General features: G+C 54.0%; 45 protein-coding genes, 1 tRNA gene and 1 riboswitch. Of the genes, 21 read left to right on the top strand and 25 right to left on the bottom strand.

From position 1 onward, the window contains the following. Both HK24_RS13575 and HK24_RS07445 read left to right on the top strand, forming a co-directional pair. A partial coding sequence (locus tag HK24_RS13575; protein WP_198942085.1) for a hypothetical protein occupies positions 1 to 546 on the top strand: 546 nt, incomplete at its 5' end. Positions 547 to 556: 10 nt separating this feature from the next. Continuing rightward, complete coding sequence (locus HK24_RS07445; RefSeq protein WP_086633955.1) at positions 557 to 916, top strand: ArsC family reductase; 360 nt, start codon at positions 557 to 559, stop codon at positions 914 to 916. 9 nt (positions 917 to 925) lie between these two features. Here HK24_RS07445 and HK24_RS07450 read toward each other — a convergent pair whose 3' ends face one another. Further along, the gene (locus HK24_RS07450) at positions 926 to 1,831 is read right to left on the bottom strand and encodes a helix-turn-helix domain-containing protein (protein ID WP_046900841.1); all 906 of its coding nucleotides are present in this window, start codon (positions 1,829 to 1,831) and stop codon (positions 926 to 928) included. A gap of 407 nt (positions 1,832 to 2,238) precedes the next feature. Between HK24_RS07450 and HK24_RS07455 the strand changes: the two genes are divergently transcribed. Both HK24_RS07455 and HK24_RS07460 read left to right on the top strand, forming a co-directional pair. Further along, a complete protein-coding gene (locus HK24_RS07455; RefSeq protein WP_086633987.1) occupies positions 2,239 to 4,710 on the top strand; it encodes a membrane-bound PQQ-dependent dehydrogenase, glucose/quinate/shikimate family in 2,472 nt (823 codons plus the stop codon). A 74-nt stretch (positions 4,711 to 4,784) separates the two neighbouring features. Then, the gene (locus HK24_RS07460; RefSeq protein ID WP_086633956.1) at positions 4,785 to 5,675 is read left to right on the top strand and encodes a transporter; all 891 of its coding nucleotides are present in this window, start codon (positions 4,785 to 4,787) and stop codon (positions 5,673 to 5,675) included. Between the two features lie 48 nt (positions 5,676 to 5,723). Here the strand turns inward: HK24_RS07460 and HK24_RS07465 are convergent, their stop codons facing one another. Beyond that, complete coding sequence (locus tag HK24_RS07465) at positions 5,724 to 6,623, bottom strand: delta(1)-pyrroline-2-carboxylate reductase family protein (RefSeq protein ID WP_086633957.1); 900 nt, start codon at positions 6,621 to 6,623, stop codon at positions 5,724 to 5,726. 83 nt (positions 6,624 to 6,706) lie between these two features. Next, the gene (locus HK24_RS07470) at positions 6,707 to 8,182 is read right to left on the bottom strand and encodes an aminotransferase class V-fold PLP-dependent enzyme (protein ID WP_086633958.1); all 1,476 of its coding nucleotides are present in this window, start codon (positions 8,180 to 8,182) and stop codon (positions 6,707 to 6,709) included. A 112-nt stretch (positions 8,183 to 8,294) separates the two neighbouring features. Here HK24_RS07470 and HK24_RS07475 point away from each other — a divergent pair, with 112 nt between their 5' ends. Continuing rightward, positions 8,295 to 8,756, top strand: a complete 462-nt coding sequence (locus tag HK24_RS07475; protein ID WP_086633959.1) for an Lrp/AsnC family transcriptional regulator — start codon at positions 8,295 to 8,297, stop codon at positions 8,754 to 8,756. Positions 8,757 to 8,779: 23 nt separating this feature from the next. Beyond that, positions 8,780 to 10,093, top strand: a complete 1,314-nt coding sequence (locus HK24_RS07480; RefSeq protein ID WP_086633960.1) for an amino acid permease — start codon at positions 8,780 to 8,782, stop codon at positions 10,091 to 10,093. On the opposite strand, the gene HK24_RS07485 is transcribed toward HK24_RS07480, so the two are convergent. Next, a complete protein-coding gene (locus HK24_RS07485) occupies positions 10,075 to 10,473 on the bottom strand; it encodes a DUF4186 domain-containing protein (RefSeq protein ID WP_086633961.1) in 399 nt (132 codons plus the stop codon). The genes HK24_RS07480 and HK24_RS07485 overlap by 19 nt on opposite strands. Before the next feature lie 93 nt (positions 10,474 to 10,566). On the opposite strand from HK24_RS07485, the gene HK24_RS07490 reads away from it, so the two are divergent. After that, positions 10,567 to 11,604 (top strand): exodeoxyribonuclease VII large subunit, encoded by a 1,038-nt coding sequence (locus tag HK24_RS07490; RefSeq protein ID WP_086633962.1) that lies wholly within the window; start codon positions 10,567 to 10,569, stop codon positions 11,602 to 11,604. 3 nt (positions 11,605 to 11,607) lie between these two features. Here HK24_RS07490 and HK24_RS07495 read toward each other — a convergent pair whose 3' ends face one another. Together HK24_RS07495 and HK24_RS07500 are read right to left on the bottom strand one after the other, a co-directional pair. Further along, complete coding sequence (locus HK24_RS07495; RefSeq protein ID WP_086633963.1) at positions 11,608 to 13,050, bottom strand: glycosyltransferase family 2 protein; 1,443 nt, start codon at positions 13,048 to 13,050, stop codon at positions 11,608 to 11,610. Positions 13,051 to 13,077: 27 nt separating this feature from the next. Continuing rightward, positions 13,078 to 13,614, bottom strand: coding sequence for a hypothetical protein (locus tag HK24_RS07500; protein WP_233126168.1), 537 nt, complete (start codon positions 13,612 to 13,614; stop codon positions 13,078 to 13,080). 105 nt (positions 13,615 to 13,719) lie between these two features. On the opposite strand from HK24_RS07500, the gene gap reads away from it, so the two are divergent. Next, complete coding sequence (gap, locus tag HK24_RS07505; protein WP_086633965.1) at positions 13,720 to 14,739, top strand: type I glyceraldehyde-3-phosphate dehydrogenase; 1,020 nt, start codon at positions 13,720 to 13,722, stop codon at positions 14,737 to 14,739. Between the two features lie 3 nt (positions 14,740 to 14,742). Beyond that, positions 14,743 to 15,957, top strand: coding sequence for a phosphoglycerate kinase (locus tag HK24_RS07510; RefSeq protein WP_046900852.1), 1,215 nt, complete (start codon positions 14,743 to 14,745; stop codon positions 15,955 to 15,957). A 49-nt stretch (positions 15,958 to 16,006) separates the two neighbouring features. Here the strand turns inward: HK24_RS07510 and HK24_RS07515 are convergent, their stop codons facing one another. Then, entirely contained in the window at positions 16,007 to 16,195 is a 189-nt protein-coding gene (locus HK24_RS07515; RefSeq protein ID WP_046900853.1) for a helix-turn-helix transcriptional regulator, read from the bottom strand. Continuing rightward, positions 16,192 to 16,572 (bottom strand): hypothetical protein, encoded by a 381-nt coding sequence (locus HK24_RS07520; protein ID WP_086633966.1) that lies wholly within the window; start codon positions 16,570 to 16,572, stop codon positions 16,192 to 16,194. The genes HK24_RS07515 and HK24_RS07520 overlap by 4 nt, the downstream gene beginning before the upstream one ends. A 197-nt stretch (positions 16,573 to 16,769) precedes the next feature. Between HK24_RS07520 and HK24_RS07525 the strand changes: the two genes are divergently transcribed. Then, on the top strand, positions 16,770 to 17,222 hold the full coding sequence (locus tag HK24_RS07525; protein WP_086633967.1) for a hypothetical protein: 453 nt from the start codon (positions 16,770 to 16,772) through the stop codon (positions 17,220 to 17,222). A 4-nt stretch (positions 17,223 to 17,226) separates the two neighbouring features. Here the strand turns inward: HK24_RS07525 and HK24_RS07530 are convergent, their stop codons facing one another. The 3 genes from HK24_RS07530 to HK24_RS07540 all read right to left on the bottom strand — a co-directional run bounded on the left by HK24_RS07530 (position 17,227) and on the right by HK24_RS07540 (position 20,933). After that, complete coding sequence (locus HK24_RS07530; RefSeq protein WP_086633968.1) at positions 17,227 to 18,663, bottom strand: glycosyltransferase family 39 protein; 1,437 nt, start codon at positions 18,661 to 18,663, stop codon at positions 17,227 to 17,229. A gap of 165 nt (positions 18,664 to 18,828) precedes the next feature. Then, entirely contained in the window at positions 18,829 to 19,722 is an 894-nt protein-coding gene (rpoH, locus tag HK24_RS07535; RefSeq protein ID WP_046900857.1) for an RNA polymerase sigma factor RpoH, read from the bottom strand. A gap of 224 nt (positions 19,723 to 19,946) precedes the next feature. After that, positions 19,947 to 20,933, bottom strand: a complete 987-nt coding sequence (locus HK24_RS07540) for an RluA family pseudouridine synthase (protein ID WP_046900858.1) — start codon at positions 20,931 to 20,933, stop codon at positions 19,947 to 19,949. Between HK24_RS07540 and HK24_RS07545 the strand changes: the two genes are divergently transcribed. Together HK24_RS07545 and HK24_RS07550 are read left to right on the top strand one after the other, a co-directional pair. Continuing rightward, positions 20,932 to 21,300, top strand: coding sequence for a DUF6476 family protein (locus HK24_RS07545; RefSeq protein ID WP_198942086.1), 369 nt, complete (start codon positions 20,932 to 20,934; stop codon positions 21,298 to 21,300). The genes HK24_RS07540 and HK24_RS07545 overlap by 2 nt on opposite strands. A 68-nt stretch (positions 21,301 to 21,368) precedes the next feature. Next, a complete protein-coding gene (locus tag HK24_RS07550; RefSeq protein WP_046900859.1) occupies positions 21,369 to 21,845 on the top strand; it encodes a TspO/MBR family protein in 477 nt (158 codons plus the stop codon). Here the strand turns inward: HK24_RS07550 and HK24_RS07555 are convergent. Beyond that, positions 21,818 to 22,150: a helix-turn-helix transcriptional regulator gene (locus HK24_RS07555; RefSeq protein WP_086633969.1), complete on the bottom strand. Its 333-nt coding sequence runs from the start codon at positions 22,148 to 22,150 to the stop codon at positions 21,818 to 21,820. The two genes, HK24_RS07550 and HK24_RS07555, sit on opposite strands and share 28 nt — an antisense overlap. 95 nt (positions 22,151 to 22,245) lie before the next feature. Here HK24_RS07555 and HK24_RS07560 point away from each other — a divergent pair, with 95 nt between their 5' ends. Further along, on the top strand, positions 22,246 to 23,319 hold the full coding sequence (locus HK24_RS07560; RefSeq protein ID WP_086633970.1) for an alkene reductase: 1,074 nt from the start codon (positions 22,246 to 22,248) through the stop codon (positions 23,317 to 23,319). A gap of 59 nt (positions 23,320 to 23,378) precedes the next feature. Here the strand turns inward: HK24_RS07560 and HK24_RS07565 are convergent, their stop codons facing one another. Both HK24_RS07565 and rlmB read right to left on the bottom strand, forming a co-directional pair. Further along, a complete protein-coding gene (locus HK24_RS07565) occupies positions 23,379 to 25,349 on the bottom strand; it encodes a Hint domain-containing protein (RefSeq protein ID WP_233126169.1) in 1,971 nt (656 codons plus the stop codon). A gap of 263 nt (positions 25,350 to 25,612) precedes the next feature. Beyond that, the gene (rlmB, locus tag HK24_RS07570) at positions 25,613 to 26,419 is read right to left on the bottom strand and encodes a 23S rRNA (guanosine(2251)-2'-O)-methyltransferase RlmB (RefSeq protein ID WP_233126170.1); all 807 of its coding nucleotides are present in this window, start codon (positions 26,417 to 26,419) and stop codon (positions 25,613 to 25,615) included. Between the two features lie 70 nt (positions 26,420 to 26,489). On the opposite strand from rlmB, the gene HK24_RS07580 reads away from it, so the two are divergent. Continuing rightward, positions 26,490 to 26,575: transfer RNA gene (locus HK24_RS07580), tRNA-Tyr, on the top strand. Positions 26,576 to 26,979: 404 nt separating this feature from the next. Continuing rightward, positions 26,980 to 27,231, top strand: coding sequence for a hypothetical protein (locus tag HK24_RS07585; RefSeq protein WP_086633972.1), 252 nt, complete (start codon positions 26,980 to 26,982; stop codon positions 27,229 to 27,231). Positions 27,232 to 27,320: 89 nt separating this feature from the next. On the opposite strand, the gene HK24_RS07590 is transcribed toward HK24_RS07585, so the two are convergent. The 4 genes from HK24_RS07590 to HK24_RS07605 form a co-directional block, all read right to left on the bottom strand. Beyond that, positions 27,321 to 28,439: an SMP-30/gluconolactonase/LRE family protein gene (locus tag HK24_RS07590; protein WP_086633973.1), complete on the bottom strand. Its 1,119-nt coding sequence runs from the start codon at positions 28,437 to 28,439 to the stop codon at positions 27,321 to 27,323. A gap of 108 nt (positions 28,440 to 28,547) precedes the next feature. Next, positions 28,548 to 29,771 (bottom strand): DUF2075 domain-containing protein, encoded by a 1,224-nt coding sequence (locus tag HK24_RS07595; RefSeq protein WP_086633974.1) that lies wholly within the window; start codon positions 29,769 to 29,771, stop codon positions 28,548 to 28,550. Continuing rightward, entirely contained in the window at positions 29,755 to 30,234 is a 480-nt protein-coding gene (gene ybaK, locus HK24_RS07600) for a Cys-tRNA(Pro) deacylase (RefSeq protein ID WP_086633975.1), read from the bottom strand. The genes HK24_RS07595 and ybaK overlap by 17 nt, the downstream gene beginning before the upstream one ends. A 204-nt stretch (positions 30,235 to 30,438) precedes the next feature. Continuing rightward, the gene (locus HK24_RS07605; RefSeq protein ID WP_198942088.1) at positions 30,439 to 31,527 is read right to left on the bottom strand and encodes a purine nucleoside permease; all 1,089 of its coding nucleotides are present in this window, start codon (positions 31,525 to 31,527) and stop codon (positions 30,439 to 30,441) included. Positions 31,528 to 31,874: 347 nt separating this feature from the next. On the opposite strand from HK24_RS07605, the gene HK24_RS07610 reads away from it, so the two are divergent. Together HK24_RS07610 and HK24_RS07615 are read left to right on the top strand one after the other, a co-directional pair. Next, complete coding sequence (locus HK24_RS07610) at positions 31,875 to 34,259, top strand: TonB-dependent receptor (RefSeq protein ID WP_086633976.1); 2,385 nt, start codon at positions 31,875 to 31,877, stop codon at positions 34,257 to 34,259. A gap of 106 nt (positions 34,260 to 34,365) precedes the next feature. Next, a riboswitch (Fluoride riboswitch) is annotated at positions 34,366 to 34,447 on the top strand. Between the two features lie 36 nt (positions 34,448 to 34,483). Then, positions 34,484 to 35,800 (top strand): voltage-gated chloride channel family protein, encoded by a 1,317-nt coding sequence (locus HK24_RS07615; protein ID WP_233126171.1) that lies wholly within the window; start codon positions 34,484 to 34,486, stop codon positions 35,798 to 35,800. Between the two features lie 2 nt (positions 35,801 to 35,802). Here HK24_RS07615 and HK24_RS07620 read toward each other — a convergent pair whose 3' ends face one another. The 4 genes from HK24_RS07620 to HK24_RS07635 are packed head-to-tail and all read right to left on the bottom strand — an operon-like array spanning position 35,803 to position 40,013. Continuing rightward, complete coding sequence (locus HK24_RS07620) at positions 35,803 to 36,096, bottom strand: hypothetical protein (RefSeq protein WP_233126172.1); 294 nt, start codon at positions 36,094 to 36,096, stop codon at positions 35,803 to 35,805. After that, positions 36,093 to 37,556, bottom strand: a complete 1,464-nt coding sequence (locus tag HK24_RS07625; RefSeq protein ID WP_086633978.1) for a PepSY domain-containing protein — start codon at positions 37,554 to 37,556, stop codon at positions 36,093 to 36,095. The genes HK24_RS07620 and HK24_RS07625 overlap by 4 nt, the downstream gene beginning before the upstream one ends. After that, the gene (locus tag HK24_RS07630; RefSeq protein ID WP_233126173.1) at positions 37,553 to 37,876 is read right to left on the bottom strand and encodes a hypothetical protein; all 324 of its coding nucleotides are present in this window, start codon (positions 37,874 to 37,876) and stop codon (positions 37,553 to 37,555) included. Before HK24_RS07630 ends, HK24_RS07625 begins: the two co-directional genes overlap by 4 nt. Further along, positions 37,830 to 40,013, bottom strand: a complete 2,184-nt coding sequence (locus tag HK24_RS07635; RefSeq protein WP_233126174.1) for a TonB-dependent siderophore receptor — start codon at positions 40,011 to 40,013, stop codon at positions 37,830 to 37,832. Before HK24_RS07635 ends, HK24_RS07630 begins: the two co-directional genes overlap by 47 nt. 354 nt (positions 40,014 to 40,367) lie before the next feature. Between HK24_RS07635 and galE the strand changes: the two genes are divergently transcribed. Then, positions 40,368 to 41,354, top strand: coding sequence for a UDP-glucose 4-epimerase GalE (gene galE / locus HK24_RS07640; protein ID WP_086633980.1), 987 nt, complete (start codon positions 40,368 to 40,370; stop codon positions 41,352 to 41,354). A gap of 32 nt (positions 41,355 to 41,386) precedes the next feature. Here galE and HK24_RS07645 read toward each other — a convergent pair whose 3' ends face one another. Beyond that, a complete protein-coding gene (locus tag HK24_RS07645) occupies positions 41,387 to 42,829 on the bottom strand; it encodes an LTA synthase family protein (RefSeq protein ID WP_086633981.1) in 1,443 nt (480 codons plus the stop codon). Positions 42,830 to 43,055: 226 nt separating this feature from the next. On the opposite strand from HK24_RS07645, the gene HK24_RS07650 reads away from it, so the two are divergent. Genes HK24_RS07650 through HK24_RS07660 form a run of 3 tightly spaced genes read left to right on the top strand, consistent with a single transcriptional unit; the run spans position 43,056 to position 47,199 of the window. Then, entirely contained in the window at positions 43,056 to 44,624 is a 1,569-nt protein-coding gene (locus HK24_RS07650; protein WP_158092992.1) for a hypothetical protein, read from the top strand. Then, entirely contained in the window at positions 44,621 to 45,988 is a 1,368-nt protein-coding gene (locus tag HK24_RS07655; RefSeq protein WP_086633983.1) for a capsule biosynthesis protein, read from the top strand. The genes HK24_RS07650 and HK24_RS07655 overlap by 4 nt, the downstream gene beginning before the upstream one ends. Further along, complete coding sequence (locus HK24_RS07660; RefSeq protein ID WP_086633984.1) at positions 45,985 to 47,199, top strand: glycosyltransferase family 1 protein; 1,215 nt, start codon at positions 45,985 to 45,987, stop codon at positions 47,197 to 47,199. The genes HK24_RS07655 and HK24_RS07660 overlap by 4 nt, the downstream gene beginning before the upstream one ends. 68 nt (positions 47,200 to 47,267) lie before the next feature. Here the strand turns inward: HK24_RS07660 and HK24_RS07665 are convergent, their stop codons facing one another. Together HK24_RS07665 and HK24_RS07670 are read right to left on the bottom strand one after the other, a co-directional pair. Continuing rightward, on the bottom strand, positions 47,268 to 48,416 hold the full coding sequence (locus tag HK24_RS07665) for a glycosyltransferase family 1 protein (protein WP_086633985.1): 1,149 nt from the start codon (positions 48,414 to 48,416) through the stop codon (positions 47,268 to 47,270). A 5-nt stretch (positions 48,417 to 48,421) separates the two neighbouring features. After that, entirely contained in the window at positions 48,422 to 48,955 is a 534-nt protein-coding gene (locus HK24_RS07670; RefSeq protein WP_158092993.1) for a sterol desaturase family protein, read from the bottom strand. Positions 48,956 to 49,505: the final 550 nt, after the last annotated feature.

The raw sequence follows: 49,505 nt of genomic DNA on the forward strand, positions 1-49,505 counted from the left end.
CGTCTATCAAATCGCCAAAAGCCAGAAATTACGGGCCAAGCACATCAATCAAGGGTTCTTCGATCCCTCCATCTGCAGCCATTAGGAGCATTTTCTATATTTAATGCCACTTCCAAAAAATTTTTCGGTCAAAAATTTCCGACGCCTCAGTTTTCTCGACAAAGAATAAGTGGAGGCGATTTGAGTTATCGTTTCTTTGGTCATGGCGTCAGAGAAGTCATTTATGAAGCAGAGATGAGTGAAGAGACTCGTTTTAGAAAATTAGTAGAAAATATCCTTCCACGGCCTGGAGCTCACAACGGGCAACGGAATGTCTGGAGAAATAGTCAGGCTCCCTTAGACCTAAAGGTTGTGGCTTTCGGGAATTCATTTTTTGGATTAGGGTTAGATCAATGCTGTCTGGGATGGTGGTTTTCTCATTTCTGTAAAGAATTTCATCATTTTTGGTCCCCTGAAATTGATTATGATTATTTGGATGCAGTGAAACCTGATTTCGTCATTTGTCAGACAGCCGAAAGATTTTTAGGTCGGGTACCACAAGCTTAAGGGAAACAGCATGAGTAATTCGACCATATTGTATGGCATCAAAGCCTGTGACTCTATGAAAAAAGCCCAGCTCTGGTTGACTGATCACGGTATTGATTACGCATTCCATGACTACAAGAAGAATGCGATTTCAAGGGCGGTTCTTGACGGTTGGGTCGGTCAGGTCGGATGGGAGATATTGCTCAACAAGGCGGGCACGACGTTTCGCAAGCTGCCACCAGAGCAGAAGGAAGATATGACCCAGGAGAAAGCTATCACCTTGATGCTTGCTCAACCTTCCATGATCAAACGACCTGTTCTGGAACGTGAGGGCAAGATCGTGTGTGTCGGTTTCAAGCCTGCCGAGTACGAAGCACTATTCGCGAGCTAAACTCCATGCTTACGGCATGAGGTTTAGCATCTTGATTTTGCGATGAAGCGTAGAGCGGCTGATGCCAAGCGTCCGAGCTGCTGCGCTGACATTGCCCTGCGTGGTGGCTAGGGCTGAGCGGATGACGTGGACCTCGGCTTTTCGGAAACTCAGCTCATCTTCTGAGTCCAGAAAGTTCATCAGAGCAGGTAGATGCTCCAGTTCACCTTCAGGCCAGTGCATGCGTTCGCGGCTCGCATGCGTGGCGCCTTGCACATGCCCATCGGTATTCAGTGCAACCAGCGGTGTTGAACTCGCTGTCGCCAGACCCAGCGTAATGATCGTCTCGTTGGGGAAAAATTCCCGGAACAGCCTTTCTTCGATCTTACGAGCTGTGGTCGTCATGGTCTCCATCAGTAGACCTGCAAATGGCAGGATATCGTTCCCCGCAAAGGAACAGATGTTCAGAACACCTGCCAGTTTTCCACTAGCATTATAAAGAGGGGCCGCAATGCCGGTCAGGCCCCGGAAGCATAGCCGCCAGTGCTGGCTTTGAAGCACCATGACAGGCTTCTTTTCCTGAAGGCATGTTCCGATGCTGTTGGTGCCCGCATTCGCTTCATCCCAGAGTGCCCCAGCCTGAAAACCCCACCGACGGCATCCTGTCAGATCGTCACGGCTGGTTTGGCGTGACAGTACAACGCCGTTTGCATCAGCCAGCATCACGGTAAAGCCGAGCGCCATCACCATCGTATGCAGGCGTTCCATTTCTGGCAGGGCATGCTGGATCAGGAGGCGCGTGCGGTTGCTGATAAAACGCAACTCCGGCTGGCTCAGAAGACGTGTTTCCCACCGCTCTGCCGGGTCAAGATTATAGCTGGTGGAGCACCGGATCCATGACTCGGACAGACCGGTTTGTGGCGTAATGCCGGTCATGAGTGTCTCTCGATTTTCAGATGTGTCTCAGAACTGCGACAGGTGGCGACGATGTAGTCACAATCGGGTGAAAGAGCTTCGATCATGGATAGCGTCGCGCGGGTTGTGGAAGGAACAAGGCAGTCAGAGTGCGTGACTGACTGGTGCCCGTATCTTTCAGACGAAAGTTTCGTCCACCGGTAGCTCTCACCTTTCTGTTGTAACGCTCTTGGTGAGGGGTTGGATGCATGGATGAGAAACAAGCTTTTCAAGACAATCATCCGGCCGGCAGGGAAAGACCTGCGCAGCAGTTTTCTGCCCTCGCACAGTCATATGGGGGACGGATCATATCCTGCTCCTTAAGCGATTAAGAGAGACAAAATATTTCAGAAAAAGTGGTTTTCCATATTTTTGAAAAACGAGGTGTCATGTCTTCTTCTCTCCAGAGGGTGCTGTCTCCAGTAACCTCTATCCTGCTCGCGCTTGTTGGGCTGTTCCTGCTGGGTGGGGGCGGTTATCTGCTCGTGCTCGGTGGGTCCTGGTTCTATGCGCTGGCTGGTCTCGTCATGCTTGCGGCGGCTGCCGTCAGCCTGAAGAACCCGTCTCAGGCAGGCCGTATTTATGCAGGTCTGCTGCTGGTTGCCACGATCTGGTCTGTTGTTGAAGTCGGCTTCAACATCTGGGGGCTGGAAGTTCGTCTGTTCACTCTAGTTGGCATTGCCTGCTGGATGCTTCTGCCGTGGGTTTGGCGCTCCAATGCGTCCTGGGCTACGGACAAGCGCGAACTGGCTGGTTCTGCTGCCATCGCCATTGTGGCGATCGTTGCAAGCTGCTTCACCTCCTATTCCATCAATGGCACGCTCCCGGCCGAGCGTATGGCTGCATCTGGCCAGGTTGACGAAACCGGCAAGAACACGCCCGCAGCTGACTGGCCTGCTTATGGCCGGACGGTGGGCGGTGATCGTTACAGCCCGCTGGGTCAGATCACGCCTGCCAACATCAGCAACCTGAAGCGCGCCTGGGTTACCCAGACGGGTGACGTCCAGAAGGCTGCCGAAGGTGTTGTGGCCGGTCCGGATCAAGGCCACGAGTTCAACCTCGAGGTTACCCCGATCAAGGTTGATGACACGCTCTACCTTTGCACGCCGCATAACTGGGTCATGGCCCTTGATGCCGCAACGGGTAAGGTGAAGTGGAAGTTCGATCCGAAGCCTGCTGCTGAAGATCTGGCTGCCAACGTCTATCTCGCCTGCCGCGGCGTTTCCTATTACAAGGCTCCGGACGACTATACCGCTCCTGATGGCTCCAAGGCCTGCCAGAAGCGTATTTTCTCCCCGGTTGGTGACGTTCGTCTTCTTGCTGTCGATGCTGAAACAGGCAAGCCCTGTGAAGACTTCGGCGAGCACGGCTTCATCTCCCTGCGCCAGTATCTTGGTCATGTGCCGCATGGTTTCCACTTCGTGACATCTCCGCCGCTGGTGGTGAAGGATCGTGTGGTTCTCGGTGGCTGGATCTTTGATAACCAGGCGAACTTCGAACCGTCCGGTGCAATCCGTGCGTTCAACCCGATTTCCGGTGAGATCGAGTGGGCCTGGGATGCCGGTCACAACCCGGAAAACTGGAAGCCCGGCCCGAACGACGAGCTGACGCGTGACACCCCGAATGCATGGGGCGTTTACACGGCAGATGAGAACCTCGGCCTGCTTTACCTGCCGATGGGTAACTCCCCGCCGGATAACTGGGGTGGTTCACGCCGTCCGTTCGACGATGCAACCTCCAGTGCAACGATTGCTCTCGATATCGAAACTGGTGAGCGTCGCTGGACTTTCCAGACCGTGCATCACGATCTGTGGGACATGGATCTGGCCATTGGCCCGTCGATGGTTGATCTGCCAGGCCCGAACGGTGAAACCGTCCCGGCTCTGATCCAGACCACGAAGCGCGGTGAGTTCTTCGTTCTGGACCGTCGCACAGGCAAGCCTGTTCCGGGTTACCCGGTTGAGGAACGTCCGGTTCCGACTGCTGGCGTTGCTGCAGACGACCATGTTTCTCCGACGCAGCCTTTCGCTGTTGGTCTGCCGTCGCTGACGCCGCCTGACCTGAAGGAAAGCGACATGTGGGGCGCGACGCTGCTGGATCAGATGATCTGCCGCATCCAGTTCCGTCAGTCCGCTTATGAAGGTCAGTTCACGCCGCCGCATGTTGGCAAGACGACCATCGTCTATCCAGCATTCTATGGCGTGGTTGACTGGCAGGGTGCGTCCATCGACCCGCAGCGCAAGCTGCTGATCGCCAACGCCAGCTACCTGCCGTTCCGCATCCGTCTGGAGAAGCGTAACCACGCTGAAACCAGTGGTATCCTGCCGAAATGGGACGGCAAGGGTGACAAGCCTGAAGCCAAGGGCGATGCGCTTAGTGTTTCTCCTGACTACGGTACGCCTTACATCGCTTACACCAGCCCGTGGCTGAACCCGCTTCAGATCCCCTGCAAGGGACCAGTCTGGGGTACGATCACCGCTATCGATCTGGTGACAAAGAAGATTGTCTGGCAGCACCCGGTTGGTACGACGCGCGACACCGGTCCTTTCCGGACGCACAACAACCTTCCGCTTCCGACCGGCATGTACAACATCGGTGGCAGTGTCATCACCAAGGGTGGCGTATCCTTCATGGGTGCGACAGCTGACGATTACCTGCGTGCCTTTGATGTCTCGACCGGTAAGGTCATCTGGCGTGACCGTCTGCCGGCTGGTGGACAGGCAACCCCGATGTCCTATCAAATCGGCGAGAAGCAGTATGTTTTGATCGCCGCTGGCGGTCATGGGGGCCTTGGCACCCGCAGCGGTGACTATATCATCGCTTACACGATTGACGGACAGCAGGGCGCAGCCGCGCACTGATCTGGCCTTATTACTGCTGGGGCGCTTTCTTTACTGGAGGCGCTCCAGTTTCTTCTTCTACGGAAATAAAAGTCATGGTTCGCAAAATCTGGTCCGGAGGGTGTCTCCGGGCCCTGAGCATTCTATTGCCCGCTTCCTCCCTCCTGCCAGCCCTTGCGGCACATGCTGCTGATATTCCTCTGGCCATCATTGGCCCGCATGAATACGACCTGCCGGTCGATTTCAAACCGTTCAACGTGCTTGTGCAGTACGGAGATGGGAATGTCGCGGGAAACACTTATGACAGTGGTGGCCGCCGTCAGCCCACTGGGGGAAGCCACACCTGGGCGGGTATGACGAAGTACGTGCACTTCCGCAGCTTCGACGCTCTGCCGCATGTCGGTTTTGCGTTTGAAGTCATTCAGTCGGAAAGCTTCGTTCTGGCTCAGGGCAAAGATTACGGTGGCCTTGGTCCGACAATCGTGGGCCCTGCCGTCTGGTTCAAGCCGAATGCTCACAGCACCTTCGGTATCCAGACCTTCATGCAGACGCCGGTTGGCACACGGGATGCGTTGTCCCCGAGCTACTGGTCAAACCTGTCCAGCTTCATGTTCGATTATGAATGGAAGCATTTCAGCTTCGATGGTGATCTGGGTGCAATTGTAGCATCCACGAAGCACAAGACAGGCGAGCACAGCTACTCGCCAGGGACGGTCTTTCATTCCAACCTGCGTTTCAGCTGGAAAGCGAGCAAGATTGTTGAGCCGTTCTTTGCATTCGACTGGCAGAACACAGCCGGAATGCGGGACAACACGGCCAACAGTTGGGTCAGTGAATCCAGTGGGCGTGAAGTCGCACTGGGTGTGGGCGCCATGGTCAATATTTCCAAGCGCGTCTCATTAACCGGTCGGTATTCTCATTCGGTCGATGGCAGAAACGTGCCTGAGACGAATGCGTATTACATGAAGCTTGTCTATCTCTGGTAAAGATGGCTTATCCCGTCCGAGCAGTATTCTCGGACGGGGTGCCGCCTCCTAGAGGCCCAGTGTTTGCCGGGCAAGGCGACACGCTGCCAGATCCCAAGCAGCACAGCCGACACTCTTGAAAAATACCGGACCTTCCGGTTTTTCTTTTCCGGATAGGTAAGTGGCTAGAGGTTGGACCTCTTCCCAGTCTTTCCCTGCCTGAATGATATCTCCCGCCTCTGACGGTGCACCAACGGGATCATCCACAAGACAGGTACTTCCGTTGACGATGGCTGGACCAATTTCAATCATTTCCGGTCGATAAGCCCCCACACCAATAATCAGCCGCGTAGACTTTGGCGGCGCGTCGTACAGAACGCTTTGGCTGCTGGTCACGGTGATGACCACATCCGGGTCGCAGGCTTCGTCATCGTTGCGAAGTCTCAGGGCAGGGTATGCGTCGCTTCCTGTCAGTGCGGCTACGCTCTCACGGGAGCGGCCACGAATATAAACCGTAAGCCCCGGATAAAGCACATTCAGCGCTTCCAGATGAGCTTTGGCCTGCACGCCGGTACCAATGAGAAGAGCCGTTTCCAGAGTGTCTGGGCGAAAGCAATCCAACCCCAGCATGGAGATGGCAGCGGTCCGTCGCTCTGTCGTAGCAACGCCATCCAATGCGAACAGAAACTGTCCGTCGACAGCATCCATGCCCATGACTTGCCCCTGAATAGCAGGAAGGCTGCGTGCGGAGTTGTCAGAATAAAGGGTCAGAAGTTTTGTCGTGAGAATATCAGGCGCACACGCAACCATGGACATGACCGTCCCGGAGCGATCAAGTGTTGGTACAACCATACGTTCAGGGCAGGAAATCTGCCCAGCATGATAGTCCTGAGCTGCTCTCCGAAGTGTTTCCACGAGAGCGGGAAAGGGAAGCAGTTTTCGCGTTTCGGCGGCGGTCAAAGTCTTCATGGAGCATCTTCCTGCTGTTGTCCGGAAGATGCCCCGTTTTGGCTTGAAGATGAAGGGATGGCGAGAGAGCGTCCCTGTCCGGGTTAAGCAGCCGCTTTTGGACGGAACCGGGCTGTCGAGATGTCGCATTCGTAAGCGGCTGCGACCGAATGCGGGTCGAGCGCCAGATCATCGACAGCATCGAGAATGCGTTCGACTTTGGCATCATCCATCAGCACGCTGAAATTCAGCCGTGTCCAGCCGGGCTTCTCGATTTCCTGCCCAGACAGAATGGCCTGACGAATTGCATCCGAGGCCGCTTCGTCAATGTCGAGCAGGCGATGGGCATACGGTCCTGCACAAGCGCATCCGCCACGCACCTGAATGCCGTAGCGGTCCGACAGCATACGCGTGAAAAGCTGCTGGTGGATGAAGCCACCTGTGCTCGCATCCCGGATCTGGAAAGAGAAGATAGGTAGCGCTTCAGCTGTGGCGTGACCAAGAATACGAATATTCGGGTTTTTGCTCCAACGGGCAACAGCGCGGGCGCGAAGCTCCGCATTGCGGTCGCTCATGAAAGTCTGGCCAATGACGTCCTTGACGATGAAGGCCAGTGCCGCGCGGATGTCTCCTACCACGTCTGGTGTTCCACTCTCTTCGAGAGCTGCAAGGCTCGTGGTGTAGTCATGGTTCCAGGGGGACACGAACCGCACAGTTCCGCCGCCTGGAAGAACCGGGCCGCATCGCGTCACGACGTCATTGCGGACGATCAGAACGCCTGAGGCTGCCGGGCCACCGATAAACTTGTGACAGGACACCGCCACGGCATCTTTTTCGAAAGGCGTGCCAGGCTTCATGTCGATGGGAAGATACGGAGCGGCACCCGCATAATCCCAGATCGCCAGAGCACCGTGCTTTTTCAGAAGTTCCGTTACGGCATCTACATCCGTCATGATGCCGGTGACGTTTGATGCTGCCGAGAAAGAGCCGACTTTCAGGCGGCCTTCGTCGCAGGCGGTCAATGCCTGTTCAAGAATGGCAAGATCTGGACCACCATTCTCGGCTTCCGGGATCTCGATGATCTCGGCGCCACTTTCCCGCCATGGAAGGATATTGGAGTGATGCTCGTACGGGCCAATGAAAATGATCGGGCGATTTCCAGTAGCACAGCGGGCAGGGATTTCCAGCAGATGTACGAGACGGTTCAGGCCTGCCGTCGCGCCGTTGCCCATGAAAATGGTCGTGAAACGATCCTTGGGGGCATGGCAAAGGCGAGCAATCGCATCACGCGCCGCATTACGCATCCGCGTCATGTATGCCCCGCACAAAGACGCTTCAGTGTGGCTGTTGGCGTAGTAGGGAAGAACTTCGTTCATGACGAATGTCTCAACCTGAACAAGCGCACGGCCTGAAGCGACATAGTCTGCATAAAGAAGCGACTGAACACCAAAGGGGCTCATGAACTTCGTGCCGTCTCCAAGGACGCCCTTGCGGAGGGCGTCACGACCACCTGCACGAAGCATTTTCTCAAATTGCTCAAGCGCTGTTGCACTGTTGTCGAGACTGCCGATCGTTTCCATGATGCCCTGTCCTCTTACCTGATCTCGTCAGAGGAAAATATCTCAATGGCGGATAGGAAACTGTCTCTTTCTTGTAGACGAAAACCGGTTTTTTGTTGTCATTTACATCATTATGAGCAGAATCATCGATCAAACGGACCGTGCCATCCTTCGCATTCTCCAGAAGCAGGGGACGCCGTCCCAGCGTGAACTGGCCGAACAGGTCGGCCTTTCCCAGAATGCCTGCTGGAGGCGCCTGAACGCCCTGCGGGAAAGTGGGATCATCAGCCACGATACCGTCCGTCTCAATGCTCAGGCGCTTGGCCTGACATTGACGGTCTTTGTGCTGATGAGGACGCGTCATCATTCACACGAATGGTTTGAAACGTTCCGTAGAGTGGTCGTTTCGATCCCAAACATCGTTGATTTTTACCGGATTGCCGGTGAGTATGATTATCTTCTCAAGGTCGTGGCATGCGACATGAACGATTTCGATCGTGTCTATCAGCAGATCATCAGCAAGGTCGAGCTGGATGCCATCACCTCATACATGACCATGGAAACCCTGGCAGATAACCGGGATCTTCCAGTCTGACAGACCACGGACAAGGACACTTCATGACCCAGACGGATCAACTCGCCCAAAGTCTCCGGACGAGACATGTTGTCATGATTGCCTTGGGCGGGGTGATTGGTGCTGGGTTTTTCATCGGTTGCTCGGCTGCCCTGTCGATGGGTGGACCGGCCGTCATCGTGTCATACGTTCTGGCGGGACTTCTGGTCTGGCTTGTGAACGGCATGATGCGAGACCTTGCTTCACAGACACCAGGGCGTGCGTCATTTCTCGGACAGATCCGCCATGCTCTTGGGGATCGCTTCGGTTTCGTCGCGGGCTGGACCTACTGGCTGACCTGGGTGACGGTCATTGGCGTTGAAGCCATTGCCGTAACATCCATGCTCACGCCCTACATTCCGGTTCCTTACGCCGTTCTGGAACTTCTCGTTCTGGGCGTGATGACCGCCATTAATCTCCTGTCCGTCAAAGGATATGGGGAGTTCGAGTACTGGTTTTCAGCCATCAAAGTGGCCGCCATCGTGCTTTTCATCGGAATTGGTATCTGGGCATTCGGGGCACATTCCATTCCCGTGCAGGAAAATCTGTTTGCGCATGGCGGTGTCATGCCCCACGGATTGATGGCACTTCTTGCTGTCATTCCGACAGTGCTGTTCTCAATGGGCGGCAGTGAGATTGCAACAGTGGCCGCAGTTGAGTCCGACAACACGGAAGTGAACATTGCCCGTGCAACACGGACCATTCCTCTTCGTATTGGTGGCTTCTACCTTGTGACCATCTCGATGATTCTGTGCCTGGTGCCCTGGAGTGACATTGTACCCGGCCAGTCACCATTTTTGTTGGTTCTGAACCGGTTCCATGTGCCTTTCGCCGGGTTGGCAATGGGCATTGTCATCCTCGTAGCGGCCCTTTCCAGCCTGAATTCCGGGATTTACGTCACCTCGCGCATCCTGTTCGAACTGGCTGAACAGGGAGATGCTCCCGCGGTCTTTCTGGCGGTTGAGCCTAAAACGCAGCTTCCCCGGCGCGCGCTTCTCGCCAGTGTTGGAAGTGCCATTCTGGTTGCGGTAACGGCTGTTCTGTCGCCGGGCGTCATTTTTGCTGTTCTTGTCAGCCTGACCGGCGGATTTATGCTTTTTAATAATGCCCTGCTTGTTCTGGGACGGTTAAAGCTTATGCCCCAGAAGGCCGTTGGAGCCTACGTAGCGCTTGCGCTGATTGCCCTTGCGATCATTGCCATGATGATTCAGGCGGAAACCCGTTCGCAAATCGAAATGGGTGCTTTTGCGATTGTTGTTATTCTGCTGGCGGAGCGGTTTCTGCCACGGGGTAAGAAAATTCAGAACAACACGCCCTGAGCTGGCGTACTGGGAACATCTGCCCCCATGTCCTTCAGAATCCAGGCTCGTAAGACGGCAAGAATTGCCTCTTGATCTTCGCTGGTTAGAGGCTTTCCTGCGGCAATACCATGCCATTTCGCGAGACATCCCCGGCAGCATGAGCCCGTTGCATGCTGTGCGATGAAAACCGGATGCCCTCGCATCGGCGTCTGCTTTCCGTCCTGTGCCGGCCATGCAGGTGCCAGACGATCCCGGATGAAAGCAGCACCATGTTCCATGACAGCATTCAGGCCGCGACTTTCCAGGTAGAGGCGTGCCTGTTCATCCAGATGAAACCGTGCCCGAAAACTGGATTTTTGAAGTCGGAGGAGAAGATCCTGAGAAGCAGAACCGGTCAAGACGGACCAACCTTCTGAAAATACATAAAAAAATGTTGTGAGGGCTGCTGCACCCTCTGTGAGAACATCTGTTCTTACTCCATATGGTGCGGCATGGACGCTTTTCCGAGACGCACCCGAACTGATTCTTCAGCCAGTGATATGGCTGCCATGCCAGTCCTGTCACCGCTTCAGGTTCAGGATCTGTTCACGGCCCGGCTGGATGAGATTTGTGCCCACTTCGAAGAGTGGGGTTTCCCGCTTGCGGTTGAGGGGCAACTGGGTGACGTCGCGCCTAACGCATACAAGAAATATTATCAGCTGCCCTTGGTCGATCCGCAGCTAGGGACATCCATTTCGCTGGAAGCGACCAAGCTCGTTCTGGCGGCAGCAGATGTGCGTGCTGGAGATCATGTCCGTGTGACAGGGTGTCTGCGAGCCCGTCATCTGCGGGGACAGGTTGCCCTCCGGTTTGAAGTGCTTACCGTTGAACCACATGATCCCGGCCGTCAGAAAGTGGACCGGGCAGAACGATCTCTGCTGGATGTTCTGAGAGGATTGAGCTGGCAGTTTCAGCCTTACCCTGACCGCCGGGACGCCCGACTGCTTCTCATTCATTCTGCGTCCTCCAGCGCACTAGTCTCGGAAGACTTCCTTCAGGCGCTGGGGGGCGGCTGGCGTTCAGAGCGTATCCGCGCACTTCCCGTAGCCATGACCGATCCGCACCGTATTGCGGACGCCATAGGCACGTGCCGGGAAGATATTATCGTTCTGATCCGTGGCGGCGGAGATATTTCCGACTTTACAGTGTTTGAGCATCCGCTGGTGCTGGAGGCGCTCTCCAACTGTGTAGCACATCGTGTTCTGGGTGTTGGGCATACCGCCAATCGAACGTTGGCGGAGCGGCTGGTGGATCATTCCGCAACGACGCCCGCTGATGCGGGCCATTACATTCGCAGAATGAGCGGCCGTGTCTGGCAGCGGCAGGAGGAAGAGCGTGCGCAACAGGAAGAAATTGTCGCGCTGCGGGAGAGCGCAACGTCTATGGCAGCGCTCCCGGCGGGAGCACCATTTGGCGCCCGTCTGCGGAATGGCCTGATCTTGTTGGTCGTCGGAACGCTGGCGGGCCTGATACTGTCACGTATTCTCTGAAAGTCAGAGGAACGTTTGCAATTCTGGTACAGCGTTTCCCAGATCTTTCCGTCCCATTTCAGAAAGCAGAACTATCACGCGCGCTACATCTCTCAATGCGCAGTGAGGGTGGCGAATAAACCACGCGCAGAACCCTTTGAAAGACAGACCTGCCGTTGTGTCGGGGGCTGGAAGGGCCGGCAGATCCAGAGAAATTGCCTCCTCGGTCGGTACGAACTGGAACAGGGTGTCACCAAACCCGCTATCATCCTCAAAAATGAATGTTTCGGCCTCAATCCAGCGTATTGTTAGAACAGGCCGCAGAAGAGACTGGTTCGCCAGTTGAACAGGATGTCCATTGAGAGACGAGAGCATCACAATTTCAGGATGGCTATCCTGATAAATGCCGACCAGTTTGTCTGTCGTTTTTATATTCGGATCGCTGGAAAAGCGGGGAGATCCATCTGTCCCTACGACCAGAAAATCGCCTGTTACATCCTGAATGAAACAGGCCCGTGTGCGCGTTGGCAGAGGAGCACTCTGAGGCGTTAAAAGCAGCCGCTCTTCGGCGGAGGGCCGGATACGATGGAAGGAAAACTGCTCATGCTGACGATGGTCCGGCATGGAGCTTCCTGCATCCGGCAGTTCAGGGAGTGCCAGGGCAGGTTCTTGCGTCAGGCTTTGAAGAAGATTTTCCAATCCCCGATAGGCCTGCGTATCCATGAGATCGTGCCGGATCATGGAGACGTCAGGCAGTCGTCGTCTTGGGGATAGATCTTCCTCATCCCGGCAGAAATAATGATCTGCAAGATGATGAGGCATATCTGGATCTCCTGCCCAGACATAATGAAGAATGCGCGCGCCTTTCCATGAGACGGCGACACCAGGGCCGATCCGATCGACTGGCGTGCCATCCGGATGGACGATGCGTTCAGGGGATAGGTCCAAAGACAGGACGTCTATCGAAGTTGGGAGTTTTTTCGTCCGGACAAGCAGACGGGCCATCCGGTTGTCAGGGAAAGTGACGGCACTCCGATAGGGTGATGCCTGAATGACAGAAGGGGCCGGAACAGGCTTGAGGGGCTTTCCGTAGATGCACCAGTTGATGGCGATGGCGTCAGCGTCTCCCGCTGTCGCCAGCAGGTTCTCCAGCGTTGTCTCCGGATCTAGAAATTCATCAACGTCCAGAACCAGGAGCCAATTCTGTTCCTGCCCCACCAGACGAGCCGCTTCGGCCGTTAAAGTCTTGCGGAGCTCTTCAGGAGAGAGCTCATCGCCGCTGACGAACTCATGAAGTTCAACCGGGCCAATATGCTCTGCTGCGAGTGCAACAGCCTGCGTCTCGTCTGTAGACCCTGCATCGAGAACGAGAATACGCTCAAAACCGAGTGCCAGATGCCACAGCAGCCACTCCTTTAGAAGAGGAGTGGCATTATGGGTCAGGACGGCACAGGCTGCACTTGGCATAAAGTGATGTTTCCGTGGTGTCTGGTTTTAGCGAACATCCACACGGATCAGCGGACGCTGGACCGATGGATCAGTGAGAGCATGCATCTCGATCTGGATAGGCTGGGCACCGGCCGCGCTGATCCTGTGAGCAACAGGCTCCAGATCCGTTTGTGTAGCCTCTGTCATGGCTTTGGTTTGGGCGGCCGGATCAGACTGAAGCGGGACCAGAAGCCTGACGATAAAGAGGACATTTTCCTTGCGGGCCAACGCTGACTTAACAGCCTGATCCACGACAGGTCCGTATTCGGATTCCGGAGTCCCGCCTTCGATTTGCAGGAATGGCGGTTTCGCTTTCGGGGCCGGTGGCGGTGGCGGGATATACGGCTGAGGCGGTTTGCCGGCCTGCGGGTTGAACGTGCGTTGATCAACCAGTTTGCAGCCCGCGAGCAGGGGCGTAGCCAGCAGGATGCAGCCTGCCAGAGAGAGGGCGCGTGGAGCCATGATGCCTCGGGGCGAACGAAAATGTCGGACAAATGCAGCCATATTGCGCGGGACCGTCGCAGGAACGGAGGGTTTCGGCAAGATTAAGCGCATCAAGTTCATGAAAAACTATGCCAACCCCCTGTTGCTTCGCTGTGGCGGTGCTATGGAAGAAGCCCTTTCGTCAGAATAGCGGAGTAGGCAGGCATGGCGGTAAAAATCGCAATCAACGGTTTCGGACGTATCGGACGTCTCGTTCTGCGCGGCATCATTGAGAGCGGTCGTACGGACGTTGAGGTCGTAGCCATCAACGATCTTGGTTCGGTCGAAGCAAACGCACACCTTCTGGCCTATGACAGCGTTCATGGCCGCCTGCCGGGCAAGGTCCGCGCTGAAGGCAATACGCTCATCATTGAAGCAAACGGCCGTACCTACGGTCCGATTACCGTTTCTGCCGAGCGTGATCCGTCCAAGGTTCCATTCGAAGGCATCGATGTCGCCATGGAATGTACGGGTCTCTTCACCACGCGTGAAAAGGCCGCTGCCCTGCTGGAAGCTGGCGCAAAGCGCGTCATCGTCTCCGCTCCTGCAACGGATGTGGATGCCACCATTGTTTTCGGTGTGAACGACGACGTTCTGACGCCGGACATGAAGGTCATTTCCAACGCATCCTGCACCACGAACTGCCTTGCTCCTGTCGCTTACGTTCTGGACGAAGCGTTCGGCATCGAGCGCGGCTACATGGTCACGATTCACTCCTACACCGGTGACCAGCGCACGGTGGACACCCTGCACAAGGATCCCCGTCGTGCCCGCGCTGCGGCTCTGAACATGATCCCGACGTCCACGGGTGCTGCCAAGGCTGTTGGCCTGGTTCTGCCGCACCTGAAGGGCAAGCTGGACGGCACGGCGATCCGCGTTCCGACGCCGAACGTCTCGCTTGTCTCGCTCGACTTCGTGCCGAAGACCGTTCCTGCTTCCGCTGAAGCCGTGAACGAAGCAATCCGCGTTGCGTCCGAAGGCAAACTCAAGGGCGTTCTGGAGTACAACACGGCGCCGCTGGTCAGCACGGATTTCAACCACTCCCCTGCGTCTTCCACGTTTGATGCAACACAGACGGCGCTGGTCGATGGCGGCCAGCTCGTTCGCATCTGTGCCTGGTATGACAATGAGTGGGGTTTCTCCAACCGCATGGCCGACACGGCTGCTGCTTTCGGGAGCCTCTGACCCATGGTTTTCCGCACGCTCGACACCCTGGAGGCACGCGGCAAGCGCGTGCTCGTCCGGGCTGATCTGAACGTGCCGATGCATGACGGCGTCATCACTGACGCCACGCGCATCGAGCGCGTTGCCCCGACCATCAATGAGCTTGCCGGTAAGGGCGCGCGCGTTGTGGTCCTCAGCCATTTCGACCGCCCGAAGGGTAAGGTCGTTCCTGGCATGTCCCTGCGTCCGATTGCTGAAAAGCTTGGGGAAGTTCTGGGCAAGCCTGTTGGTTTCGTTCCGGAATGCGTAGGCCCGACTGTTGAAGCTGCTGTTGCGGCTCTCAATGATGGGGAAGTGCTGGTTCTGGAAAACACGCGCTTCCATGCGGGTGAAGAAGCCAACGATCCGGAATTCGCCAAAGCGATTGCGCAGAATGGCGATATTTTCGTCAATGATGCCTTCTCGGCAGCGCATCGCGCCCATGCGTCTACCGAAGGTGTGGCGCACGATCTTCCGTCTTTCGCCGGGCGGTTGATGCAGGCTGAGCTATCGGCTCTGTCGGCTGCGCTGGAGAATCCGGAGCGTCCGGTTGGTGCCATCATCGGTGGCTCCAAGATCTCCACGAAGCTGGATCTGATTGGCAATGTCATCGCTAAGGTGGACACACTGTTCATCACTGGTGCCATGGCCAACACGTTCCTAGCGGCAGAAGGTATGAATGTCGGCAAGTCCCTTCAGGAAGCGGACATGCACGAAACAGCTCGCAAGATTGCGCATCTGGCGCAGGAAAAGGGCTGTGAAATCATTCTGCCAGTGGATGCCGTTGTAGCGCGCGAGTTCAAGGCCGGTGCAGAAACCGAAACCTGCCTGATTGGCGAAGTGCCTGCCGACGCCATGATCCTTGACGCTGGTCCGCGCACTGTTGCGCTGATCAACGAACGTCTGGCTACGTTGAAAACGCTGGTCTGGAACGGCCCACTCGGGGCGTTTGAGATCGAGCCGTTTGATCGTGCAACGGTTGAGGTTGCACAGGAAGCTGCTCGCCTGACGCAGGAAGGCAAGCTTCGCACTGTGGCTGGCGGTGGAGACACCGTTTCCGCGCTGCGTCACGCTGGGGTTGCTGGCCAAATGAGCTACGTTTCCACGGCGGGTGGTGCGTTCCTGGAATGGCTGGAAGGAAAAATCCTTCCAGGCATCGAGGTGCTGCGCACAACCGGACACCAGCTTGGTCTGGACTGAGTTCTGAAAAAGCGGGGAGGGCAATCTCCCCGCTTTTTTTATGGTCGGTTTACGGGAAGAAAATTTCCTCAATACTGCGGCCGAAAAGCTGTGAAATTGTGAACGCCAATGGCAGGCTTGGGTCGTAACGCCCCTTTTCAATGGCATTGACTGTTTGTCTTGAAACCGCCAGCTCTGCTGCCAGATCGGCCTGGCTCCAGCTTCGTTCTGCCCGAAGTTCCTTGAGGCAGTTGTTCATCGATAGCGCCTTTGAGCGACAAGACCACCGATCCACCAGAGGGTTCCCATGATCGGCCAGACTGCAAAGGCCCTGAGTTTTGGTAATCCGGCACTTTCGGCAAAGCCCCAGCCAAAGGTCAGTAGAGCGGTTCCCAAAAATGATATTGCAATGGCATCCAGCTGAATCCGACGTTGTAATTCATCCATTCGCCAGATTGCACGCATGATGACCCATGCTGCTGTCACAGCTCCCACCATGGGTGTGAGTGCCAGTATTATTCTTGTTAAAGGTGCCGGATGGAGCGCCAGTTGCAGATAATTGGCTCCAACCAGCAGCACAAGATACAGCGCGAGCGCGCTACCGAGTTCGATGAGATATTGACGACCATACAACATGTTTGAACCCTCCTACTGTAAAGCAAGCTTTACTTTTCGGGCTTAAATGTCAAGTGAGCTTTACAAAATACTCGTTTCAGACACCTGCGCGGATCACGTTTTGTGACGTCACGAAACTTTCTAACTTTTTCAATTGTAATTTGAGGCTTTGACCCACCACACTGCTTTCAGCTCCCTGTCGTGCTGGAATCCGCCTGATGCGCCTTCTGCCTATGCTGATGAAGTCTTTTCCACTGCTCGTTCTGGCAGTAGGGACATGTAGTGCATTGGCTGCAGAGCCTGTGCAGCCAGTTCCGGCGGCAAAAAAGCCATTCTTAGCGTTTACGCATCCTTTTAACGCCTCGCTGTCCCAGGAAGTATCGGCTGACCCGCGGCAAGGGGCGGCCCTGATGCGTGGTCTGGACCATCATCGGGCAGAAGTCGTGGCTCAGCAAATGACCTCGGGCTTCGGGGCGGCTCCAGTCCCCGATGAGAATATTGAAGGCCCTCAGGATTCAGGGCGGCCCGACGCCTATGTGAAGCCTGATTTTTTCTCCAATAAAGTGGGCGAAATCAACGACGCCGCTGCGGAAAATCATCCTGATCAGCATCGTAAAGGCGGCGGCGCAATGGCGGGCGGGCTAGCTTTGGCCGTGCCTCTCTCCCAGTAACAAGTTACTTGTGTCGGTAGATGTAAAGTGAGTCCTTCACGCTCGTGAAGCGATATACTGGCGTGTAGTCTGCTTTGATAGTCTTAAAGACCTCACGTCGTGCCGCAATATTTTCCCGTAAGGGAGAAGCATCTTCCGTGACGATATATTCAGGTTTTTGGGCAAGAACTCTATCGAGTTCCTGAAGAACATTCATCCCGGTCGCATGGGCTTCAACTTCTGTATTGAAATGGCCAGGGAAAGGATGGTTAGTCAAAGAGCACCAATAAGGTATGTCATACAGGGCAGGTGGCCCCTGATAAACAAAAACGCAACCCGGTTTTTGTTGGAAGATATCTAGCATGGCCTGAAAATTTCGCTGATCGCCGTCGTTTAAGCGGTGTCTGTGCAGACTAAGCTGCCCGACAATTGAGACGATACAAAGAAGACCAACGAGCCATACGCGACCGGCTTTCCAGGTCCAGAGTGATACGCAGGCCAGAGCTAGCGGGACATAAAGTGGCAAAATGTAATGAGGGTACCATCCCCCAAAAGCGATGATCCCTAAGCAGGCGGCACAGGCCCAGAGTATGAGAAAGACATAATGGGCAGGCCATGATTTCGCACGAGCAATCATTATTGTTGCCATCAGCCCCGGCAGGAGAGGAAGGGCCGATTTCAGCATTCGAATTTCTAGGTAGTGCGCTTCTCCGTCTGGAAAATGACCACGCAGGAAAATGGAATCCAGATTGGCGAAAATCCACGCTCCTGGATGCCCGATCATGACATAGAAGAAAAAAGCAAGAAATGTAGGAAGAAGGCCGATAAGGGCCAGAAGACCAGTGTCTTTCAAGGAATCGGAGACGGATCGGGAAGTTAGATACTGCCTGACGACATAGTAAATTCCAACGAACGCCCCTTCAAAGATGACAGTGTATTTTATCTGCATGGCGAGGCCGAACAGAAATATGGAGAAAAGAGCTGTTTTTCTTCGAATTTTTCCATTGGGCTGCAGAAGATCACGCAAAACAAGAGCGATGGCGGCTGTTACGAGGAAATTATAGAAAATCGGGGTCTGCCCTCCTTCTCCCCGTGAGAGATTGAGGAGGGCTGGATAGAGCAAGGCTGAAAGGAAAGCAGCTGTCGTGGAAGCAATGGTTTTCCCCATGCGAAACAGAAGCCAGGCCGTACCCCAGACGGCAGTCACCGCGCCGAACTGATAGGCGAAAATTCTGTAAGGGCCGAAAAGGTGAAAGAATGCGTAAAGCAGAAATATTCCAACCGGTTTTCTATCCCAAAACTGAAGGTAGGGAAGATCTCCATGAAGAATTCTACCGCCACCGAAGAGATAAAATTCCTCGTCGGAATAGATGAGAGGATTTCCGAATGTCTGCGTTCTGCAGAGTATGATAAAAATCAATAAACTTACATTTAATAAAAATTCGTTTCGATTTTTGATCACAGGAAAATTTTCTGGTTATATTTTTATGAGACTTCATTCCATTACAGGTTAATTGTGTATTTTATTGTAATTTCTATTTTTGATTAATCTCACAGAGAGCCGATGGAAACAAAAAAAGCTGCCAGAGACATATCTGGCAGCTTTTCTGAACAGTATTTTGTCTGTTCAGGCCTGAAGGCCATTCTCCCGACGACGAAGCTCAACTTCGGCCGACATGGCCTTCTGAAGCTTCTCCATGGCGCGTGCTTCAATCTGACGGATCCGCTCACGTGACACGTTGTAGTGGTGAGAAAGATCTTCCAGCGTAGATGGCTCTTCCTTGAGGCGACGCTCGGCCAGAATGTGACGTTCGCGCTCATTCAGGGTCATCATGGCCTGATCGAGAAGAGCTTTACGACCGCTGAACTCTTCGGACGCCGCGTAGGTCTGCTCCTGGTTTTCGTTGTCGTCCACCAGCCAGTCCTGCCACTCGCCTTCGCCATCAATGCGTAGGGGCGCATTCAGGCTATGGTCCGGGGCGGCGAGACGCTGGTTCATGGACACCACGTCCTGTTCCGGAACGCCGAGCGTGGTGGCAATGGAATTCACCTGCTCGGGCTTCAGATCACCATCATCAATCGCCTGCATTTGCCCTTTCAGGCGACGGAGATTGAAGAACAGCTTTTTCTGCGAAGCTGTCGTACCGATTTTAACCAGTGACCAGCTGTGCAGGATATACTCCTGCATGGCGGCACGGATCCACCACATGGCATAGGTTGCAAGGCGGAAGCCGCGCTCCGGGTCGAAGCGGCGGACAGCCTGCATCATACCGATGTTGCCCTCACTGATGAGTTCATTCACCGGGAGGCCATAGCCGCGATAGCCCATGGCAATCTTAGCCACGAGACGAAGGTGAGACGTCACCAGACGGTGTGCCGCACTGGTGTCTTCATTCTTGCGCCAGGCACGGGAGAGATCGAGCTCTTCCTGCGGCGTCAGAAGGGGGAATTTGCGGATTTCCTGGAGATAACGGGTCAGGTTGTTTTCAGGACCCACGGAGATGACAGCTGGAGATGCCATGGTCTTCGATTCCTTTCGCCCGGGGGTGTGCCTGGCTCGATGAGGAGTAGACTCATACGAACTGGCAGAGGCAAAGTTCCTCACACCCAGGTGACGCATTGGGAAGGACTATCACGTCCCCAGCCGCTTACCCCCAGATTGGGCAGTGCACGGTGGTACGATCCGTTCCGGCGGCGCGTCAGCTCGTCGGATAAGCGTGTTTATGACAGGTGGAACCGAAAAGGTCAAGAACTTTCAGAGGTTGAGCCTGTCAGGCGCATTTTCAAGGTCTGGAAGTCTTCAGGAGGCGCAGTTTCGAAAGAAAGTGGCTTTTTTGTCCGGGGATGAATGAAGCCGAGTCGGGCGGCGTGGAGAGCCTGGCGTGGGAAATCGAGAGCCGCTTCTTTCGCATCCTGAGGTAAACCGCGGGCTGCGGCCGGAATACGACGCAGATACACGGGGTCTCCGAGCAGAGGGTGTCCTGCCTGTGAGAGATGAACACGAATCTGGTGGGTTCGCCCAGTGGCCAGTTTGCATTCGATCAAAGAGACGCTTGCATGGATTGGCTCCAGAAGCTTGAAGCGCGTGAGAGCGGTTTTTCCGCCTGACTGAACGACCGCCATGCGCTTGCGGTCTTTCTTGTCCCGCCCAATGGCGCCGTCAAATTCGCCGGAAGAGGGTAGGAGACCCCAGGCAAGGGCCATGTAGGCACGATCTATGTCGCGCGCAGCGAACGCTTCAGACAGGGCGTTATGAGCCATGGCATTCTTGGCCACCACCATCAGGCCTGATGTGTCCTTATCGAGCCGGTGTACGATTCCGGGGCGTTTCTCACCGCCAATGCCTTCAAACCCTTCGCCGCAGTGTCCGAGAAGGGCATTGACCAGAGTGCCGGTTTCGTTGCCGGGCGCAGGATGCGTCACGAGCCCGGCCTGCTTGTCCAGAACGATCAGGTCCCGGTCTTCATATAAGATCGTCAGGGGCAGATTTTCCGCTAGGGGACGAGCCGGAAGTGGGGTCGGGAACGAAAGCACAAGCTCCATCCCGTCGCGGAGTGTATCGGCGGGCTCATTGACGATCTGGCCGTTGCGGGTCAGATGACCCTCTTCGATCAGGGTCTTGACCCGAGAGCGGGAAATCGTGCCGATGGCGTCAGCAAGGGCGCGATCAACGCGTTGGCCGGCCAAGCTGGCATCAACAACAAGACGGAACGGGGTTTCAGGATCTGACATGAATCAGGGTTTAGCCGAGGATCAAGCGGGCAGCGAGTCAGGTACACCGAAAGCGTTGCTCGGCGCCGTCATTATTATGGGGGTTATGATCGTCGCCGGCGTGGCGGTCATGATTGGTGTGATCGCCCATCGCGTCATGCACCCGCATCATGATGTCAGTGTTTCCGCGCCGTCATCCGGGTCTTCGACGCGCCTTGCGTTGCCCTTGGGAGAGGGGGAACATATTACGGCTGTCACCGCACGGCCGGACGGCATGATGGCTGTAACATTAGGGCGCCCGGGCGCTGAACGCGTTCTCTTGTGGAGCCCTGAGGCAGGTCGCGTTATGGCAGAACTCGATTTTGGAGTGCCTCCCAGCGCCCCGTAAGGTCTTTCGGCTGAACATTCCAGTTCCTGATGCGTTGTTACTGAGAAGATCATATCAGGACAGACATCATGGGACGCATTATTGACGCCGCTCTGGCTGCTGGAACGGTTTTCGGAGCGCAATATCTCGGCCGGGAGATCAGCCCGGCCGAAGATGGCTCAACCCGGCGCTGGTATCACCATCTGAACAAGCCGGATTTCTCGCCGCCAGCCCCTGTGTATGCCGTGGTCTGGACCCTTCTGGACGGCTTGCTGGCATGGTCTGGGTATCGTCTTCTGCGAGCTGAACGTTCCTGCGCACGGACCGCAGCACTTTGGCTCTGGGCTATCTGTGTTGCTGGCGTAGCTGGCTTTCCGTTCGCAGTTTTCCGGAAGCGGCGTCTGGATGCAGGATTGGCGATCTGCATTGGTCTGGTCGTGACATCAGGCGCGTCGATCTGGACGGCAAAAAAAGCTGATCCGTCCGCCGCTAAGCTTCAGATCCCGTTTTTCGTGTGGCTGACGTTCGCGGTGTTTGTTCAGGAAGAAGTCTGGCGCCGAAACTGAGTGGCGTCTGCCCCACCGAGGATTGATTGCATCAGCCCGGGAAAGCGTTCTTCAAGTTCCTGAAGGCGGAGGGAGTTATGGTGCTGCACGCCTTCAATTCGGGTGTGCAGAACCCCGCTTTCTCGCAAAACCTGAAAATGATGGGACATGCTGGACTTCGGGCGTGCCCCGATCAGGGCGGCACAATTCGCCTCGCCCAGAACATATAGACGCTGGACAATGTCCAGACGCACGGGATCAGCCAGAGCCCTGAGGACCGTAATCAGATCGAGCTTTTTCAGATCGGGCGAGTCATGGCACGGCATACGGCGTCTTATCCCTTCCTTGAAGAATTGACGCAACACTTCTATAGTTCGATCGTTATCGAACTATAGAAGTTTCGATCAGGGAGTACCCTTTCATGCCCGATCTTTTTGATCCCATTGAACTTGGTGGATTTTCGGCAAAAAACCGCATTTTCATGTCTCCCCTCACGAGAGCGCGTGCGGGCCGGGACGCTGTTCCGACAGCGATCATGGCAAAGTATTACGCGCAGAGAGCGGAGGCCGGCCTCATCATCACAGAGGCAACAGGCATCTCCCGCGAAGGTCTGGGCTGGCCCTACGCGCCGGGCATCTGGTCAGATGAGCAGGTTGAGGCGTGGAAGCCTATCACGAAGGCTGTCCATGACAGGGGTGGGCGGATTGTCTGCCAGCTCTGGCATATGGGCCGGATGGTACATTCATCCGTCACGGGCCTGCAGCCGGTCGCACCTTCGCCCACCACGGCGCCAGGTCAGTCTCACACCTATGATGGCAAGCAGCCCTATGAAGAGGCGCGCGCGCTGAGACTGGACGAAATTCCCCGTATTCTGGCGGAATATGAGCGCGCATCTCAAAATGCGATCAAGGCCGGCTTTGATGGCATTCAGCTTCACGCGGCCAATGGCTATCTGATTGACGAATTCCTGAAAGATGGAACCAATCATCGGACAGATGAGTACGGCGGATCGCCTGAAAATAGAATCCGGCTTCTCTCCCAGGTAACGGAACGGATCATCTCGACCATTGGTGGAGAGAGAACTGGGGTCAGGCTTTCTCCGAACGGAGACACGCAGGGATGCCTTGATTCCGCACCGGAAACCGTCTTCGTGCCAGCGGCTGCCGAACTGGAGCGTCTGGGTGTGGCGTGGCTTGAACTGCGTGAACCTGGGCCGAACGGAACATTTGGCAAGACAGATCAGCCGCCGGTTTCTCCGCAAATTCGGAAAGTGTTCCGACGTCCGCTGGTGTTGAACCAGGATTACACGTTTGAAAGCGCTCAGGATGCTGTCCGTGAGGGGCGGGCCGATGCCATTGCCTTTGGACGCAAATTTATTTCAAACCCGGACCTGCCGACACGCTTTGCACAAGGTCTGCCGCTTCAGGCCGATGATATGGCGACGTGGTATAGCCGCGGGGAGCATGGATATACGGATTACTCGTTCGCTGAGTAATCCTGAAAAAGCCGGGACGACGTGTCGTCCCGGCTATCTTGGCGGAAATGGATGATGTCTTAGGCGAAGAGCGATTCAGCGCGCTGCTGGTCTTGATCTTCCAGCAGATACGGTCCTCCCGCCAGAACTTCGATAGCCAGCATCCCAAGGCTATTGGCTGAGCGTTCTCCCAATGGAAGAACAGCATTACCATTCGTCCAGCGAATGTTGCCCTCTTCGACAGGATACCAACCTGCAAGATCACTTTCGGACTTCTTGGCAGAGAGGCAGATTGATTTGCCGGAGTCATAGAAGGTGACATCACCAACGCAAACGCCGAGCTGTCGCCGATCGTCAACGAATGGACCGACTGTATCGCAAGGGCGGCTGGAGCGTGACACCAGTCGTACCGATGTTACGGCAGAAGGGATCATGAATAGAACACGCCCACCCGTGATGCGGGTTTGATGAATAAGCAGGCCGGTGTCCGAAACGAGATGAAAATCTGAATTCATCGTCATGGCAACAGGTGGTGTTTGACCTGGAATGCGGAGCTGTTTCGCGCGCTGTAGAATTCTCTCAAAGAGCGGCTGCACGAAACCGCGTGCCACCGTCAGGGAGGCTGCTGCATCGTTAACCCAGTCTTTGGGTTGATCCGATTTCGTTCGGCCTGAAATAACAGTCACGTTTCCATTCTGGCGGAAATGACGGCGATTTCCGGTATCCAGATAACTCTCAGTTAACATGCCATCAGCCATGATGACTGAGTGGTCTTCAGTCTCTATGTGGAAATAGGTGTAGCTGGTGATGCTGCGGTCGTAGAAAATGGATCGTCCGTTAACCAGCATGCGGGCAGGTACAAAGCTACCGTTAAAGAACAGGCAGTGCTCTGGCGTTATGAGAAGATCCTTGTAGGGAACACCTTCTGCAATGGCATCTTTCAGAATACGGACAGGATATCCTGCTTGATCGTCTGGAAGATCGGCTTTCGTATTAACGTGAGTGTGACCTGCCCAGATAACTTTAACGTTTTTTTGTGATTGACCGTTATAGGCCAACACGACGTCGCCAACGTCAATATCTTGGACGGCCCTGTCACCAGATGGTGTTGCAATCATGGAATCTGCAAGGAAGCAAACACCGACATAAGTATTTCCGCTATTGTAGGTAACAGAAAGCGGGTTATTTTCGGTGGAATTAACGGAATTATATGTGCCGTTAGCAAGGGTGACGCCTGATGCTAAGGAAACACTATATTCAGCGACTTCTGTTCCATCGCTTCCATATAATGTTATAGTTTTCGTTGAATCTCCGGAGACTGTATACTTTGTTATGGCAGCTACGGTGTTCTGAAGCTCAATTGTGTCTTTGGATGGATCGTAGTTCTGGATTGTTGTCGCTGCCAGTGATCCTGAGGCCAGCAGGCTGATAGCCGTTTTACCACCGTTTAGAATAAGCGTGCCGCCGCCAGTTCCAAATGAGACGGTCGATCCTTCCAGAGCACTCGCCAGTGCGGCCCCAGTATTGAATGTACCGCCATACTCAATATTGACAGTGGAGCCATTCAAAGCGCCAACGAGTGCGCTTCCGCTGCTTCCAGTAAGTGTGGCGGTACCGCCAGCAACGTTAATGGTTGATCCCGTGACGAGATTGGCCAGGCCGGATATGGATGTTGTGCCGCCAATGTAATAAGTATTTGCTGTCGCGGCACCCACGCCAATAATGAAGTCGCCCGTTGCTCCCGGTACGCTGACGTATGTTCCGACACTGAGAAGATTCAAGAGAACGCTGGAATCTGATGAGCCGGTGATGACATCTCCTGAAGCAAGAAGCTGGACAAGCCCAAGAATGTTTACGCCGCGGTTAATATCAGTTGCGTTCAGTAATTCTGTGCCGTCTGGCGCTGTAATGGTAACATCGTATGAGTTATATACAGAGGGAAGTAAGGAAGTATTTGTAACTGTATAAGTTACTCCAGAACTTGTTTTATAAACTTGAGCGCTGGCCATGTTTCTTCTCCTGCTTGTTTCATGATTTCCATGAGCAAACATTAGCTGCCGACATAATAGTCGTCGCTTTCGATACATGCGCAAGCTAGCAGTTAGAAATTTATTAATGCAAACCTTAATGTGATGAAATTTGACGATAATGGGGCATTTTCACAGGATCGTGATTAGAAAGTGGCTAAATTCGTTAAAATACATTATTCGTTATCAATTAGGTAACAAATATTATCTTTGACCCGATCAATCAGTAAGGATGTCGATGATCTCTTACTGATTGATTTTTATAGGTTATTTCCGGAATGGTCCTGTTAGTTCTGAGGACGTGCCAGTTCATACAGAGCAACAGCTGCTGCATTGGACACGTTCAGGCTTTCCATGTTCCCAGGCATATAAACGCTGGAAATCTCGTCACAGGTGTCCCGAGTCAGTCTGCGTAGCCCTGCACCTTCTGCACCAAGAACCAGAGCAACACGGCGTGTACCAAAGCTGCTTCCGTCGAGCCTTGATCCGCCGGCGTCCAGTCCGACAACCCAGACGTCCTGCGACTGGAGGGTTGCGAGCGCGCGCGACAGGTTCACTTCCCGGATAATGGGAACAAGATCCAGAGCGCCTGATGCCGCCTTGGCCATGGCACCGCTTTCCTGCGGGGTATTGCGATCCTGAACAAGCAGCGCACAGGCGCCGAATGCGGCAGCGGAACGTAAGATGGCGCCGATGTTCCGAGGATCTGTAACCTGATCCAGCACAAGAATTGGGCCGGGCCGTTCAAGTGCTTCATGAATGGTTGGCGGTTCGAGGGCTTCGACCCTAAGGCAGACGCCCTGATGAACGGCGTCACGCTCGCACAGGCGATCCAGTCGTTCGCGGTCAACGATCTGGGGTTGAGCGCGGAGAGACTGACTGAACGATGATGCGGCTTCTCGTGTTGCGAGAAACTCGAGAATGGTTCGGTCGGGATTATTGAGTGCGGCTTCTACGGCATGGTGGCCATAGATCCAGTATCCGGAGGCAGGTTTGCCTGAACGGGAGGAGCGCTCGGCATTGCCGGAACGTTGAGGGCCTCTGTCCCCAGAGTGGGACGGGGCGGCGGATCGGGAGTTTGGTCGTCTGGACATGAAAAAATCATATAATCGACGATAGGCGATTGACATAGCCGTTCATCCGCCATATTCCAACCGCCGACCCGGAGAGGTGCCCGAGTGGCTAAAGGGGGCGGACTGTAAATCCGCTGGCGTACGCCTACGTTGGTTCGAATCCAACTCTCTCCACCAGGTCTTTTCTTCCAAGAAAATCAATTATTTTGCAGCGTGGACCCCACTCAGTTCTCGCTGTGCGTAGGTCTGACGGCGGTATAGCTTCGTCGAAGGTTGATTAGTGCGAAAGACGCACATTGAAGCGTTCAATTGTACATTTCATCATGACGATAAAATCCAGGTGCCTGGTTAGTCGCTGAGGGGGACATTCAGCGACGCGTTATTAAGTTTTTTTGAGCACCATGGGTTTAAACCTGCATATCGGACTTCAAAGTCCGCATCGGCCGGTTTCTTCTGTCGCTATTGTTTGCGAGTATTTCCTGCGGTCTTGCGAAATTTGTGTGACACAGGCCATTCGCCTTGACGTGTGCTGCTGCGAACCCCCAATTTTTCACGGGATATTCTTTTAGGGGGCACCACTCATGGAAAGACCTTGGTTTGCGGCGAAGCAATATGGTTATGGAGCAGGGCGCGCAATAACATGGGAAGGACGTGTGACCATTCTTGTGTCTATCGGCACGATCCTTCTGAGCAATATGATCATGATGTGGGCCAAAAGCGTGCCCGTTTTTATTATTTCCCTTATCGTGGATCTTGTGTCGGTCGTCGGACTGCTTTGGATTTGTTCGGCTAAAACGGAAGGCGGATGGAAGTGGCGATGGAAAGGCGAATAGCTGTCCCAGCGCATTATGCTTCCGGAAAACGAGTAGGCCGTTGCCGCAGAGCCCAGTGTTTCATTTGGATGCGGCCCCGGGATTAAGAGTTACTTAGGCAAAGTGATTTTTACGACAATATACGGTAATTCCTGCATGTCTTTTCCATTGTGGAAGTCTGGCAACCGCGCCCATTGTCCGATTGTGCAGTACAGGCCGTCTTTTCCGTAGGTCAGGCCATCTGGTTCAATCATACGCGGATCATGGGCCACGACTGACAATGTGCCATCGGGGGCATGCTTCAGGATTGCGTGGCGTTCGTCATCGGTAATGTAGAGAGAGCCGTCAGATCCGGTTGCCATGCCGTCTCCCATCCCGCTTTCTCCTTCATCGAGGACGGAGGCTTCGATGCGCTTTTCTGTGGCTTTCCAGTCAGACAGAATTGACGTGGGCGCCGCATAGAGGCGACGGCTTGTCTGCGGTTGCCAATAGAGCGTTTGCTGGTCTGGGCTGAGGCCAATACCATTGGCGCCCCCTTGGGGCATTTCAGCTTTGGTTGGATTGTATCGGGCTGCTCTGCCATCCATGACAGCGACAAAACCGTTCTCGGGCATGACGGGTTTCGTATTGGCCAGAATGCGGCGCTGGTGCCCGGAAGCAAGGTCCACGACGATCAGCGCCGGATGAGTACCCGTTGAAGTGTCGGTAATAAACGCAGTTCCAGACTTTCCATGTGTCAGGTCAATCCGAACGTCATTGACGTGACTGTCTGGCAAAAGAGCTGGCGCCGACAGGGTCAGAACGTTCAGAACCTTGTTGGTCGTAGGATCGATTTCAAACAGCTTTTGCGCGCCTGTGATCGTTCCTTTGCCTGCCAGCATTCCTTCATCGAGCACCCAGAAGTGCCCTTTTGCATCAACGGTCATGCCGAGAGGGGACACGAAATTCTGTTGTGTTTCGGCACTTGGGAACGGCGTCAGGTGGCCGTCAGCATATGTGGCGAGACGTGGCCCGGAATGGTCTTTGACGCTCCGGGGAAAGCCAAGGACGAGCCGGCCATCTGGCAGTGCGGCAATGCCGGAGGGCTGCGCATCGGTAAAGCGCCCGATGATTTCGACGTTTCCGGACGCGGTGAAACCTTTGTCTGTTGTTTCCGCAGCATGGGCAGTGGAAGCAATTAATGGGGCGCCAACGAGTGCGGCAAGAAGGGCTGGATAGCGAAGTGTCATGAACCAATCTCCTTGCCGCACTGGATCAGAACGCTGTGCGGGTAACAATTCAAGTTAAGTTGAGCGTTAAAGTTCTGGGCTGGAAAGTAATCCTGCAGCAGGCTGGCCCTAGCTGTTGCGTAGTCGCTCTCGAAGCGCGGGGTCATGCGCGTAAAGGTAAAGACCTTTCATCCCACGGGTGAGCAGGACATTCAGCGCATTCAGAATGATGCGTTCTTTCGCCATCTGGGGAGCAACAATTCCGCTCTGTCCCTGAAAGGCAGCACTGTCTTCGTAGTGGGCTGGATCGACGCAGATACTGTCAGTCTGAGCATCATACGACAGGGAAGGGCCTAGAATGACGCCAGCGTAGTTCAGGTCAAAGCCCTGAATTGTATAGACCGAGCCGACTTCGTCGATCGTATCGGGGCGTTCGGCCCAAGGAAGCTTTTCATCGGGTTTTGAGCGATCCCATCGCAGATGGAAACGTCCTTCCTCGATGAAGTGGTCTTCTCCATCCAGCCGATAAGGGTAGTCGTAAGTTGAGAGCAGTCGGCATAGGCCGACTTCGTTATTCCGCTCTTTCAGGTCATCGTAAAGCTGGGCGCAGTCGTCATAAACGCGCAGATCAAAGTCTGGGTCTTGAGGGCGCTTTCCCACGTGTCCCGCTGCAAGTTGGTCCAGCCAATGCCGGACTTCTGGACCCGCTTCGACCCGAAATTGCCTGGTTAAGTGCAGGGTCTTGGTTGCCCGACCCGTTTTGAAACGATCAAGCAGATCCGCAGACCAGTGACTCTTGAATTTCAGCACCTGTAACGGGTCAAACACCACAACGACCACGCGGGCCAACGCCAGAATTTCTTCGAGATGGTTTTGTTGCTGGAAATGATTGTATCGGTCAGCCCGGGTGAGAAGCAGGTGGGCTTCATCGACCAGAACAATGTCTGCCGTCTGATTGGTTTTGTGCAGGCGGTTGATGAACGTCGTAGGTCTGTCGAAATCAGCCTTGCGAAGAGTTGGCGTCTCCGCAGCGACATTACGGTAAAGCTTCAGTATTTCCGGATGATTGACCAGCAGCATGTTGCGGGTGCCCGTCATGGGATCATCTGGGTTCTTTGAGCGTGCCCGTGTCTGAATTGCGTTGAAAATTGCATTGAGGACAACGCTCTTCCCTGTGCCGGCAGCGCCTTCAATGATGAGGAGCGCGCTCTGATCTGACAGATGCGCGGAACAGAAAGAGAGGACGTCGTTTAAAAGATCCTTCTGCTCAGCCGACAAGTGACGCGACAGGGAAAATTTTGTGATGGCGGCGTTTGTTTGCGTTGAGAAGGCCTTCTCAGTCTGCGGCAACATCGGCCACCTTGGCATCGGTGATACGCTGAGCGTCCGCGGGGGAAATACGCACCACGAACCCTTGATGGCCAGCGTTGATGTAGACGGCTTCCTGTCCCATGGCGTCCTGAGACAGGACCACTGGAATAGCTGTGGTCTGGCCGAAGGGGCTTGTGCCGCCGGATTGATAGCCTGTCAGTTCGTGGGCCTTTTCCGGATTCATCATTCTGGCGTTCCGGCCGCCGAATAAGGCTGCGACCTTCTTCAAATTCAGCTTCTGATGAGCAGGGGCCACGACACAGGCTGGCTGTTTCTTGTCGATTTCGACAACGAGGGTTTTGAGCACACTGCCTGGATCAGCGCCGATGGCATCGGCCGCCTGCATACCGATCAGACCGCCATTCGGATTGTATTCGTAGTCATGCAGACTGAACGGTACGCCCTGTTTTTCAAGAAAAAGAGTGGCGCTGGTTTCTCGGCTCATGTGTGATCCCCCGTCTGGCCGCGAAGCACCTTGCAGGAGCCGTCGAAGGGGGCACGATCAGTCGATAAACATGTCCGGTCGGCGGCTGAAGCGGATAGGCGCTTCCATGTCAGGCTCTTTCACGGAAAAGAGAGTCTGACATGCTGTATGAACCCTCCAGCAAGACTTCGCAATATTATGCCAGCAACAGAAGGCGAGGCTTCTTCAGGGCGTTTGGGTGCCGAATTTGTCCCAGTGTTGCAGGAGTTCATGAATGATGCGGGAGCCCACACGGTATCCATTATCCAAGGCAATTTTTTCTCCGTCATAGCCGCTGTTCATGGATTGGACGGCTGTCATGCCGTGAGGCTGCTCAGTGTAATTTGAGGCGCTACGCAGAACTAGAACGCGGCTGCTGTCCACGCGCCCGGCCTGCCCAAGGCGTGTCAGGGCTTCGAGGATGCCAGAATCTTCCATGTCACTGGACACAAAATGGCTCTTGCCCTGTGTGAGAAGATGTACCCAGTCCCGAGCAAAGCCGGTCATAATCTTGCCATGCCAGAAGGTATCTGAGCCGAAGTCTCCGCCCGTCACGACAACTGGGCGTCCAGCAGCGATGTCGGTTGGTTTGTAGAGCTTGCGCTGGGCTTCGAGTTGCGGAGGATCAGACAGTGTGACGGTCTGGGTCAGGTCATAGGCCCAGTGCACCAGAGACGGATTTAACTGAAATGCGTTATTGTGCTGAATGCTGCCATCGGGCGCATCCCCGCCCGACAGAGCGTATTGATTGGGCTTCTGAGCGGTGATCATGAAATAGCCGTATGGCCATTCTTTCGGTGCTTCCCGCTTGTCGATGTAACGCGTGATGTCTCCAACCACATAGTCCGCGATTGAAACTGAACCGACGGACGCGACGGTGGGATCAAAGCCGGAAATACCATCCACCATCCAGTAAGCATGGCGCAGATCGAATCTCGGGTCCGTTGCGAGGGCCATGACGGATGTCGTTGCCGGAGCAATCGGTGTTCCCGTTACGACGACCAACAGATGATGTTGCGCATCCGTGTAGATTGGATGAATGCCGAGCGGGAACGGAACCTTCTCTGTGAGATGCTCTCCTTCGATCCAGGGCTGGAATTCTCCTGCCCGGTCTCCGGTATCTTCACCAATTTCGTATGTGGTGAGTACGACGGCGCGGATATCCCAAGGCTGTTCTTTGGCTTTGGCCGGCGCTGTTGTGAGTGCGAGTGAGGCCAGGCAGCCCAAGGAAAGGGCGTGTGGCATGATTTGTTGCACAAAAGAGATAAGTTTCATGTATTTCTACCGTCGTTCCGCTCTCATAATGAGGACACCATACAGGAAAGATGTCGAAAAGAAATATTCATCTCCGACAGATGTTCTATTATAGGCAACGGATTGATGCCATTTATAGGTACAGTAATATTTTAAAGTATATATTGGAATATTTGATAATTTACTGTTGTATAAATAAATTATATCAAAATATATATTGTCTATATGTGTGATTTAAAAGACACATACGATAAAAAACCAGAATAAAATTCAAAATATAGGATTGGTAAGTTCTTCGCCTGACTTGCTTTGATCGACGTTCTGAATATTTTCTGCCGCAAAACGACACATCTTAGGATCGCGTGAAGATGAATTTTGGTGCCAGACGTCTCACACTGCTGACAGCCACTGTGCTGGCCGGAGTATTTTGTGATGCAGCAGCCTATGCTGCGGTCTCGCAGGCTCGGGGTAAGCATGCTGCGCCAGTTCATCCTCATGTGGCACCTGCTCATCATCGCACGGCTGTTGATGCCAAGGACGCGGAAGCAATTTCTGTCCGTGTTTCCCGTCAGGCGCTGAATGGTGGCGGCGGCATGATGCGCCACGAAATGGCATCGCACTCGGTTCAGACCGTTACGCGCCAGTATATCGAGATGCAGAGCCCGGCCAGTACGGCGCTGGACATGATCAAGAACCTGCCCAGCGTCACGGTTTCTACTGTCGATAGCTCGGGTATTCTTGGTGGCAAGATCAACAGCCGAAGCCTGACCGATTCAGACATGGGCATTCTGTTGAATGGTGTGCCTGTCGCGACCGCGTATTACCTGAATCAGAACGTTGACACTGAAAACGTCAACATGATCTCCGTTACGCCGGGATCGTCTGCCATTGATCTGCCGGTAACGTCCGCGGCCGCTGGTATCATGGACTCCCAGACCATGACGCCGTCTCATAAGTTCGGCGGCCTGATGGATTTCTCGTACGGCACAAACAACATGTCCCGTGAGTTCCTCCGTGTTGAGAGCGGTGACATCGGCAATTCCGGCATCCGCACGTTTGCGTCCTTCTCCCATACACATGCTCGGAACTGGAATGGGCCAGGGACGAACGAGCGTCGTCATCTCGATTTTGGTGCCGCGAAGGACTTTGAGGATGGCTCTTCCGTCAACCTCTTTGTCTCATGGAACCACCAGTTCACGATGGAGCCGCTCAAGCCGACGGCAAAGCAGTTCTATGACAAGAAAGACGGGATCGGGACGTATAATTACTCGTCCAGCTATGATCCGTCGAACCCGTCAAAATACGGGATGCTGAATGGCAATATGTGGGATCAGGTCTTCGTAACGCTGCCTGTCCACATTCATCTGCCGGCGAAATTCTCTTTCGATTTCAAGCCATATTACGTTTACAACGGTGGCTATACCTATAACGGAAGCCTCTTCAGCGGGTCGGGTCGTAACGCGACCATTGGTCAGGGCGGAACGCCCATTTCCGGCAGTGTGCCTTCAGCCTCCTACTACAGCGTTTATCGTCCACACGCTGGGACGGTGGCGAAGCTGAACTATGATCCGGTTAGCTGGGATCATATGGAGCTGGGATACTGGTTCGATTATCAGGATAATCAGGTCAACAACATGTATTCCGTGTTGCAGACCAATGGCAGCCAGTACTTCCCGTACAACACCTCCAAGGGGCTGTACGTGAATGGAACGCGCTATATGCCGTACCAGGGGGATGCCGGGTGGAAGATCCATTCGCTGTTCTTCCAGAATACGGCCAAGTTCCTGCATGATCGCCTGACGCTGAATGGCGGCATCAAGGTTGCCATGATCAATCGCTGGACGGTCAATGGCGCATCCTCAACGCCGCGCACCGAGCAGAACCAGGTTGTGCCTCTGCCGCAGGTTGGCATCAGCTATCGGATTGATCAGCATAATCTGATCTATGTGAATGCCGAAGGCGACTTCCGCATGCCAGATCCGGGATCGCTGGGGCAGGTCTATGATGCACAGACGGGTGGCTATGTTGGCAATCCGTACAACCCGAAGCCGCAGTATTCGATCAAGGAAGAACTCGGCTGGCGCTTTGATAACGATTACTTCATGACGGATCTGGAGCTGTTCAACTACTCCATTACCAACCGTCTGCTGTCCACGAGCGTTTACATCAACAATCAGGCCATCAGTTCCACCATTAATGCGGGTAACCAGACCGCACGTGGTGTGGACTTCATGATCTCAGCACATCCGTGGCACCATCTCAGCCCATATGTTTCCGTCGAGTATCTGAACGCCACGATGGATTCCAATATCCTCACGACGGGCACCCTGAATGGTCAGACGGTCAGTGATCTGCTGCCGACCAAAGGCAAGACGGCCGTTCAGTCTCCGCATGTGCATGCGAGTGCGGGCCTGACATATGATGATGGTCATTTCTTTGCGAATGGCAGCGTCAGCTACGTATCGTCCCAGTATTCGACGTTTATGAACGACGAGAAAATCCCAGGGTATCTGACGGACAATCTGTCACTGGGTTATCGCTTCAACTCCTACGGCCGGTTCAAGGCACCGAAATTCCAGCTGAATTTCAGCAATCTGGGCGGCGATTTCGTCCGGACTGGCGCCTACAGCCTCGTGTCCAATGCCAAGGCAGCCAAGGGTGTTTACGGCAGTACGATCAGTGCCAGCGGAACGCCGACCTATTATCTTTATCCGCGCTTCAGTGTGACAGGGAACATCTCTGTAGGGTTCTGATCTGGCGGCGATATGCATTTGAGAGAAGGACGGCTCTTCCCGGAAACTGGGAGGGCCGTTTTTTTTGTATTGCGAGGATGACAGCGCTGGCTTTGAACGCTAGCATTTCGACAACGGCAATGGATTCTGCCTGACCATACTGGTCGAACCGCTCTCCTCCGCGAGATGCTGATGATTCCTGTCAAACTCGCTTCTTCAGAAGCATGACAGGAGAATTGCGTCCGATGCCTGCTTTCCATAATTTTCCCCGCGTGGCTGTGACGACATTGCGATGGGGCTTTCTGCTTCTGCTGCTGGGCGGAAGTGTCGGATCTGTTTGTGCCCTGTTTCTCTGGTTGTTGGACCAGGCCACGGACATACGGTTTGAGGCCCCTTGGCTGATCTTTGGCCTTCCGCTGGCCGGAGTGGGCGTTGCGCTGTTGTATCAGTGGTTTGGCGGGAAATCAGCCGCCGGCAATAACCTGATTATTGATGAAATTCATAAGCCGGGTGGAGGCGTCCCTTTCCGCATGGCGCCTTTGGTTTTGTTTGGAACGGTTGTCAGTCATCTTTTCGGCGCATCGGTTGGTCGGGAAGGAACGGCCGTTCAGATCGGAGGAAGCTTTGCCGCTGCGATTGGGCGCCTGTTCCGGCTGCACGTGCAGGACATGCGCCTGTTGCTCATGGCGGGGATTGCCGCAGGTTTTGGTGCCGTTTTCGGAACGCCTGTTGCAGGGGCTGTTTTCGGACTGGAAGTTCTGACGCTCGGCCGGCTTGATTATGCAGCTCTGCTGCCGGTCGCGGTGGCCTCGATTGTCGCAGACTGGACGTGTCATGCATGGGGTATCCATCATGCCGTTTATCATATCGGCTTTCGGGGGATCGCCGCGGCAGACGGTTCCATGTTTCACGTCAACGCCGTTTTGCTGGTGAAGGTCGGTTTTGCTGCCGTGTGTTTCGGTCTGGCAAGCCGGGCATTTGCGGACGGTGTTCATCGCCTTGCAGGCGTTTTCCAGCGCCTTTGTCCATCAGCCTGGATACGGCCTGCAATTGGTGGGGTGCTGACGTTGCTGCTGGTCTGGATACTCGGAACGCGAGATTATCTTGGCCTCGGCACTGTCTCACATGTGGAGGGCGGGGCGAGCATTCTGAACTTCTTTGGGGCTGGATATTATCCCTGGAGCTGGCTCTGGAAATTGGTCTTCACTCTTGTCGCATTGGCAACCGGCTTCAAAGGCGGCGAAGTGACGCCCCTTTTCTTTATCGGGGCGGGTTTGGGCAACGCATTGTCCCCTCTGCTGGGTGTGCCGGTTGATCTTCTGGCAGGGGTGGGGTTCGTGGCCGTGTTTGCCGGGGCGGCCAATACACCTCTCGCCTGTACATTCATGGCGGTGGAGCTCTTCGGCGCGACCGATGTGATTTATTACGCGACTGGTTGTTTCATCGCCTATCTCGTGTCCGGCCATACCGGCATCTATCTTTCCCAAAGGATCGGGACGCCCAAACTGGCTCTTTTCTCAAAAGAGCAGGGGCAGTCGCTGCGAGATGTCTGTAGTCGTTAAAGCTATTTCCGGCGTGGCGGATTTTTCTTGGCGTTCAATGTCGTGCAGAGCAGGGCTGCCAGCAACATTTCTACACTGAGCAGGCCAAGCCATGTGATGACATCAATGATGGGCGTTTGCGATCCATGGAGCTGAAGCATCAGGCTTAAACCCAACAGTGCGAAGCCTGTCAGTCTTAGGCCGAGCAGATAGGACGCCGACGTGGCTTTTTTGAAGAAAATGCCGCTGCCACGAGCAGAGCCCGCCGCCATCAACAGGATGGAAATCTGCCCACACAGCAGCGTCGCCCCCATCATGGGGAAAGTCTTTTCTTGCGATAGGTATTGATGGCGGCATAGGCGAACGATCCGGCAAAAAGTGCCGCCGTTACACTTGTCGCGGCGCTGACACTATCACGCCATGGCGCCCCCAATGCCGCTACGGCCAGACATGCCAAGGCGCAGGCAGCCAGAAGTTCGGTCCAGGCTGCTTCTGATTTGCGGAACAGGGCGAAAATCAGGGCGAGAGCCCAGATGATGAAAACACACTGAATTTCATGATCTTCCCGTCCTGGAAGGCCAGCCGGGAGGATACGGTTTGCAAGGAAATAGGATGCAAACGCCAGCGAAAGCCCGGCCAGAACCCCGACATTCAGGCGTTCTGTCAGCACGTGTCCGAGATGAGGGTTGCTTCTCAGGCGTTTGATTGTCCAGAGGCGCATTCCGCTTCCGATGACAGCAGTCAGCATCAGCCCGCATACAAAATAAAGCCACCGCGTCACACTTGGCGCAAAGCGTGCGACGTGAAGACCATAAAGGAATGTGTAAGCACCAATGAGCGGCCGTTTTTCCACATGCTCGCTGAGAAGATGGCCGTTCGTGCCGTCAAAATTCAGGGTGTGGGATGTCGTGCTGACGGTGTTCGTGTTGCCTGATGTGATGGTGATGACTGACGCCTGATCGGTCGGGTTGAAGATATAGATCTGTGCGATGCCGGCTTCACCGATGCGTTTTTCCGCATCCTGAAGAACGGGAAGGATGGGCGCGAGATGGCCCGGATGGCCGCTGGGCGGACGGGCATCGAGGGCTGGATTCAGGTCTGTGTACGTGGCCATCAGGTCATGTTTGTAAACGGCCTGCGTGCTCCACGGAAGAAGCAGGGTTCCGAGCGTAACGGCGCCTGTGAAGGAGATCATAAGGTGAAATGGTAGAGCCAGAACGCCTAGAAGATTGTGAGCGTCCAGCCAGCTTCTTTGCCCCTTCCCAGGGCGGAATGTGAAGAAATCCGCGAAGATCCTGCGGTGAATAATGACGCCGGAAATCAGGCCGACGACAAGGGCCAGCGCGGCGATGGCGGCGATCAGGCGCCCAAACGGGTAAGGGAGTTGAAGCTCGAAATGGAAGCGGTAGAAAAACTCCCCGCCAAAGGTTTGTCGAATACCGTCAGGGCTGCCGGTTTGCGGGCTGAGTGCTTTTTGCAAATACACGCCTTTGGGGTCAGACCAGACCCCTAGCGTGAATGGCTCCTGCTGTGTCGGTGCATTCAGATACCAGGCCGGAGATGTCGGGGCATTCTGTGTGAGCCACTCTACGGCGTGAGCGCTTGCTTCAATGGGGGAGATACTGGTGGCGCTCAGTTCTGGCCGCATCCAGACGCTGATTTCCTGCCGGAACACACTCAGCGTTCCAGACAGGGCAATTGCGAAAAGAACCCATCCTGTTATCAGCCCAAGGCCTGTGTGCAGCCAGGCCATGGAAGCGCGAAAATTACTTTTCACGGCCTCCAGCCCTCTAAAAGAGCCAGTCCTCCCGTAAGGAGTGTCGCAAGCAGCGTGACGCCAAAAGCTTTGCGACCATCGGCAACGCCAAAGCAGGCCATGAACGTAACCGGCCAGACCAGCAGGCCGACAAGGATGCCGGCCATAGCGCAATCTGCGCGGGAGAGGGAGAGCCAGAGGCTCAGGCAGATCCCTCCAAGCGCTGACAATGCGTATCCGCCGGGCAATGCCGCCAGTAAACGCAATGTCAGATGCTGGCGCGCCGGACCGGACTTACCAGGTGTAGCCAACGCTCGCCTGTGCGTTGCGGCGTTCGCCATAATAGCAGAATTCCTGATTGTAAGAGGCGTAAGCAAGGCAGTTCGCCACATAGTTCTTATCAAACAGGTTGCGGACACTGGCCGCAACTGTCCAGCCATGCAGTCTGTGGGACAGGTTGTTGAGATCGTAGCGGATGGAACCGTCAAAGAGCGCATACTGCGGAATCCAGACGCTGCCATAGGATGCTTCGCCACCATAGGTCTTGGCAGAATATCGCATACCGCCGCCAAAGCCGAAGCCCTTCAGAGGGCCGGATGGCATCGTGTAGAAAACAAACAGGGAGGAATTCCCTTTGCCCGATTGCATCAGGGGCTTGCCGGTTGAATCGTCACGGACTTTCTGGAAGCTGACGGATGCTGTGACCATCAGGTTCTTATATGGCTCAGCATGTGCTTCGAACTCGAAACCATCTGAATGAACCAGACCACTGGCGGTGCTGTAACCCGTATTCCCAACGGCAACCAGAACGTTGGTTTGTTCGATGTGAAAACCGGTTGCAGTCAGCAGGATGCTGGTTCCCGGAACCTGATATTTCACACCGCCTTCAAGCTGTTTGCCGAGAGACGGGGCAGCCTGATGCATGGTCTTTCCGCCATCGCTGGACACGGCGCCGGACTGTGGTTGGAAAGATGTGGAATAGCTGATGTACGGCGCAAGGCCGAAATCAAAATGATAGAGGCCGGAGGCGCGCCAGGTAATCTGGCTGGGGCTCTGACGGCTGTCTGAATTGTAGTTAGACTCAACCTGATGGGAGCGATACCAGTCGTTGCGGATGCTGCCCGTCAGGATCAGGCGGTCCCAGCGGATCTCATCCTGCCCATAAGCGCCCACCTGATGGGAGTCCGTCCGATAGTTGACCCATGGAGACATTGGATCAATGGCCATTTTGTAGTTCGGATGAAAGACGTTCAGGTCAGGCGCTGCGCCATAAAATCCGACTTCTGTGGCGCTCTGCTGCATGTAATCAAAGCCGAACATCAGCGTGTGGTGCAGCGGGCCTGTCCGGACTTTGCCTTTGAACTGGCTATCAAACGCCAGGTTGTGGGTGCGTTCGTATGTCTCGATTGCTGAGCGGGCCAGCGTATCGTCGCTGACATAATACCCCATGTCATAGACGCTGCGGTATTGGGTCTTCACATCGTCATAACGGCCGCGAGACGTGAAGCTCCAGTCATTATTGAATGTATGATTGAAGATGTAGGTGATGGCCCCTTGGCGACGATTGTATTTTTCGAAGGATGAATCACCGTCATAGAAGTTTCTGGGCAGATAGCCGTATGGCGCCCGCTTGAGCGAGCCTACCAATGGGACGCCACCATAAGTCCCGTTCTCAGGGTCGTACTGGTAATTTCCAAGCAACGTGAGAGTTGTTGGCCCATTCCCGCCGAAGGTCACCGCAGGGCTGATGGAAAAGCGGCGGCTTCCTGTGCGGGTTAGCTGTGTGTGTTGCCCGTTAACGGTGCCGTAGAGCCGATACCGAACAAACCCATTGTCTGTTGCATACCCGCCGACATCTGCATCGACGCGATAAAGGTCGAACATGCCTCCCGTTGTATTGATCCCGCCGTAGGAGCGCTGGTCGGTTGGTAGTTTGCTGGAGAGGGCCGTCAGGCCGCCGGGGCTGGATTGGCCATAGAGTGCAGAGGCGGGACCTTTAAGAATTTCAACTCGATCCAGACGTGATGTATCGGTCTGCGCCACCGCGTATCCTGTGGGGCTGTCCTGAAGTTTCAATCCATCCAGAAACGTTGGGACGGAGAAGCCGCGGAGAGCAAACAGATCGTAACGCGTGCCAACCGCACCGCCGCGCTGGTCCGCAGTGACGCCGGCTGTGTAGCGGACGGCCTGATTGAGGTTCAGAACGCCCCGGACGTCCATCTCATTACGTGTAATGACCGTGACAGACTGAGCCGTCTCGATCAGCGGCGTATCCGATTTCGTTGCAGACGTCGCCACGGTCGCCATTCTGCGTGCCCGTACAGAGATATGCTCCATCTTGGCAGGAGTGGATGTCGACTTCCTGTTCGTATGGTTGTCTGACGTGGTTGTTGTCGTTGTCTGGTCAGCGGCGTGAGCGTGGCTGAAAACAAGGCACAAACCGGCAATAGCAGGGGTTATTCGGGAATTGCTGGGCACGGGACTCACGCGGTGGCTTGATGAAGGAAGCGGGACTATCATTCAAATGATAATTATTCGCAATAAGAATTTTTTGAAAAAAATATTGTTTTCGGGTGAGCATTGTAGGTGAGTAGGTTCAGGTCAAAATTTTTGACGATAAACTATGTTATTTGTTCGTAATTATTATTGTTTGTAATATGTTTTCTTATTTCCGCCCATATTAGAAATTTTCTAATTTATGGTATTTTTAGTTATTTTTTCATTTGAGTGTGGTGGCAGTTTATTTTTATGTGCTCGAAAAAATATTTCTGGTATTTGTGAGCGGGGAATATTTTTGTATCGTGTAATTTACATAATTTCTGGGTAGCCTGGATGCGTTTCCTGATTGTTGGCGGAGCCGGTTTTGTCGGTAGTCATGTCGTTCTTGCTCTGCTCGATGGCGGTCACGATGTTGTCGTTCTTGATAACCTGAGTACTGGCCATCGTGCGGCTCTGTCGGACAGTGTTGGCTTTCACCAGGTCGATCTTCTGGATTTTTCCGCAACAGCTAAAATCGTTGCGCAAGGACCTTGGGATGGCGTGATGCATTTTGCGGCACTTTCAGTTGTCGCAGACAGCATGCGTGAACCCTTGCATTATTTACGTCAGAATTATCTGACTTCGTTAAATCTCATACAGGCCTGTATCGACAATAAAGTTAAGAAATTTATTTTTTCTTCGACCGCTTCACTCTTTGGTGGACCTGAGCGGTTGGAGCCTATTCCAGAGAATGCTGCGGTGCAGCCTGGATCGCCTTACGGTGAGAGCAAGTTTTTCATTGAGCGCGTTTTGCATTGGGCAGATGCTATTCACGGCTTAAGAAGTGCGACACTCCGATATTTTAATGCTGCTGGGGCTGATCCAGCGGGACGTGCCGGCGAAGACCATAATCCCGAAACACATCTTATTCCGTTGACTATCGATGTAGCATTGGGGCGGCGTCCTGCGCTTAAGCTTTTTGGGATAGATTATTCTACTCGGGACGGTTCCTGTATTCGCGATTATATTCACGTTACCGACCTTGCTGACGCACATATCCGTGCGTTGTGTCAGCTCGATAGCCGGAGCGTGGCTTACAATATCGGCACTGGGCGTGGGTATTCAAATTTGGAAATTATCCAGAGCGTAGAGCGGGTCAGTGGGAAGAAAGTCCTATGGGAGGCTGCTCCTCGTCGTGCAGGAGACCCTGCAATGCTTATAGCGAATTCTAATACGTTCCGAAACGAAACCGGCTGGACACCAAGATTTAGCGATCTCGACAGTATTGTTGATACGGCCATGCGATGGCGGAAAAAACACCCACATGGGTATGAAAATTAAATGTATTAGAAAGTTGTATATTTTATATATAATTAATCTGCTTTTGCAAGAATTTTTAAAATCATATCTTGTAATTCTGAGGGGTGTATTGTTGGATTATTGCAAAGTTCCTCACTTTCATGAGTATTATAGGAAAGGGAAATAAAAGGCGTTGACCGTATTTTCGAAGGCGTAACGTATCCCGGAATTGAAGGGCGGTGGTCGCCGAAAAATATGAGATGTGCGGGGCGCCCACAGTCACGCAATGTACGGTCCAGACTCCCCAATAAAGCGTCACCATTCTGAGCGTGGCGTTCCCAGGCCGTTAGGGCATCTGGGGCATCCAGGCGGCCTGCGTCCCATGGGCCATGATTTTCCATGGTCACGACGTAAATCAGTTCCGGCTTTTCAGCCGACACGATGCGGTCGTGAAGGTATTCACCGATTGCCTTGTCGCTGATGTAGGGACCGGCTGTTTCAGCGTGTACAAAATCATCTGGGCCGACGAGTGTGGTAAAGCCTAAGGCAGGCATCAGGCGATCTCGACCGTAGAACCTGAGATCGTGAGGGTGGACGAAAAGCCGTTTTTCATAAAGGGCTGCAAGCCGATTTGGTAACCCAAAGGTATGCTCATCTTGAGCTGTAAGAAAGGGGTCAAAGGCTCGAAAACCAAGCTCCTCCTCACTGCGCCCACAGAGCACAGCATATTCCGTGCGCATTGTGTATGCGCCGAAACCGCTGACGGAGAGCGCCCCATAGTGGTCGGAACTTTTCTTCAGTCGCTCAAAGTTATGGAGGGGAGCAAGTGGATAGTTGGGAACTAGATCTTTGGGATCTGCAAAGGACTCACACTGTACGATGACTAGAAAGGGGGCCGGGTCTATATCTGGTTCCCGTGCGGGCAGTGGCTGGGCAGGGGCCGGTGACGGTGTTGCTCGCCATCTGAGCGTGTAAATGAGCAATACCGGAAGTAATCCGCATCGCACGATGTCTGCTTCAAGATCAGGCCGCAACATAACATTGGAACGCCAGTAAAATTTCCAGCCAGCACTGAGGCCCAGGAGAGAGATCAGCAGTATCAGAAACCCGGCGAAATGAGCTGTAAGTGCAGTAGAAGAAAACGCGATGACGCATCCGAAGACAAGCAATGCAGCAGGTATTAAGATAATCTTCAGAAAAGTCGGGATCGCAGCAAGATAAAAGCGTGGATAACGCAGGAATGAGGCAGCGACCGCCAGGTCAGAGAAAACTAAGGGTTCGCCCAACACTCGAAACTTGATGTTGGAAGCAATGACAAGGGCTAGAAACAATGCGTCCGTGAGAACGCAGGCAACCCAAAAGCCCCCTGTCAACGCAAGTGTTGCGCCGTAAAAAGTCAGGATAGACAGGGTATGAAGTGTGTATCCGCGCCAGCCACTGCGATGTGGCCGAATGAATCTGTCAAATAAGATCGAAAATACGACCGTGCAGCAAAGGGAGAACAGGCAGTTCTTCACAGAAACGACGCAGAAAAAAGATAAATCATGAATTCGAAATCGGCTTTCGGATGCAGCAGGCTTTCAGTTAGAAAGCATGTCTATGAGATTTCATCCATCAAGCACAGGCTCTACGATTGACTCGGTCTTGCTCAGGCGACCGCCAAGGGCCGAGAGCAAGGATGTTGAACTGGGATGTATCTCCTCATTCTCTGGCGAAAATCTACGTCATTCTGCTGCATCGATCTTGCATGACATTCGACGTGCAAAGATTGGGGGAGCTTTCTGGTTACCGTCAGTAGTGCTTTCCGCTGAGCGCAATACTCTCCTGTCGCTGCCAGCAGACGCGGCTTTTGCCTGGAGTTTGTGGAAGCATGTTACGGCTCAGGTAGATGCACGGAAAGTCGTCGTTATTTCCCAGCATTGGCATCATGCCGATGCAATCAGAGCCGCAGGCGGCCATGTTGTGTCTCAGGTGGACCCGCACAGCGTGCTTGAACAGGTTGATGAAGTCTGGACAACGGGTCGGGACGACGTAGCGCTTCTTGGTGCCGCTTATGGTCGGTTAGTGAGAATATGGTCGCCCGAAGGAGGCGAGGGCGTATTTTCCGAAACAATGGCTCTCGAATGGCTGACACGGGCCATTTTTTGGCGTAGCCCGTTCGATGGCAGGTCAATCGATCTAACCGAAGCGGTAAGGATCGTTTCTGACGACCGTCGTGCCTGGGAGCGGACGCGGGATGTGGCGGTCTGCGTTGGCATGGCATGGTGGAAACGCGAGCGTATTCGCGAGTTTTTCAATGTGAGCCGGAAGAGGATCTTTTTTCGGCATTCCATGTATGGCGCTTTAAGCGAAGCGCAACGTCGCAAAGGAATAATTGCTGCCTGGTCCAGCCGTACCCCGTCTGGACTGAAAAATAAGGCAAAGGCTCAGGGGGTGGGCATTTGCCAGGTTGAAGATGGCTTTCTGCGGTCTGTCGGGCTCGGAAGTGATCTTCTTCCCCCCTGTTCTATCGTGCTCGATAGGGCGGGCATCTATTTTGATCCTTCTCGCCCCAGTGATCTTGAAAAGATCCTGATGCAGACTTCTTTCGATGACAGCCTGCGGGCTCGCGCTCGCCATTTGATTGACACACTCGTAGTGCGGAATGTCTCCAAATACGGGAGTACGGCTGACGTTGGTTCCTTGCTTTCACGTCCTGCCGGGAAGACGGTTATTCTGGTGCCGGGGCAGGTCAGTAACGATCTATCCATTCGGTTGGGCTGTGGGGACGTCAGCGACAACCTCTCCTTGCTTCGTAATGTTCGTGATCGGATGCCCGATGCGCACATTGTTTTTCGTCCTCACCCGGATGTGGATGCCGGTCATCGCCCCGGTGCAGTCAGAGATGATATCGCCCTGCAGTATGCAGATGAGATCGCACGAGGAGGCCCAATGGTCTCTTTGATTGCTCAGGTAGACGAAGTTCACACCATGACGTCGCTTGCAGGCTTCGAAGCGTTGTTACGGGAGCGTGCGGTGACGACTTATGGAAATCCATTCTACGCAGGATGGGGGCTGACGTGCGATCTGGCTCCGAGCACCGGCCGTAGGGGACGAAATCTACAACTGGAAGAGCTTGTAGCAGGGGCGCTCATTCTCTATCCGCTTTATTTGGATCCGGTCACCCGAACACCCTGTGGGCCTGAAGTTCTTGTTGAGAGACTTTCAGACCCAACAATATGGACAACATCTTTCACTGTGCGTTTACGAAGATTGCAAGGCCGTCTACGTAGGCGAATACAGCATACACGCATGAGGATCTGGCCGAAATGAAGGCACCCGGCGATAGCCACTTCGGCAAGAAACATCTCAAACCTCTAAAGACGCGGCATTTCCTGTTTCTACAGGGATTGATGGGGCCGTTTTTTGAGCGCGTCGGAGAAGCCCTGCTGGCAGATGGCTACAAGGTTTCCAAAATTAACTTCAATGGCGGAGACAAGCTTTTCTGGCGCCTACCCGGTGGTGTGGACTATCGGGGAAGCCTTGAAGACTGGCCTGATTTTCTGCGCAATTTCATTGTGCAACGCGAAATTACGGATGTCGTTATTTTCGGAGACTGTCGCCTGCATCACATGGCCGCGGCGAAGGTCTGTGAAGAGCTCCAAATTCCGATGCATGTCTTTGAAGAAGGGTATCTCAGGCCGGACTGGGTGACGCTTGAACTTGGGGGCGTGAACGGCCACTCGCGTTTGCCGCGGGATCCCGACTATTACCGCGTGGAAGCACAATTGCTTCCTCCCCAGCTCCCTCATAGCTCTGTGCCATCCTCTTTTCAAAGGCGCGCAGCGGAAGGTATCGCCTATAATACTGCTGACCTTCTTTTGAGATGGTATTTCCCGCATTGGACAAACCATCGTCCTTGGCATCCCCTTGTTGAGGGAATGGGCTGGCTGAAGCGGTTTTCGCGTCGTAAGGCTGTTGCCGAACGTACGAAGAAAGTTCTGAGCAGGCTTGAGGCCTGTAAAGCGCCTTATATGCTCTTTCCTCTCCAGTTGGATGCTGATGCTCAGGTCCGTCTCCATTCGGGCTTTAGTGGCATGCAGGAGGCGATTGAATACGTCATTTCTTCTTTTGCGGCTCACGCACCGGCAAATATGCGGCTGATCATCAAGCAGCATCCACTGGATAATGGTCTGCGCGATTGGCGGCATATTATTGCGTGCTCCGGGCGCCGTCATGGAGTGCTCGGGCGGATAGGCTTTATCGAAGGTGGTGACATTGCCTTGCTGGTCAAGCAGGCTGAAGGCGTTATCACAATCAATAGTACGACTGGGACATTGGCGCTGGCAGAAGGTATTCCGGTTATTACGCTGGGGCAGGCCATCTACAATATTCCCGGCATCACATACGAGGGAACACTCGACGCATTCTGGAGGGCGCCAGAAAAGCCGGATATGGAGCTTTTCGCTGCATTCAGGCGCGTTCTGGTCGAATACTGTCTTGTCGCCGGTGGCTTTTTCTCAGACGAAGCGATGTCCAAGCTGGTGCGGGGTGTCGTGGCAAAACTTGAACGACATTCGCCTCAACTGTTTCAGACACGGGCGACTGAGGAAGGGCATGAATTCTGGCATGGAATGAGCCGTCCGCTCTTACGTCTTTCAGAAAAGGTTGCGGACGCAGTAGGGGCTCCTGAGTGAAGGAAAGTCAGGCAACATCTCCGTTTCTTCTTGATATTTCACGCCTTCTTTCCCGTTCGGGAGCGAGTGTACCAACGGGCATTGATCGGGTCGAGCTGGCCTATGCGCGATACCTGTTGGCTCATGTATCAGAACAAACGCGCTTTTGTGCCATGCACCCAATTGGTGTGATGGGAATGATTGACCAGGCCACGGCGCGGCGGTTCATACAGGCCCTGGAACTTCAGTGGGGACAATCTGGTTCCGGCCGGCCGGCCGCGCGCCTATGCGGTGCGATTAATCGTGGCCTGTTCTGGCATCGGCCTGCGGCAATGGCTCCTGGCACAATATACCTTAATGTTTCACATCATCATCTGACACGCCCTAAAGTGGTCGGTGCCTTTCTCAAGCAGACAGGTGCTCGGTGCGTGGTGATGATTCATGATCTTATTCCGATAGACTACCCGGAATATTCTCGCCCGAGAGAGCCCGCGCGGCATGAAATCCGTCTCAAGACAGTCGCACATTATGCTGATTCCATTATTGTACCGTCGCACTACGTGAAGGAAACGGTCTGTCGACATCTGAGGGAACTCTCAGTCGATATTCCAGTCCACGCAGTTCTTCACGGGGTCGATGCTCCTCACCTCCATACACGCACGATGGAACTGGACGCATCAATTCGCGATCAGCTCAAAGGACGACCCTATTTTGTATGTTTGGGCACCATTGAGCCACGTAAGAACCATCTTCTCTTGCTCAATGTTTGGCGTCGTCTTGTTGAACAGGCACCATCCTCGGCCCCTGTACTGGTAATCGTAGGAAAGCGTGGCTGGGAGAACGAGAATATTCTTGATCTTCTAGATCGCGCACCAGCCCTCAAGGGACACGTCATTGAGTGCCAGTCATTGCCTGACACGATGGTTCAGACCCTTTTGAAAGGCAGCTCCGGGCTTCTTTTCCCTTCCTTTGTCGAAGGTTTTGGACTTCCGCTTGCAGAGGCTCTGTCGCTGGGCGTGCCTGCGCTTTGTTCCGATATTCCAGTTTTACGAGAGGTCGGAGGATGTGCGGCGAGCTATCTCGATCCTCTGGACGGGCCGGCGTGGTTAGACGCGATTATGCGTTACGCTACTTCGGGGTGTGACAGGACAGACCATAAGTTACAGACAGAAAGCTTCTGCACCCTTTCCTGGGAAGAGAGCGTAGCGCAAGCACTTTCACTGATACAGTAATCTAAAAGTATTTATCGAAATTCTATTTAAAAATAACTTTTGGATGATTGGTTTTCTATCGTGGACGATCACCTATCTAGCAGGGTTTGGTAGAATTTCTTCATGCGTAGCGCATAGGGTTCAATAGCAAAGTCCTGTGCACGTTTCCGGCCTGAAGACGAAAGAGCCGCCCATAATGCATCGTCTTGGTCGAGCGTTTTAATGCCTCCAGCCAATGCTTCTACGTTTGTGCTGTCTACAAGAAGCGCTGACGTTCCTGAAATTTCCTCTGTTGCATGTCCCAGGCTGGTCAAAACGGGGGTGCCTAGAAGCATGGCTTCCAGAATGGGCAGACCAAACCCTTCAGCCAGAGATGGAAAAGCGACGCATCGTGCTTCTCTGATGGCGCGAACTAATGCCGGGCGGCTGCACCAGGGTAGGATCTGCACGCGCTTAGGAGCTGGATGATGCTGGAGGGCATGAAGCTCTTCTGCTCCCCCAAATCCTAAAGCGCCGATCAGGGTCAACGGGCGAGTTGTTCCAGAGCGACCATGGGCTTCGATCAGTCGTCCAACATTTTTACGGCGTTCAATCGTGCCGAAGTAAAGAAAACCGTCTTTTGGACAAGGAGCCTCGACAATCAGCGCTTCTGCCATGAGGTCTGTTGGAAAAGAAACCGATTGAGACAGCATGCTGATTTTCTCCGGAGGTAGTCCGAAGAAACGGATCAGATCCTGCCGGACCGCTTCTGAAACCGTGACAATGGCATCAGCATTGTCACACCAGAATTTCAGACGTCTATGAAGGCGCTTGACCGGAGTGTCGCTGAACTCAGGGTGGAGCAGTGGAATAATGTCGTGGATCGTCACCACATTGGGAATGCCTGGCCACTGCAAGGGAACCGGATAGGTCCAATGCATCAGATCCGGTGGCACGTCAGCTTTTATGGAAATCGGCCTATGAAGCGTCCGGTCCCTTATTTCGGCTGTTCGATAAAGGTCGTGACCAATATAGCCGTCACCTGTCTGCTGGACGCAACTATTGGGCCAAGTGCTACGGACGAGGCGTTTGATTTTCTGGGGAAAGTTATGAACATTTGCGTTTGTGGCCATGTCATCATGCAGCCACGCCGGGCGAATGCCTGCCTCGTTGTAGGCTTCTCCTAAAGTCGCCGCGTATGTTGCAACGCCCGTGCCACCAGCACGGCCCGTATTGCGGGTATCAAGTCCAATCCGCATTGGTATCAGGGAGAGCGCCCGGTCTTGGTGTGGAAAATCCGATCCCAGACATCGTTGCTTACCGCGAAATTTTTTTCTGGTGCAGCGTAATGATGAATGAGGTGGTGACGACGCAGTTTGCGAAGAATGCCCCGCTTTGGTCGATATTGATGACAGGCGTAGTGAACAAGATCGTAGACAATATAGCCCGCGAGAAAGCCGAGGAAAAATGTGGTGCCGCTATGGCCCCCTAAAAAATGCGCCAAGCCCCAGAGCAAGCCTGCAAGGGGAAGGCTGACGGACAGGGGCATCATGTTGCGGAGCTTCTCTCCCGGCTCGTCATGATGATTGCCGTGGATCAGGAAGATAAATCGTTTGCCAATCTCATGCGAGAGATCGAGGTGGAAAAGAAAACGATGACCCAGGTATTCAAAAAAAGACCAGAAGATGAGGCCCATAAGGAACAGGGCTACAAATGGAGCCACCGCCATCGGCACACAGTCCAGACAGACAAGGGAAAATATGACGACCCAAACCGGGATGAAAACTGACAACGGCATATATGTAAGCCGTTCCAGCCAGTCATTTCTGAAAAGCCTCAATGACACTCGGCAGAATTCCTCTGAAACCTTTGTTGTCTGTGCTGAATTCCCTCTTTTTTCGGAAAACAGAACGCGTTGATCCATGCGATCATATCGATGTTCTCAAGACACGCATAGTAATGTTTGAGCTTCAAACTGAAGGATGTGTCCTTCTTGCACCAGCTCAGCAGGTTAACGAAGGCTTTCAAACTAGTCAGACCACTCAACTTGGTTCCAAACATTTCTGAAGAAGTGGTTTGTTTGAACGAACACATCTTCAGATTTCGTAAAACGTCAGAAATTTACAAAGGTTTTTTTTCAAATTTCGGGTCCCAAGACGTAGTTTCTCGATACATCCCGCATGTAATCATTGCTCTGACGCTGCCATTGGAGCGAGTTCACCTGGAGCGTCAAATCTGTTCATCATTCTGTCGCTGAGGTTACGATGAGCATGGAGCTGGAGGGTTCGAAAAACCCACTGGTTTTGGGTCGGCCTTTATGATTCCATTTTTCCTACGTTGATTGGGTA

Origin of the sequence: Gluconobacter sp. DsW_058 (genome assembly GCF_002153615.1) — a bacterium.
Lineage (GTDB): Bacteria > Pseudomonadota > Alphaproteobacteria > Acetobacterales > Acetobacteraceae > Gluconobacter > Gluconobacter cerinus.

Excerpts from the sequence above, each read along its gene's own strand:
- HK24_RS07595 (WP_086633974.1), bottom strand. The coding sequence starts at position 29,771 with ATGTTGCCGCAGACTGAGAAGGCCTTCTCAACGCAAACAAACGCCGCC.
- HK24_RS07565 (WP_233126169.1), bottom strand. The coding sequence starts at position 25,349 with ATGTTTGCTCATGGAAATCATGAAACAAGCAGGAGAAGAAACATGGCC.
- HK24_RS07630 (WP_233126173.1), bottom strand. The coding sequence starts at position 37,876 with ATGGCGAACGCCGCAACGCACAGGCGAGCGTTGGCTACACCTGGTAAG.
- HK24_RS07610 (WP_086633976.1), top strand. The coding sequence starts at position 31,875 with ATGAATTTTGGTGCCAGACGTCTCACACTGCTGACAGCCACTGTGCTG.
- HK24_RS07480 (WP_086633960.1), top strand. The coding sequence starts at position 8,780 with ATGACCCAGACGGATCAACTCGCCCAAAGTCTCCGGACGAGACATGTT.
- HK24_RS07445 (WP_086633955.1), top strand. The coding sequence starts at position 557 with ATGAGTAATTCGACCATATTGTATGGCATCAAAGCCTGTGACTCTATG.
- HK24_RS07540 (WP_046900858.1), bottom strand. The coding sequence starts at position 20,933 with ATGTCAGATCCTGAAACCCCGTTCCGTCTTGTTGTTGATGCCAGCTTG.
- galE (WP_086633980.1), top strand. The coding sequence starts at position 40,368 with ATGCGTTTCCTGATTGTTGGCGGAGCCGGTTTTGTCGGTAGTCATGTC.
- HK24_RS07560 (WP_086633970.1), top strand. The coding sequence starts at position 22,246 with ATGCCCGATCTTTTTGATCCCATTGAACTTGGTGGATTTTCGGCAAAA.
- HK24_RS07525 (WP_086633967.1), top strand. The coding sequence starts at position 16,770 with ATGCGCCTTCTGCCTATGCTGATGAAGTCTTTTCCACTGCTCGTTCTG.
- HK24_RS07620 (WP_233126172.1), bottom strand. The coding sequence starts at position 36,096 with ATGATGGGGGCGACGCTGCTGTGTGGGCAGATTTCCATCCTGTTGATG.
- HK24_RS07470 (WP_086633958.1), bottom strand. The coding sequence starts at position 8,182 with ATGGAAACGATCGGCAGTCTCGACAACAGTGCAACAGCGCTTGAGCAA.
- HK24_RS07605 (WP_198942088.1), bottom strand. The coding sequence starts at position 31,527 with ATGAAACTTATCTCTTTTGTGCAACAAATCATGCCACACGCCCTTTCC.
- HK24_RS07465 (WP_086633957.1), bottom strand. The coding sequence starts at position 6,623 with ATGAAGACTTTGACCGCCGCCGAAACGCGAAAACTGCTTCCCTTTCCC.
- rpoH (WP_046900857.1), bottom strand. The coding sequence starts at position 19,722 with ATGGCATCTCCAGCTGTCATCTCCGTGGGTCCTGAAAACAACCTGACC.
- HK24_RS07475 (WP_086633959.1), top strand. The coding sequence starts at position 8,295 with ATGAGCAGAATCATCGATCAAACGGACCGTGCCATCCTTCGCATTCTC.
- HK24_RS07520 (WP_086633966.1), bottom strand. The coding sequence starts at position 16,572 with ATGTTGTATGGTCGTCAATATCTCATCGAACTCGGTAGCGCGCTCGCG.
- HK24_RS07615 (WP_233126171.1), top strand. The coding sequence starts at position 34,484 with ATGCCTGCTTTCCATAATTTTCCCCGCGTGGCTGTGACGACATTGCGA.
- HK24_RS07460 (WP_086633956.1), top strand. The coding sequence starts at position 4,785 with ATGGTTCGCAAAATCTGGTCCGGAGGGTGTCTCCGGGCCCTGAGCATT.
- HK24_RS07450 (WP_046900841.1), bottom strand. The coding sequence starts at position 1,831 with ATGACCGGCATTACGCCACAAACCGGTCTGTCCGAGTCATGGATCCGG.
- rlmB (WP_233126170.1), bottom strand. The coding sequence starts at position 26,419 with ATGTCCAGACGACCAAACTCCCGATCCGCCGCCCCGTCCCACTCTGGG.
- HK24_RS07495 (WP_086633963.1), bottom strand. The coding sequence starts at position 13,050 with ATGCCAAGTGCAGCCTGTGCCGTCCTGACCCATAATGCCACTCCTCTT.
- HK24_RS07550 (WP_046900859.1), top strand. The coding sequence starts at position 21,369 with ATGGGACGCATTATTGACGCCGCTCTGGCTGCTGGAACGGTTTTCGGA.
- gap (WP_086633965.1), top strand. The coding sequence starts at position 13,720 with ATGGCGGTAAAAATCGCAATCAACGGTTTCGGACGTATCGGACGTCTC.
- HK24_RS07590 (WP_086633973.1), bottom strand. The coding sequence starts at position 28,439 with ATGACACTTCGCTATCCAGCCCTTCTTGCCGCACTCGTTGGCGCCCCA.
- HK24_RS07510 (WP_046900852.1), top strand. The coding sequence starts at position 14,743 with ATGGTTTTCCGCACGCTCGACACCCTGGAGGCACGCGGCAAGCGCGTG.
- HK24_RS07515 (WP_046900853.1), bottom strand. The coding sequence starts at position 16,195 with ATGAACAACTGCCTCAAGGAACTTCGGGCAGAACGAAGCTGGAGCCAG.
- HK24_RS07490 (WP_086633962.1), top strand. The coding sequence starts at position 10,567 with ATGGACGCTTTTCCGAGACGCACCCGAACTGATTCTTCAGCCAGTGAT.
- HK24_RS07670 (WP_158092993.1), bottom strand. The coding sequence starts at position 48,955 with ATGCCGTTGTCAGTTTTCATCCCGGTTTGGGTCGTCATATTTTCCCTT.
- HK24_RS07585 (WP_086633972.1), top strand. The coding sequence starts at position 26,980 with ATGGAAAGACCTTGGTTTGCGGCGAAGCAATATGGTTATGGAGCAGGG.
- HK24_RS07555 (WP_086633969.1), bottom strand. The coding sequence starts at position 22,150 with ATGCCGTGCCATGACTCGCCCGATCTGAAAAAGCTCGATCTGATTACG.
- HK24_RS07655 (WP_086633983.1), top strand. The coding sequence starts at position 44,621 with ATGAAGGCACCCGGCGATAGCCACTTCGGCAAGAAACATCTCAAACCT.
- HK24_RS07455 (WP_086633987.1), top strand. The coding sequence starts at position 2,239 with ATGTCTTCTTCTCTCCAGAGGGTGCTGTCTCCAGTAACCTCTATCCTG.
- HK24_RS07665 (WP_086633985.1), bottom strand. The coding sequence starts at position 48,416 with ATGCGGATTGGACTTGATACCCGCAATACGGGCCGTGCTGGTGGCACG.
- HK24_RS07545 (WP_198942086.1), top strand. The coding sequence starts at position 20,932 with ATGAATCAGGGTTTAGCCGAGGATCAAGCGGGCAGCGAGTCAGGTACA.
- ybaK (WP_086633975.1), bottom strand. The coding sequence starts at position 30,234 with ATGAGCCGAGAAACCAGCGCCACTCTTTTTCTTGAAAAACAGGGCGTA.